56 protein-coding genes and 1 tRNA gene (1 of these 57 cut by a window edge) are annotated in these 54,151 nt (G+C 76.0%); 30 read left to right on the forward strand and 27 right to left on the reverse strand.

Features of this window, described 5'->3' with window-relative positions:
• Positions 1-616: MFS transporter (locus ACI6QG_RS12660; RefSeq protein WP_407024932.1), on the forward strand; the 616-nt coding region annotated here is incomplete at its 5' end.
• Positions 616-1,257 carry a maleylacetoacetate isomerase gene (gene maiA, locus ACI6QG_RS12665; RefSeq protein ID WP_407024933.1) on the forward strand — a complete coding sequence of 214 codons (642 nt, stop codon included), beginning with the start codon at positions 616-618 and terminating at the stop codon, positions 1,255-1,257. The genes ACI6QG_RS12660 and maiA, both read left to right, overlap by 1 nt.
• Positions 1,258-1,266: 9 nt before the next feature.
• Here the strand turns inward: maiA and ACI6QG_RS12670 are convergent, their stop codons facing one another.
• The 7 genes from ACI6QG_RS12670 to ACI6QG_RS12700 all read right to left on the reverse strand — a co-directional run bounded on the left by ACI6QG_RS12670 (position 1,267) and on the right by ACI6QG_RS12700 (position 6,995).
• Complete coding sequence (locus ACI6QG_RS12670; protein ID WP_407024934.1) at positions 1,267-2,208, reverse strand: Bug family tripartite tricarboxylate transporter substrate binding protein; 942 nt, start codon at positions 2,206-2,208, stop codon at positions 1,267-1,269.
• Positions 2,209-2,274: 66 nt separating this feature from the next.
• The gene (locus ACI6QG_RS12675) at positions 2,275-2,823 is read right to left on the reverse strand and encodes a hypothetical protein (protein ID WP_407024935.1); all 549 of its coding nucleotides are present in this window, start codon (positions 2,821-2,823) and stop codon (positions 2,275-2,277) included.
• 20 nt (positions 2,824-2,843) lie between these two features.
• Positions 2,844-4,646, reverse strand: a complete 1,803-nt coding sequence (gene ptsP, locus ACI6QG_RS12680; RefSeq protein ID WP_407024936.1) for a phosphoenolpyruvate--protein phosphotransferase — start codon at positions 4,644-4,646, stop codon at positions 2,844-2,846.
• On the reverse strand, positions 4,636-4,905 hold the full coding sequence (locus ACI6QG_RS12685) for an HPr family phosphocarrier protein (RefSeq protein ID WP_407025035.1): 270 nt from the start codon (positions 4,903-4,905) through the stop codon (positions 4,636-4,638). Before ACI6QG_RS12685 ends, ptsP begins: the two co-directional genes overlap by 11 nt.
• 95 nt (positions 4,906-5,000) lie before the next feature.
• Positions 5,001-5,447 carry a PTS sugar transporter subunit IIA gene (locus ACI6QG_RS12690; RefSeq protein ID WP_407024937.1) on the reverse strand — a complete coding sequence of 149 codons (447 nt, stop codon included), beginning with the start codon at positions 5,445-5,447 and terminating at the stop codon, positions 5,001-5,003.
• Positions 5,444-6,415 (reverse strand): RNase adapter RapZ, encoded by a 972-nt coding sequence (gene rapZ, locus ACI6QG_RS12695; protein ID WP_407024938.1) that lies wholly within the window; start codon positions 6,413-6,415, stop codon positions 5,444-5,446. The genes ACI6QG_RS12690 and rapZ overlap by 4 nt, the downstream gene beginning before the upstream one ends.
• 130 nt (positions 6,416-6,545) lie before the next feature.
• Positions 6,546-6,995 (reverse strand): HPr kinase/phosphorylase, encoded by a 450-nt coding sequence (locus ACI6QG_RS12700; protein ID WP_407024939.1) that lies wholly within the window; start codon positions 6,993-6,995, stop codon positions 6,546-6,548.
• A 91-nt stretch (positions 6,996-7,086) separates the two neighbouring features.
• On the opposite strand from ACI6QG_RS12700, the gene ACI6QG_RS12705 reads away from it, so the two are divergent.
• The 7 genes from ACI6QG_RS12705 (at position 7,087) to ACI6QG_RS12735 (ending at position 13,982) form a co-directional block, all read left to right on the forward strand.
• Positions 7,087-8,010, forward strand: a complete 924-nt coding sequence (locus tag ACI6QG_RS12705) for a serine/threonine dehydratase (protein ID WP_407024940.1) — start codon at positions 7,087-7,089, stop codon at positions 8,008-8,010.
• On the forward strand, positions 8,007-9,317 hold the full coding sequence (locus tag ACI6QG_RS12710) for a tetratricopeptide repeat protein (RefSeq protein ID WP_407024941.1): 1,311 nt from the start codon (positions 8,007-8,009) through the stop codon (positions 9,315-9,317). Before ACI6QG_RS12705 ends, ACI6QG_RS12710 begins: the two co-directional genes overlap by 4 nt.
• Positions 9,318-9,376: 59 nt before the next feature.
• Entirely contained in the window at positions 9,377-9,919 is a 543-nt protein-coding gene (locus tag ACI6QG_RS12715) for a uracil-DNA glycosylase (protein WP_407024942.1), read from the forward strand.
• A gap of 37 nt (positions 9,920-9,956) precedes the next feature.
• Positions 9,957-10,031 (forward strand) — tRNA-Gly (locus ACI6QG_RS12720).
• A gap of 164 nt (positions 10,032-10,195) precedes the next feature.
• Positions 10,196-12,946, forward strand: a complete 2,751-nt coding sequence (ileS, locus tag ACI6QG_RS12725) for an isoleucine--tRNA ligase (protein ID WP_407024943.1) — start codon at positions 10,196-10,198, stop codon at positions 12,944-12,946.
• The gene (gene lspA / locus ACI6QG_RS12730; RefSeq protein ID WP_407024944.1) at positions 12,943-13,443 is read left to right on the forward strand and encodes a signal peptidase II; all 501 of its coding nucleotides are present in this window, start codon (positions 12,943-12,945) and stop codon (positions 13,441-13,443) included. The genes ileS and lspA overlap by 4 nt, the downstream gene beginning before the upstream one ends.
• Positions 13,440-13,982, forward strand: coding sequence for a DUF3035 domain-containing protein (locus tag ACI6QG_RS12735; protein ID WP_407024945.1), 543 nt, complete (start codon positions 13,440-13,442; stop codon positions 13,980-13,982). Before lspA ends, ACI6QG_RS12735 begins: the two co-directional genes overlap by 4 nt.
• Before the next feature lie 13 nt (positions 13,983-13,995).
• On the opposite strand, the gene ACI6QG_RS12740 is transcribed toward ACI6QG_RS12735, so the two are convergent.
• From ACI6QG_RS12740 to groES, 8 genes are all read right to left on the reverse strand, one after another.
• Entirely contained in the window at positions 13,996-14,907 is a 912-nt protein-coding gene (locus tag ACI6QG_RS12740) for an ADP-ribosylglycohydrolase family protein (protein WP_407024946.1), read from the reverse strand.
• On the reverse strand, positions 14,904-15,947 hold the full coding sequence (locus ACI6QG_RS12745; protein ID WP_407024947.1) for a helix-turn-helix transcriptional regulator: 1,044 nt from the start codon (positions 15,945-15,947) through the stop codon (positions 14,904-14,906). Before ACI6QG_RS12745 ends, ACI6QG_RS12740 begins: the two co-directional genes overlap by 4 nt.
• A gap of 61 nt (positions 15,948-16,008) precedes the next feature.
• Complete coding sequence (gene addB, locus ACI6QG_RS12750) at positions 16,009-19,053, reverse strand: double-strand break repair protein AddB (protein WP_407024948.1); 3,045 nt, start codon at positions 19,051-19,053, stop codon at positions 16,009-16,011.
• Between the two features lie 47 nt (positions 19,054-19,100).
• Complete coding sequence (locus ACI6QG_RS12755) at positions 19,101-21,140, reverse strand: acetate--CoA ligase family protein (RefSeq protein ID WP_407024949.1); 2,040 nt, start codon at positions 21,138-21,140, stop codon at positions 19,101-19,103.
• Complete coding sequence (locus ACI6QG_RS12760; RefSeq protein WP_407024950.1) at positions 21,137-21,919, reverse strand: enoyl-CoA hydratase/isomerase family protein; 783 nt, start codon at positions 21,917-21,919, stop codon at positions 21,137-21,139. The genes ACI6QG_RS12755 and ACI6QG_RS12760 overlap by 4 nt, the downstream gene beginning before the upstream one ends.
• 10 nt (positions 21,920-21,929) lie before the next feature.
• The gene (locus ACI6QG_RS12765; RefSeq protein ID WP_407024951.1) at positions 21,930-22,892 is read right to left on the reverse strand and encodes a Bug family tripartite tricarboxylate transporter substrate binding protein; all 963 of its coding nucleotides are present in this window, start codon (positions 22,890-22,892) and stop codon (positions 21,930-21,932) included.
• Between the two features lie 154 nt (positions 22,893-23,046).
• On the reverse strand, positions 23,047-24,684 hold the full coding sequence (groL, locus tag ACI6QG_RS12770; protein ID WP_407024952.1) for a chaperonin GroEL: 1,638 nt from the start codon (positions 24,682-24,684) through the stop codon (positions 23,047-23,049).
• A 40-nt stretch (positions 24,685-24,724) separates the two neighbouring features.
• Positions 24,725-25,039: a co-chaperone GroES gene (gene groES / locus ACI6QG_RS12775; RefSeq protein ID WP_407024953.1), complete on the reverse strand. Its 315-nt coding sequence runs from the start codon at positions 25,037-25,039 to the stop codon at positions 24,725-24,727.
• Between the two features lie 221 nt (positions 25,040-25,260).
• Between groES and ACI6QG_RS12780 the strand changes: the two genes are divergently transcribed.
• Positions 25,261-25,551, forward strand: coding sequence for an usg protein (locus ACI6QG_RS12780; protein WP_407024954.1), 291 nt, complete (start codon positions 25,261-25,263; stop codon positions 25,549-25,551).
• Positions 25,552-25,582: 31 nt separating this feature from the next.
• On the opposite strand, the gene ACI6QG_RS12785 is transcribed toward ACI6QG_RS12780, so the two are convergent.
• Positions 25,583-25,786, reverse strand: coding sequence for a helix-turn-helix domain-containing protein (locus ACI6QG_RS12785; RefSeq protein WP_491630733.1), 204 nt, complete (start codon positions 25,784-25,786; stop codon positions 25,583-25,585).
• A gap of 211 nt (positions 25,787-25,997) precedes the next feature.
• On the opposite strand from ACI6QG_RS12785, the gene ACI6QG_RS12790 reads away from it, so the two are divergent.
• Entirely contained in the window at positions 25,998-27,155 is a 1,158-nt protein-coding gene (locus tag ACI6QG_RS12790; protein WP_407024956.1) for an alpha-hydroxy acid oxidase, read from the forward strand.
• A gap of 1 nt (position 27,156) precedes the next feature.
• Here the strand turns inward: ACI6QG_RS12790 and ACI6QG_RS12795 are convergent, their stop codons facing one another.
• Genes ACI6QG_RS12795 through ACI6QG_RS12805 form a run of 3 tightly spaced genes read right to left on the reverse strand, consistent with a single transcriptional unit; the run spans position 27,157 to position 28,365 of the window.
• Positions 27,157-27,555 (reverse strand): type II toxin-antitoxin system death-on-curing family toxin, encoded by a 399-nt coding sequence (locus ACI6QG_RS12795; RefSeq protein WP_407024957.1) that lies wholly within the window; start codon positions 27,553-27,555, stop codon positions 27,157-27,159.
• The gene (locus tag ACI6QG_RS12800) at positions 27,552-27,791 is read right to left on the reverse strand and encodes an AbrB/MazE/SpoVT family DNA-binding domain-containing protein (RefSeq protein WP_407024958.1); all 240 of its coding nucleotides are present in this window, start codon (positions 27,789-27,791) and stop codon (positions 27,552-27,554) included. The genes ACI6QG_RS12795 and ACI6QG_RS12800 overlap by 4 nt, the downstream gene beginning before the upstream one ends.
• A gap of 52 nt (positions 27,792-27,843) precedes the next feature.
• A complete protein-coding gene (locus tag ACI6QG_RS12805; protein WP_407024959.1) occupies positions 27,844-28,365 on the reverse strand; it encodes a TlpA family protein disulfide reductase in 522 nt (173 codons plus the stop codon).
• Positions 28,366-28,504: 139 nt separating this feature from the next.
• Here ACI6QG_RS12805 and argH point away from each other — a divergent pair, with 139 nt between their 5' ends.
• Together argH and ACI6QG_RS12815 are read left to right on the forward strand one after the other, a co-directional pair.
• Complete coding sequence (gene argH, locus ACI6QG_RS12810; protein WP_407025036.1) at positions 28,505-29,836, forward strand: argininosuccinate lyase; 1,332 nt, start codon at positions 28,505-28,507, stop codon at positions 29,834-29,836.
• A complete protein-coding gene (locus ACI6QG_RS12815; RefSeq protein WP_407024960.1) occupies positions 29,833-30,030 on the forward strand; it encodes a hypothetical protein in 198 nt (65 codons plus the stop codon). The genes argH and ACI6QG_RS12815 overlap by 4 nt, the downstream gene beginning before the upstream one ends.
• Before the next feature lie 4 nt (positions 30,031-30,034).
• On the opposite strand, the gene ACI6QG_RS12820 is transcribed toward ACI6QG_RS12815, so the two are convergent.
• Positions 30,035-30,460 (reverse strand): DUF4149 domain-containing protein, encoded by a 426-nt coding sequence (locus ACI6QG_RS12820; RefSeq protein ID WP_407024961.1) that lies wholly within the window; start codon positions 30,458-30,460, stop codon positions 30,035-30,037.
• Positions 30,461-30,547: 87 nt separating this feature from the next.
• Between ACI6QG_RS12820 and ACI6QG_RS12825 the strand changes: the two genes are divergently transcribed.
• The 8 genes from ACI6QG_RS12825 (at position 30,548) to ACI6QG_RS12860 (ending at position 36,917) form a co-directional block, all read left to right on the forward strand.
• Positions 30,548-31,528, forward strand: a complete 981-nt coding sequence (locus ACI6QG_RS12825; RefSeq protein ID WP_407024962.1) for an MBL fold metallo-hydrolase — start codon at positions 30,548-30,550, stop codon at positions 31,526-31,528.
• Between the two features lie 68 nt (positions 31,529-31,596).
• The gene (locus ACI6QG_RS12830; RefSeq protein WP_407024963.1) at positions 31,597-32,355 is read left to right on the forward strand and encodes a hypothetical protein; all 759 of its coding nucleotides are present in this window, start codon (positions 31,597-31,599) and stop codon (positions 32,353-32,355) included.
• Positions 32,352-33,569, forward strand: coding sequence for a hypothetical protein (locus ACI6QG_RS12835; protein ID WP_407024964.1), 1,218 nt, complete (start codon positions 32,352-32,354; stop codon positions 33,567-33,569). Before ACI6QG_RS12830 ends, ACI6QG_RS12835 begins: the two co-directional genes overlap by 4 nt.
• A 75-nt stretch (positions 33,570-33,644) precedes the next feature.
• On the forward strand, positions 33,645-34,451 hold the full coding sequence (locus tag ACI6QG_RS12840) for a lipid-binding SYLF domain-containing protein (protein ID WP_407024965.1): 807 nt from the start codon (positions 33,645-33,647) through the stop codon (positions 34,449-34,451).
• Entirely contained in the window at positions 34,448-35,128 is a 681-nt protein-coding gene (locus ACI6QG_RS12845; RefSeq protein WP_407024966.1) for a lipid-binding SYLF domain-containing protein, read from the forward strand. Before ACI6QG_RS12840 ends, ACI6QG_RS12845 begins: the two co-directional genes overlap by 4 nt.
• A 4-nt stretch (positions 35,129-35,132) precedes the next feature.
• Entirely contained in the window at positions 35,133-35,615 is a 483-nt protein-coding gene (locus ACI6QG_RS12850) for a YcgN family cysteine cluster protein (protein ID WP_407024967.1), read from the forward strand.
• Positions 35,612-36,535 carry a dihydrodipicolinate synthase family protein gene (locus ACI6QG_RS12855; RefSeq protein ID WP_407024968.1) on the forward strand — a complete coding sequence of 308 codons (924 nt, stop codon included), beginning with the start codon at positions 35,612-35,614 and terminating at the stop codon, positions 36,533-36,535. The genes ACI6QG_RS12850 and ACI6QG_RS12855 overlap by 4 nt, the downstream gene beginning before the upstream one ends.
• A 67-nt stretch (positions 36,536-36,602) precedes the next feature.
• Positions 36,603-36,917, forward strand: a complete 315-nt coding sequence (locus tag ACI6QG_RS12860; protein ID WP_407024969.1) for a cupin domain-containing protein — start codon at positions 36,603-36,605, stop codon at positions 36,915-36,917.
• 74 nt (positions 36,918-36,991) lie between these two features.
• Here ACI6QG_RS12860 and ACI6QG_RS12865 read toward each other — a convergent pair whose 3' ends face one another.
• Entirely contained in the window at positions 36,992-39,220 is a 2,229-nt protein-coding gene (locus ACI6QG_RS12865; RefSeq protein WP_407024970.1) for a YjbH domain-containing protein, read from the reverse strand.
• Between the two features lie 4 nt (positions 39,221-39,224).
• The gene (locus tag ACI6QG_RS12870) at positions 39,225-41,987 is read right to left on the reverse strand and encodes an SLBB domain-containing protein (protein ID WP_407024971.1); all 2,763 of its coding nucleotides are present in this window, start codon (positions 41,985-41,987) and stop codon (positions 39,225-39,227) included.
• A gap of 101 nt (positions 41,988-42,088) precedes the next feature.
• Between ACI6QG_RS12870 and ACI6QG_RS12875 the strand changes: the two genes are divergently transcribed.
• From ACI6QG_RS12875 to ACI6QG_RS12890, 4 genes are read left to right on the forward strand one after another with little or no spacing between them, the layout of a single operon-like run.
• Positions 42,089-43,513, forward strand: a complete 1,425-nt coding sequence (locus ACI6QG_RS12875) for a heparinase II/III domain-containing protein (RefSeq protein ID WP_407024972.1) — start codon at positions 42,089-42,091, stop codon at positions 43,511-43,513.
• A complete protein-coding gene (locus ACI6QG_RS12880; protein ID WP_407024973.1) occupies positions 43,510-44,382 on the forward strand; it encodes a hypothetical protein in 873 nt (290 codons plus the stop codon). The genes ACI6QG_RS12875 and ACI6QG_RS12880 overlap by 4 nt, the downstream gene beginning before the upstream one ends.
• A complete protein-coding gene (locus tag ACI6QG_RS12885; protein WP_407024974.1) occupies positions 44,379-45,605 on the forward strand; it encodes an O-antigen ligase domain-containing protein in 1,227 nt (408 codons plus the stop codon). Before ACI6QG_RS12880 ends, ACI6QG_RS12885 begins: the two co-directional genes overlap by 4 nt.
• A complete protein-coding gene (locus ACI6QG_RS12890) occupies positions 45,586-46,155 on the forward strand; it encodes a sugar transferase (protein WP_407024975.1) in 570 nt (189 codons plus the stop codon). Before ACI6QG_RS12885 ends, ACI6QG_RS12890 begins: the two co-directional genes overlap by 20 nt.
• Here the strand turns inward: ACI6QG_RS12890 and dnaQ are convergent.
• From dnaQ to ACI6QG_RS12915, 5 genes are all read right to left on the reverse strand, one after another.
• Positions 46,130-46,801 carry a DNA polymerase III subunit epsilon gene (gene dnaQ, locus ACI6QG_RS12895; RefSeq protein ID WP_407024976.1) on the reverse strand — a complete coding sequence of 224 codons (672 nt, stop codon included), beginning with the start codon at positions 46,799-46,801 and terminating at the stop codon, positions 46,130-46,132. The genes ACI6QG_RS12890 and dnaQ overlap by 26 nt on opposite strands.
• A gap of 1 nt (position 46,802) precedes the next feature.
• Positions 46,803-47,402 (reverse strand): dephospho-CoA kinase, encoded by a 600-nt coding sequence (gene coaE / locus ACI6QG_RS12900; RefSeq protein ID WP_407024977.1) that lies wholly within the window; start codon positions 47,400-47,402, stop codon positions 46,803-46,805.
• On the reverse strand, positions 47,399-48,217 hold the full coding sequence (locus ACI6QG_RS12905) for a shikimate dehydrogenase (RefSeq protein ID WP_407024978.1): 819 nt from the start codon (positions 48,215-48,217) through the stop codon (positions 47,399-47,401). Before ACI6QG_RS12905 ends, coaE begins: the two co-directional genes overlap by 4 nt.
• A 268-nt stretch (positions 48,218-48,485) precedes the next feature.
• Positions 48,486-48,914: a PaaI family thioesterase gene (locus ACI6QG_RS12910; protein ID WP_407024979.1), complete on the reverse strand. Its 429-nt coding sequence runs from the start codon at positions 48,912-48,914 to the stop codon at positions 48,486-48,488.
• Positions 48,914-49,651, reverse strand: coding sequence for a class I SAM-dependent methyltransferase (locus ACI6QG_RS12915; RefSeq protein WP_407024980.1), 738 nt, complete (start codon positions 49,649-49,651; stop codon positions 48,914-48,916). The genes ACI6QG_RS12910 and ACI6QG_RS12915 overlap by 1 nt, the downstream gene beginning before the upstream one ends.
• Positions 49,652-49,732: 81 nt before the next feature.
• On the opposite strand from ACI6QG_RS12915, the gene mutM reads away from it, so the two are divergent.
• The 5 genes from mutM to dnaN form a co-directional block, all read left to right on the forward strand.
• Positions 49,733-50,623, forward strand: a complete 891-nt coding sequence (gene mutM / locus ACI6QG_RS12920) for a bifunctional DNA-formamidopyrimidine glycosylase/DNA-(apurinic or apyrimidinic site) lyase (RefSeq protein ID WP_407024981.1) — start codon at positions 49,733-49,735, stop codon at positions 50,621-50,623.
• Between the two features lie 9 nt (positions 50,624-50,632).
• The gene (locus ACI6QG_RS12925) at positions 50,633-51,406 is read left to right on the forward strand and encodes an enoyl-CoA hydratase (RefSeq protein ID WP_407024982.1); all 774 of its coding nucleotides are present in this window, start codon (positions 50,633-50,635) and stop codon (positions 51,404-51,406) included.
• Positions 51,407-51,509: 103 nt separating this feature from the next.
• Positions 51,510-51,785 (forward strand): 30S ribosomal protein S20, encoded by a 276-nt coding sequence (gene rpsT, locus ACI6QG_RS12930; RefSeq protein WP_407024983.1) that lies wholly within the window; start codon positions 51,510-51,512, stop codon positions 51,783-51,785.
• 221 nt (positions 51,786-52,006) lie between these two features.
• Entirely contained in the window at positions 52,007-53,449 is a 1,443-nt protein-coding gene (dnaA, locus tag ACI6QG_RS12935; RefSeq protein WP_407024984.1) for a chromosomal replication initiator protein DnaA, read from the forward strand.
• 90 nt (positions 53,450-53,539) lie between these two features.
• On the forward strand, positions 53,540-54,151 hold the 5' portion of the coding sequence (dnaN, locus tag ACI6QG_RS12940) for a DNA polymerase III subunit beta (protein WP_407024985.1). The gene runs 516 nt beyond the window's last position; the window shows 612 of its 1,128 coding nt (coding positions 1-612); the start codon lies at positions 53,540-53,542; its stop codon lies off the right edge, out of view.

Raw genomic sequence — 54,151 nt, forward strand, 5'->3', positions numbered from 1 at the left:
CGCCGCGCGCGCCCTGCCCGCCGCCCCCGCCGGCGGCGCGGCGCGGGCCGCCGGCGGCGGTTCGCTGTGGGCGCCGCTGCGGCGGCCGGGGGTGGCGGGGCTGCTGGCGCTGTCCGCCGCGGTGCAGGGCTCGCACGTCGTCTACTACGGCTATTCCACGCTGCACTGGACGGCCGCCGGGCTGTCGGCCGCGCAGGTCGGGCTGCTGTGGGGGCTGGGGGTGCTGGCCGAGGTGTGGCTGTTCTGGCGCGGCGGCGCGCTGGCGGCGCGGCTGGGCGCGCGCGGCCTGGCGCTGCTGGCCGCCGGGGCCGGGGTGCTGCGCTGGTCGCTGTGCGCGCTGACGGCCGAGTTCTGGGCGCTGGTGCCGGTCACCGCCCTGCACGGGCTGACCTTCGGCGCCATGCACCTGGCGGCGATGCGCGCCCTGCGCGCCCTGCCGGCGGAGATGGCCGGCCGCGCGCAGACGCTGCACAGCGCCGCGGTGGGCGCCGGCAGCGCCGCGCTGATGCTGGCGGCGGGCGCGCTGTACGCCTGGCTGGGCGGCGGCGCCTTCTGGGCCATGTCGCTGCTGTGCGCGCTGGCGCTGCCGCTGGCGGCGCGGCTACGCTCCGGGTGATGCGCCTCTACACCTATTTCCGCTCCTCCACCGCCTACCGGCTGCGCATCGCGCTGAACTGGAAGGGCGTGGCGTGGGAGGGCGTTCCCGTCTCGCTGCCCAAGGGCGAGCACCGCGACGCCGCCTTCCTGGCGGTGAACCCGCAGGGCGGCCTGCCGGCGCTGGTGGAGGAGGGCCAGCCCGCCCTGGTGCAGTCCATGGCGCTGCTGGACTGGCTGGAGGAGACGCACCCCGAGCCGCCGCTGCTGCCCGCCGATGCGCGCGAGCGCGCCATGGTGCGCGCCCTGGCCCAGCTGGTGGCGAGCGAGATCCACCCGCTGACCAACCTGCGCGTGCTGAAGCACCTGCGCGGCGCCCATGGCTGGAGCGAGGCCGACGCCGCCGGCTGGGTGCGCCACTGGACCGCCGAGGGGCTGCGCGCCTTCGAGGCGACGCTGCACGCGCAGGGCCGGCACGGCGAGTTCTGCTGGGGCGGGATGGTGACCCAGGCCGACATCTGCCTGGTGCCCGCCATCTTCAACGCCCGGCGGTGGGAGGTGGACCTTTCCCCCTATCCGCTGCTGACCGCCATCGCCGACCGCGCGGCGGCGCTGCCCGCCTTCGCGGCGGCGCATCCGGCGCGGCAGCCGGACGCGGCCTGACGGGCGCCGCTAATCCGCCGTCGCCCCGGTGGCGCGCACCACCGGGCCCCACATCGCATCCTGTTCCCGGATGGCCTGCGCCAGTTCGGCGCGGGTGGAGCCCACCGCCTCCGCGCCCAGCTCGCGCAGGCGCGCCACGATGGCGGGGTCGCGCGCGATGGCCTGCATGTGCGCCTCCAGCGCGGCGGCCTGCGGCTCGGGCAGGCCGCGCGGGGCCAGCAGCGCCAGCCAGGTCTCGGCGGCGAAGCCGGGCACCGTCTCGGCCACGGTGGGGATGTCGGGGGCGAAGGACAGGCGTTGCGGCGAGGCGACGGCCAGCGCGCGCGCCCGGCCGTCGCGCGCCGGCGGCAGGCCGGTGACCACGGTGTCGGCGTACAGCGCCACGGTGCCATTCAGCAGGTCGGGCAGGGCGGGGCCGGTGCCGCGGTAGTGCACCAGGGTGCATTCGGTGCCCAGCGCGCCCATCAGCAGCGCGGTGGCCAGGTGCTGGGTGGTGCCGGCGCCCGGCGTGCCGCAGGGCAGCGGCCCGCGCCGCAGCGCCTCCCGCAGCCCTGCCACGTCGGCGATGCCGGCGCGCGGCGAGGCCAGGAACACCACCGGGATGGCGGCGAAGCGGCTGATGGGGGTGAAGTCCGCCAGCGGGTCGAAGGGCATGGCGCGGTAGAGGTGGCGGTTGATCACCAGCGGCCCGGCCGGGATGGCGCCCAGCGTGTTGCCGTCCGGCGGCGCCTTGGCCACGGCATCGGCGGCGATGTTGCCGCCGGCGCCGGTGCGGTTCTCCACCACCACGGTGCGGCCCAGCCGCGCCGCCAGCGCCTCGCCCATCACGCGCGAGAGCAGGTCGATGCCGCCGCCCGGCGGGAAGCCGACGATGAGGCGGACCGGCGGCTGGCCCTGCGCCAGGGCGGGGGCGGCCGGCAGGGCCAGCGCGGCGCGTCGGGTCAGGGTCATGGCGGGTTCCTCCGCCCGGCATGATGCGCGGGCAGGGGGCGCGCGGCCACCCCCGGCCGCGGCGGGTCAGCGCCGGCGGCGCAGGGCGCGCTTGCCGCGCAGCGGCGCCCGGGCCGGCCTGGCCTTGGGGCGCGGCTTCGGGTGCGGCTTCGGCTGCGTCTTCGAAGGGGCCTTCGACGAGCCCTTCGAAGGGGCCTTCGACGGGGGCTTGGGGCGCGGCGGCAGCGCCACCGGCCGCGCCGCCGGCATCCCCGCCGCCCCGGCATAGCGTTGCAGCGTCGCCCCGGCGGCCAGGTGGGGATAGGCCGCCGCGCCGCCGGCCCAGCGCCCGGCGAAGGCCCTCACCTCGGCCTCGTCCATGCCGCGGATGGCTTCCACCAGGAAGCGCGCCGCCTGGGCCGGGCGCAGCCCTTCCGGCCCCACCAGCTCCTCCAGCCAGGCGCGGGCGCGCAGCGGGCACCAGTCCACCAGGGATTCGTGCAGGGCGCGGCGCACCGCCTCGGGCAGCGCCTCGAAGGCAGCGTAGGTGTCGCCGCGCAGCGGGCTGCGCGGGCGGGTGGCGGTGCTGTTGTCCGTCCGCGCGGGGGCGGGCCGGGGCGGCGCGGGGCGGGCCATGGCGGGCGGGCGCGGCGGCGTCAGCGCTGCGCCGCGAACTCCTCCACCAGCGCGGCGATGCGCTTGGGGTCGCCCTGCTCCATCACCCGGCGGGCGAAGCGGGCGCAGTCGTCGATGTCCAGCGCGCGCACCATCTGCTTCACGCGCGGGATGGCGGAGGCGTTCATGCTCAGCGCCCGCAGCCCCAGCCCCAGCAGCAGGGGCACCAGCTTGGGGTTGCCCGCCATCTCGCCGCACACGCTCACCGGCATGCGCAGGCGCAGCGCGGCCTCCGTGGCGAACTGCATCAGGCGCAGCACGGCCGGGTGCAGGGGGTCGTACAGGTGGGCCACGTCGGCCTCGGCGCGGTCCACCGCCAGGGTGTACATGGCCAGGTCGTTGGTGCCGATGGCGAAGAAGTCGGCCTCCAGCGCGATGGCGTCGGCGGCCAGCGCCGCGCCCGGCGTCTCGATCATCGCGCCCAGGGGGGGCAGCTTCTCCGGCAGCTCCACGCCGCGGCGCTTCAGGCGCTTGGCCACGCGCTCGAAGATGTCGCGCGCCTGGGCCACCTCCTCGGGCACCGTCACCATGGGCAGCAGCACCCGCACCTCGCCCAGGGCCGCGACGCGCAGGATGGCGGCGAACTGCTCCTCCAGCAGCTCGGGCCGGCGCAGCAGCAGGCGGATGCCGCGCAGCCCCAGCGCCGGGTTGGGCCCGGTGGCCACCGGCACGCCCTGGGCCAGCGCCTCCATGTCCTTCTCGCCGCCCCAGTCGAGCACGCGGATGGTGACGCAGCGCCCGGCCATGGATTCCACCACGTCGCGGTAGGCGCTGACCTGCGCCTCCTCGTCGGGCAGGTCCTCGCGGTTCATGAACAGGAACTCGGTGCGCAGCAGACCGATGCCCTCGGCGCCGGCGCCGTGGATCAGCGGCAGCTCGGCCGGGATCTCCAGGTTGGCCTGCAACTCCACCCGCTGGCCGTCGGTGGTCTCGGCCGGCAGGGGGCGCAGCTTGTCCAGCCGCGTCTTCTCCTTGGCCTGGGCGGACAGCCCGGCCTTGGCGGCGGCCAGCGTCTCGGCCCCCGGATGCAGGGCGATGAAGCCCGCCCCGCCGTCCAGCACCGCCGGGTCGCCGCGCCGCGCCGCCTCCGTCAGCCCGTGGCAGCCCAGCACGGCGGGGATGCCCAGGGCGCGCAGCATGATGGCGGTGTGCCCGTCGGCGCCGCCCTCCTCCGTCGCCACGCCGGCGATGCGCCCTGGCTCCAGCAGGGCGGCGTCGGCGGGCGTCAGCTCGTCGGTGATGAGGATGGCGCCCTGGGGCACCTCCTTCAGCGAGCGGAAGGGCGTGGCGGTGAGGTTGCGCACCAGCCGCTTGGCGATCTCGCGCACCTCGTAGGCGCGGCGCTGCAGGCCGGACTTGTCGTCGCCCTTGGTGGCCATGATGACGGCGGCGATGGCCTCGGCCTCGTCCTGCACCGCGGTCTCGGCCGACAGGTTCTCCTCGCCGATGCGGCGGCGGGCGTTGCGCAGCAGGCGCGAGTTGCCGAGCATGAGGATGTAGGCGTCCAGCAGCGGCGCCAGCTCCTCCTGCGCTTCCTCCGGCAGCACGGACAGCCGGGTCTTGAGCTTGCCGACCTGCTTGCGGGAATAGGCCGCGGCCTCGGCCAGCCGGGCGCGCTCGGCCTCCGCCGCCTCGGGCGCGATGGCGCGGCGCGGCGCCTCGCCCGGGGCTTCGGTCAGGTCGTAGACGGGCGCGGTGGCGATGCCGGGCGAGACGGCGATGCCGGGGAAGCGGCGCTCCGCCTCGCCCCTGGCCTTCCTGGCCTTCGGCGCCTCACTCCTCACCGAAGCCGGCTTCCACCAGGGCGGAAACGGCGTCCAGGGCTTCCTTGGCGTCCCAGCCCTCGGCCTCGATCACGATCTCGCTTCCCTTGCCCGCGCCCAGCATCATCAGCCCCATGATGGAGCAGGCGGGCACCGAGGCACCGCCCTTGGACACATTGAGGCACGCCGAGAAGCGTTCCGCCAGCGCCACCAGCTTCGCCGCCGCGCGCGCGTGCAGCCCGCGCTGGTTGACGATGCGCAGGGCGCGCCGCAGCACCATCCCGCCCTCGCCGCACGGGGCGGGGGCGGCGGCGGGGTCGGGCGGCAGGGTGGCGCGGTGCGGGTTGTGGTCCTCCGCCTCGCCGGGCCATTCGTTCATGCGGCGTTCCCTGCGGGCTTCTTGTCAGGCATCTGGGTGGCGGTGGCGCCGCCGATCAGGTCGCCCGCGGCGGCGATGTACTTGCGCCCGGCGCGGGCGGCGGCGTCCACCGCCTCCAGCAGCGGCTCGGTGCCGCGGATCTTGGCCAGCTTCACCAGCAGCGGCAGGTTGACGCCGGCGATCACCTCCACCCGCCGGTGGTCGGCGAGCGACAGCGCGAGGTTGGAGGGCGTGCCGCCCAGGATGTCCGTGAGGATGACCACGCCGTCCCCGCGGTCCACCTCGGCGATGCGGCCGCGGATGTCGGCGCGCCGGCCCTCCATGTCGTCCTCCGGGCCGATGCAGACGGTGGCCACCGCCTCCTGCGGGCCGACGACGTGTTCCATGGCGTGGCGCAGCTCCAGCGCGAGGCGCCCATGCGTGACCAGGACGAGGCCGATCATGCGCGGTGGTCTTGGGGGGTGTTCATGGCGGGTGGTTCGCGGGCCTCCTGGCCCGGGATGGGGGGTGCGGGGGGTTCCGCCAGGGAGGCGGGCGCCGGGATATGGCCCATCGCGTCCAGTTCGCGATGCGCGGATTCCGCGCGCCAGCCCTGCCGGCGGAGGTGATCGGCCAGTCGCTCGGCGGCGAAGACGGAGCGGTGCTTGCCCCCGGTGCAGCCCAGCGCGATGGTCAGGTACTTCTTGCCCTCGGCAACGTAGCGCGGAAGCAGGGGTTCCAGGAAGCCGGTCAGGCGCTCCCAGAATCCGGTGAAGTCGGGGTCGGCGGCGACGAAGGCGCCCACCGCGGGGTCCAGCCCGGTCAGCGGGCGCAGCGCGGCCTCGTAGTGCGGGTTCTGCAGGAAGCGCAGGTCGAACACCAGGTCGGCCTCGCGCGGCAGGCCGCGGGGGAAGCCGAAGCTCTGGCACAGGATGGACAGGCCGGGCGGGCCCTCGGGGCGGTAGCGCGCCTCGATCATCTGGCGCAGGCGGAAGATGGGCAGCACGGAGGTGTCCACCACCCAGTCCGCCGCGTCGCGCAGCGGGGCCAGCAGCGCCGCCTCCCGCGCGATGCCGTCCTGCACGCGGGTGCCCAGCGGGCCGCCCGGCGCCAGGGGGTGGCGGCGCCGCGTCTCGGTGTAGCGGCGCAGCAGCACCGCCTCCTCCGCCGTGGCGAAGATCAGCGAAACCTGGAGGTCGGGCCGCGCGCGCAGCCGGCGCAGGGTGTCCAGCAGGGCGGCGGGGTCGAAGCCGCGGGTGCGGGTGTCCATGCCGGCGGCCAGCGGGCCCAGCCCGTCATCCAGCAGGTCGTCCAGGATGGCCAGCGGCGGGTTGTCCACCGTCTCGAAGCCCAGATCCTCCAGCACGCGCAGGATGGAGGCGCGCCCGGCGCCCGACAGGCCGGTGACCAGCACGAAGGGGCGCGGCGTCATGGCGCCGCCCGCCGCCCGCGCATGGCCGGCATCCCGTCGCCCTTGCCCGGTCCGTCGCCCCTGCCCGGTGCAGGCGAGGCGGCCGCGGGCCGCGCCCGGCCTCCGGGGGCGGCAACGTGACCCGCCGCCGTCATGCGGCGAAGGCCCCGGCCTTCATGCCGCGCCGGCCGGCCAGCACCGCCAGCGCCATCTCCAGCCGCGCCGGGGCCGAGGGGGCGGCGGGGTCCAGCCCCACCAGCGGCACCGCCACGCCCAGCGCGGTCCATTCCGCGGGCGCCGGCAGGCGGGCCAGGGTGGCGGCCGGCGCCAGCTCCACCGCCAGGCGCACCGGGGCCGGCGCCCAGGACAACCCGGTGACCAAGCCCAGGCCGCGCACCTCCATCATGCCCTGCAGCTCCGGCGCCGGGGCGGCGCGCAGCCGCCCGCCCGGTGCGGTGAACAGCACCAGCCGGTCGTCGCCCACCAGCGACCAGCCGCGGTCCAGCAGCCGCAGCAGCAGGTCGGACTTGCCGACGCCCGGTGGCCCGAGCAACAGGACTGCGCCGCCGTTGCGGGCGGCGGCGCTGGCGTGGATGTTCATGGTCTCCGCGGCGCCCCAGGTGGCCGAAAGATGGCGAAACATGGCAGCATCGGGACTGGACGGAAAGGGACCAGGGGTTGCACGTGGCGGCATGACCCATCCGCGCGACGCCGTGCAGGCCGCCCACCGCCTCATCGCCCCCGACATCCGCGAGACGCCGGCCATGCTGCTGCCCGGCATCGCCGCCGCGAAGCTGGAGCTGCTGCAGCTGTCCGGCTCCTTCAAGGCGCGCGGCGCCTTCCACCGCATGCGCCGCGCCGGGGTGGGGGCGGCGGGGGTCATCGCGGCCTCCGGCGGCAACCACGGGGCGGCGGTGGCGGCGGCGGCGCAGGCGCTGGGGGTGGCGGCGGAGATCTTCGTGCCCGCCATCTCCTCGCCCGCCAAGCAGGCGCTCATCCGCCGCTTCGGCGCCGCGCTGACCGTGGGCGGCGCCACCTATGACGAGGCCCGCCAGGCCAGCGAGGCCCGCGCCGCCGCCACCGGCGCCCTGGTGGTGCACGCCTACGACCAGCAGGAGGTGCTGGAAGGCCAGGCCACCTGCGCCCTGGAGTGGGAGCGCCAGCAGCCCGGCCTGTCGCACCTGCTGGTGGCGGTGGGCGGCGGCGGGCTGCTGGGCGGCTTCGCCACCTGGCACGCCGCGGGCGCCGCCACGCTGGTGGCGGTGGAGCCCGAGGGCTGCCCCTGCCTGGCCATGGCCCTGCAGGCCGGCCGCCCGGTGCCGGCCCCGGTGGGCGGGCTGGCCGCCGACAGCCTGGGCGCGCGGCAGGTGGGGGCGCTGGGCTTCGCCCGCGCCGCCGCGCTGCACGCCGCCGGGCGCCTGGTGTCCGTGCTGGTGCCCGACGCCGCCATCGCCGCCGCCCGCCGCCGCCTGTGGGAGGAGGCGCGGCTGGCCAGCGAGCCGGGGGGCGCCGCCGCCCTGGCCGCCCTGCTGTCCGGCCGCTGGGCGCCGCCGCCCGGGGCGCGGCCCGGCGTGCTGCTGTGCGGCGCCAACACCGACCCCGCCGGCCTGGCATGAGCCTGCAGGCCACGCTGGAATCCCTGCTGGCCGAAGGCCGCCTGCCGGAGGCCACCGCCCGCGCCGCCGCCGCCGTGCAGGCCGCCCCGCGCGACCCCGAGGCCCACAACGCCCTGGGCGTGGTGCTGGCCCGCGCCGGCCGCTGGGCGGAGGCCGGGCAGCGCTACCGCACCGCGCTGGCCCTGGCGCCGGGCCGCGCCGCGGTCTGGAGCAACCTGGGCAACGCGCTGACCGCCCAGGGCCGCGACGCCGCCGCCCTGGCCGCCCAGCGCCGGGCGCTGCGGCTGCAGCCCGGCGACGCCACCATCCTGTACAACCTGGCCACCAGCCTGACCCGCGCCGGCCGCCAGGCCGAGGCCATCCCCGCCTACGAGGCCGCGCACGCCGCCGGCCACCCGCAGGCGCTGTGGAACCTGGCCCGCGCCCGGCTGGCGCATGGCGACTGGGCCGGCGGCTTCCGCGACTACGAATGCCGCATCGCCCAGGGCATGGTGGCCGACCGCCCGCGCCCCGGCGCGCGCTGGGACGGCCGCCCCTTCCCGGAACAGACCCTGCTGCTGCTGACGGAGCAGGGCTTCGGCGACACCGTGTGGATCCTGCGCTACCTGCCCGCGCTGCGCGCCCGCGGCGGCCGCGTGGTGATGGAATGCCGGCCCGAGCTGGCGCCGCTGGTCGCCCCCCTGGTGGACGAGGTGGTGCCGCCCGGCGCGGCGGTGCCGGCGGAATGGCACCTGCACGTCTGCTCGCTGCCGCTGGCCTTCGCGCCGGAGGTGCCGCCCCTGCCGCCCCTGCCGCCGGAACCGGCGCGGGTGGAGCGCCTGCGCGAAGCGGTCGCCGGGCCGGGGCTGCGGGTGGGCATCATCTGGTCGGGCTCCGTCACCTTCGGCTCCAACCACTGGCGCGCGGCGCCGCTGGACCGCTTCCTGGACGCCTTCCGCTGGCCGGGGGTGCGGCTGTTCTCCCTCCAGAAGGGGCCGCCGGAGGCCGAGCTGGCGGCGCACCCGCTGCGCGGCGCGGTGACCGACCTGGCCCCCCTGCTGCGCGACTTCGCCGACACCGCCGCCGCGCTGTCCCTGCTGGACCTGGTGATCATGACGGACAGCGCGGTGGCCCACCTGGCGGGCGCGATGAACCGGCCGGTCTGGGTGCTGCTGGGCCGCGCGCCGCACTGGCTGTGGGGCGAGGGGCGGGAGGACACGCCCTGGTACCCCTCCCTGCGGCTGTTCCGCATGCCGCCCGGCCCGCTGGAGTGGGAGGGGGTGTTCGACCGCGCCGCCGCCGCGCTGCTGCAACGCGCGGCGGGCTGACGCGCCCCCGGGCAACGCCCCCGGGCAGCGCCGCCGGGCCGCCGGGCGTTGGCGCCGGCATGGACCCCGCGCTGGACGCCCTGCGCGCGCGCATCGCCGCCGCCACCGGCGCCTTCGTGCCCGGCTTCGACCCGCTGGACGGCGGCGCGGCGGCGCGGATGCTGCTGCTGCTGGAAACCCCCGGCCCGCGCACCGGCCCGGCCGACCGCGTCAGCCGCGACAAGCCGACGCCCACCGGCGCCAACCTGCGCCGCTTCCTGGCCGGCAGCGGCATCGCCCGCGCCGACATGGTGCTGTGGAACGCCGTGCCCTGGCTGATCCACGCGCCCGGCGCCCGCAACCGCGCCCCGCGCGCGGCGGAGATCCGCGCCGGGCTGGGCTTCCTGCCCGCGCTGCTGGAGGCGCTGCCGCGGCTGCGGGTGGCGGTGCTGGCCGGGCGGGTGGCCGGGCTGGCCGAGCCCGTGCTGGCCGCCGCCCGCCCCGGCCTGCCGGTGCTGCGCATGCCCCACCCCAGCCCCACCATCTGCTGCACCAGCCCCGCCGTGCCCGCGCGCATCCGCGAAGCCCTGGCCGAGGCGGCGGCCCTGCTGCACGGGGCTTGAGCCGGGGGGTGCGACGGGCTATGCCTTGCCGCGCCGAGCGGGCGTAGTTCAGAGGTAGAACGTCAGCTTCCCAAGCTGAATGTCGTGGGTTCGATTCCCATCGCCCGCTCCATCCCCCCCGCTTGACCGCCCGGCCCGGGCTTCCGCATATCCTGGCCGCATGCGCACGGGCCTTCCGCACCGAATTCCCGGCCCGGTCCTCGCCTGAGGGCCGGGAACCCCACCGCACGCCCTGCCACGCGCCGCGCCCGCCGCGGCTTCCGGGATGCCCCCGCCATGAACGACCTGCCTGCCCGCGACTACCGCCCCACCGTCTTCCTGCCCAAGACCCCCTTCCCCCTGCGCGCCGACCTGGCGAAGCGCGAGCCCGGCTGGCTGGCGCGGTGGGAGGCGGAAGGGCTGGGCGCCAAGCTGCGCGCGGCGGCGACGGGCCGCCCGCCCTTCGTGCTGCATGACGGCCCGCCCTACGCCAACGGCCCGCTGCACATCGGACACGCGCTGAACAAGATCTTGAAGGACGTCATCAACCGCGCGGCGCAGATGGCGGGCTTCGACGCCCACTACATCCCCGGCTGGGACTGCCACGGCCTGCCCATCGAGTGGAAGGTGGAGGAGGAGTACCGCGCGCGCCGCAAGAACAAGGATGAAGTGCCGGTGCTGGAGTTCCGCGCCGAGTGCCGCGCCTACGCCCAGACCTGGCTGGACTTCCAGGCGGAGGAGTTCCGCCGCCTGGGCGTGGAGGGCGACTTCGCCCACCGCTACGCCACCATGGACTTCCCCTCCGAGGCGGTCATCGCGGAGGAGATCGGCCGCTTCCTGCTGAACGGCGCCCTGTACCGCGGCCTGCGCCCGGTGATGTGGAGCCCGGTGGAGAAGACCGCGCTGGCCGAGGCGGAGGTCGAGTACCACGACCACGTCAGCCCGACGCTGTGGGCGCGCTTCCGCGTGCTGGACGGCGCGCTGGGAGGCGCCTCGCTGGTCATCTGGACCACCACGCCCTGGACCATCCCGGCCAACCGCGCGCTGGCGGTGAACCCGGAGCTGGACTACGCCCTGGTGCAGCCGGAAGGCGCCGCGCCGCTGGTGGTGGCGCTGAAGCTGCTGCCCGAGGTGGTGCGCGACGCCGGCCTGGGCACGCACCACGTCGTGCGCGTGCTGAAGGGCGCGGAACTGGTGGGGCTGCAGGTCGCGCACCCCTTCGCCGGGCGGGTGGAGGGCGGCGCCCTGTACGACACGCCGCGCCCGGTCCTGGCCGGCGACTTCGTGACGGAGGATGCCGGCACCGGCATCGTCCACATGGCGCCCGACCACGGCGAGGACGACTTCGCGCTGTGCAAGGCGCACGACATCCCCGCCATCGAGAGCCTGGAGGATGACGGCACCTACGCCGCCAAGATGGCGGGCTTCGCCGGGCTGCACGTGTTCAAGGCGCATGAGCGCGTGTGGGCGCTGTGCGAGGACGCCGGCACGCTGCTCGCCAAGGGCCAGCTGTCGCACTCCTACCCGCATTCCTGGCGCTCCAAGAAGCCGGTGATCTTCCGGGCCACGCCGCAATGGTTCATCGCCATGGATGGCGAGCACGGCATCCGCGCCAAGGCGCTGCAGGCCATCGCCGAGACGCGCTTCATCCCCGAGGCGGGGCGCAACCGCATCAACGGCATGGTGGGCACGCGCCCGGACTGGTGCATCTCCCGCCAACGCGCCTGGGGCGTGCCCATCGCGGTGTTCGTGGAGAAGGCGACCGGCGAGGTGCTGCGCGACCCGGCGGTGATGGCGCGCATCGTGGACGCCTTCCGCGAGGAAGGCGCCGATGCCTGGTACCGCCCCGGTGCCGCCGCGCGCTTCCTGGGCGAAGGGCGCGACCCCGCCGGCTACGAGCAGGTGATGGACATCGTGGACGTGTGGTTCGAGAGCGGCTCGACCCACGCCTTCGTGCTGGAGGCGCGCGGCCTGCCCTGGCCGGCGGACCTCTACCTGGAAGGCTCCGACCAGCATCGCGGCTGGTTCCAGTCCTCCTTGCTGGAGGCGGTGGGCACGCGCGGGCGCGCGCCGTTCAAGGCGGTGCTGACGCACGGCTTCGTGCTGGACGAGGCCGGGCGCAAGATGAGCAAGTCGCTGGGCAACGTCACCGCCCCGCAGGAGGTGATGGAGAAGTACGGCGCCGACATCCTGCGCCTGTGGGTGATGAACAGCGACACGGACGAGGACCTGCGGATCGGCAAGACCATCCTGGAGCAGCAGGCCGAGCTGTACCGCCGCCTGCGCAACTCGCTGCGCTGGATCCTGGGCGGGCTGGACGGCTTCTCCGAGGCCGAGCGCGTGGAGCCCGCGCAGATGCCCGGGCTGGAGCGCTGGGTGCTGCACCGGCTGGGCGAGCTGGACGCGCGGGTGCGCGGCGCGGTGGCCAGCCATGACTGGTCCGGCGTGGTGCCGGAGATCCACCATTTCTGCGCCACCGACCTGTCGGCCTTCTGGTTCGACATCCGCAAGGACGCGCTCTACTGCGACGCGCCGGCCAGCCCGCGCCGCCGCGCCGTGCGCACCGTGCTGGACCAGCTGCACCGCTGCCTGTGCGCCTGGCTGGCCCCGGTGCTGTGCTTCACCGCCGACGAGGCCTGGCGCGCCCGCTTCGGCGAGGACGCGCCGAGCGTGCACCTGGAGCTGTTCCCGGCCATCCCCGCCGAGTGGCGCGACGAGGCGCTGGCGACCAAGTGGGCGCGCATCCGCGAGCTGCGGCGCGAGGTGACGGGCGTCATCGAGGCGGCGCGCGCGGCGGGCGAGGTCCGTTCCTCGCTGGGCGCCGCGCCGGTGCTGGCGCTGCCGGCCGAGGACCGCGCCCTGCTGGACGCCGATGGCTGGGCGGACGTCGCCATCACCTCCGGCTTCGTGCTGGAGGAGGGCGAGGCCCCGGCGGCGCGCTTCGCCCCGGCGGCCGGCGCCAAGTGCGAGCGCTGCTGGAAGGTGCTGCCCGAGGTCTCGCCCGCGCACGGCCTCTGCCGGCGCTGCGAGGCGGTGGTGGCGCCATGAGGCTGCGCCATCAGGCCCTGCTGTTCGCCGCCCTGCTGCTGGTGGCCGACCAGCTGTCCAAGTGGTGGATCCTCGAGGTGGTGCGCCTGCCGGAGGTGCGCCACATCCCCGTCCTGCAGGCCGGCCCGGCCGGCTTCGACCTGACCATGGTGTGGAACCGCGGCGTCACCTTCGGCCTGTTCAGCGGCGAGGGCGCCTGGAACCACCTCGTGCTGGCGCTGATCGCGCTGGCGGTGGCCGCCTTCCTGCTGCGCTGGCTGTGGAAGGCCGAGACGCGGCTGGTGGCGCTGGCGCTGGGCGCGGTGATCGGCGGGGCGGTGGGCAACGTGATCGACCGCTTCCGCTTCGGCGCGGTGGTGGATTTCCTGCACCTGCATGCCTGGGGCTGGTCCTGGTACGTGTTCAACGTGGCGGACGCGGCCATCGTGCTCGGCGTGCTGGCGCTGGTGGCGGACGCCTTGATTCGGCCCGAAGGAAAGCGCAAGGAAGCCGCATGAAGCCGCCTTTCCTCCTCGCCGCCCCGGTGCTGCTGCTGGCCGCCTGCGGCCCGGACACCTCGCGCACGCTGGGGCTGACGCGCGACGCGCCGGACGAGTTCCAGGTGACCACGCGCGCCCCGCTCTCCATGCCGCCCGCGCTGGGCGAGCTGCCGCGGCCGCGCCCCGGCGCCACCCGCCCGCAGGAGATGACGGCCTCCCAGCAGGCGCAGGCCATCCTGGCGCCCGGCGCTTCCGGCGCCCGCGCGCCCGGCACCGGCGAGCGCGCGCTGCTCGGCTCCGCCGGGCGCGGCGCGAGCCCGGACATCCGCAACCGGGTGGACGAGGAATCGCTGCGGCTGGAGCGCACCGACCGCAACGTGGTGGACCGCGTGCTGTTCTGGCGCGAGCAGCCGGCGCCCGGCATCCCGGTGGACCCGGCGCGCGAGGCCCAGCGCCTGCGCGAGAACGCCGCCCTGGGCCGCGAGGCGGTGGAGGGCGAGACGCCGGTGATCCAGCCGGTGCGGCGGGGCATCTTCTCCGGCCTGCGCTTCTGGTGAGCGCGGCGGGGGCTCAGCCGGCCCCCGCCTCCCACAGCGCTTCCGCCAGGCCTTGCAGGCGGGCGGCGTCGTGCAGGCGCTCTCGCCATTCGGGCGGGATGCCGGACAGGCCCCACTGGGCGCCCGCCACCATCCCGGCCACCGCGCCCACCGTGTCGGCGTCGTCGCCCAGGTTGACGGCGCGCAGCACGGCCTCGCGGAAATCCTTCGCGCCGTCCACCGCCCACATCGCCGCCTCCAGCGTGTGCACCACGTAGCCGGAGGAGGAGATGGCCCCCACCGGCAGCCCGCGCCACTTGCCGCCGGCGATGGCCCGGATGCGCGGCGGCCAGCCCTTGGCCCCGCGCGGCGTCAGCGCCGCGGCGCCGCGCCCGGCCAGCAGCCCGCACAGCACCTCCGACAGCAGGGCGCAGCCGGACACCGCCACCGGGGTGGCGTGGGTGCAGGCGGATTGCCGCTCCGCCACCGCCTCGGCCAGCCGGGGCGTGCGCCAGTGGCGCACCGCCACCGGCGCCAGCCGCATGACGGAGCCGTTGCCCGCGGCGTTGGGCGAGGGGTCGCCGGCCATCGGGTCGCCCGTCGCCTCGAAGCGCGCCAGGGCGGCGCGGGTGGCGGCGCCGATGTCGAAGCAGGTGCCGGTGGAGCTGTTCTCGCCGTGGCGGTACCAGCGCAGGCAGCGCGTCATGAAGTCCGCCGGGTCCAGGGCGGGGTCGTGCAGCAGGGATTCCGCCAGGCACAGGGCCAGAGAGGTGTCGTCCGTCCATTGGCCGGGCTGCAGGCGGAACGGCCCGCCGCCCACCATGTCGGTCACCGGGGCGAAGGTGCCGCGCTGGCGGAACTCCACCGTGGTGCCCAGGGCATCGCCGACCGCCAGGCCCAGGAAGCACCCCAGGGCACGGTCGCGCGCCGCTGCTGTCTCGTTCATCCGGTGGCGGCCTCCAGTTGGTTGGAAGCCCCATCCTGGGGCATGGGTGCGTCAGTCCCGGTCCCGTGCCGGCGCAGCAGGTCCTGGCCCAGTTGGCGCAGGCGGGCGCGCAGCGCGTCGGGCGCCAGCACCTCCACCGCTGCGCCCCAGCTCGCCAGGTGATAGGCCATCTCGTCCAGCCCGCCGGCGCGGAAGCGCACCAGCAGGGTGCCGTCCGGCTGCGGCGCCAGGGTCTGCGAGGGGTGGAACACCCAGTGCGCCGCCTCCTCCGCCGCGCCGGGGGCGAAGCGCAGGGTCACGGCCATCGGCGGCTCGCGCCACACGCCGAAGCTGTCGGCGGTCAGCCCGGCGACGTCGAAGCGCGGGGTGAAGGGGGTGTCGGTGATGTCGGCGCCCAGGATGCGGTCCAGCCGCCACACCGCGGCGTCCGGCTTGCCGGGCACGGCGGCCAGCAGGTAGGGGCGCTGGCCGTAGAGCAGGCCGCAGGGCTCCACCAGCCGCTCGGCCTCGCCGCCATCCCGGGCGCGGTAGCGCAGGCGCAGCAGGCGGCGGGCCAACACCGCCTCGCGCAGGCGGGCCAGCAGCCCCTCGGCCACGCGCATGCGCGGGCCCGGGCGCACGGCCAGACCCTCGGCCGCCAGCAGGGAGGCCGCGTCCACCTCCGCCCGGCGCAGGGCGCGGGGGTCGGCCAGGGCGCGGATCTTGCGCCCGGCGCCGCGCAGCGCCTCGGCGCGCTCGGCGGCGCCTTCCTTTTCCAGCCGGCGGGCGGCGAGGTCGAGTTCGGTCATCTCGGCGGCGGTGAGCTGCAGCGTCTGCGACAGGAAGGAGGCGCGCATGCGCCAGCGCTTCTCGTTGCCCTCGCCGGGCACGTGGTCCAGCCCGTCGCAGGCCTGGCCCACCGCCTTGAGCATGCGTTCCACCGTGCGGCGGGAGACCTCCATCTCCGCTGCCAGCTCGCCGACGGTCAGCCCAACTCGGCTGCCGGAGAGGCGCTGCACGAGTTGCAGCGCCCGCACCAACTTCTCGTGCCGGTTGGACATTGCCCCTCCGTCGCACGCACCCCGCGTGACATTACCAGAATTAGTTCCTTAGTCGAGCCCATCAGCCATCCGTTGCGTGAACGGACCATTCATCTATGCGCGCCAGATGTGCATAGTCGCCCCGGGCGGCACGCCCGGGATGCGGATGCGACGGAAACGGCGCGCCGCCCAGCAGGAAGCGGTCGGCCAGGGATTCCACCGCGCGCCGCGCCTGTGCCACCACCTCCGCCAGGTCCAGCTTCAGCGGCTTCACCTCGCCCACGCCCAGCGCGCCGGTCAGCCGCCAGTATTCCAGGGCGCGCACCGGGGCGGGGGCGATGCCGGGAAACCCGCCCTCCTCGGCCAGCAGGGCCTCCAGCGGCAGCTGCGGGTCGGTGCCCTGCTCCACCGACCGCCGCGCCGGGGCCGGGCCGGTCTTGTAGTCCACGATGCGGATGGCGCCGTCGCGCCGCACGTCCAGCCGGTCGGCGCGGCCTTCCAGCGCCACCGTGCCGGCCGGCCGGCGCAGGGAGATGCGCGCCCGCAGCTCGGCATGCGCGCTCAGCAGCTCGGGGCGCAGCACCGCCTCCTGCCCGCGCACGAAGGCGCCGATGCGCCCCAGGCGGGGCCGCCACAGCGCCACGATGGCCGGGCGCAGCCGCGCCTCGGCCACCGCCTCCTCCTCCGCCTCCTCCCAGGCGGCGCGCGCCGCCTCCTCGCCCGGCCAGCGGCGGGGCAGGCGGGCCAGGAAGCGCTGGATGACGTCGTGCACCAGCGTGCCGTAGTCCGCCGCGCCCGGCTCCTGCTCCAGCGGGCGCAGCGGCCGCAGCCGGAGGATGCGCTGGGCGTAGAAGGCGTAGGGGTCGGCCAGCAGGGTGCGCACGTCCGTCACCGTCATGCGGTGCGGCCGGGCGCGCGGCGGCGGGGTGGCGACGGGGCGCGGGCAGGGGCGCACGGCGGGCGGCGCGTCCAGCTGCGCCGCCCAGCCCGGCGCCGGGCTGGCGGGCAGCGCCAGCTCCCGGTGCTGGCCGCGCAGGAAGGTGGACAGCCGCGTCAGCCAGCGCGCCGGCACGGTGGGCGCGCCGCCGCGCCGCGCGGCGCGCGACAGCGTGACCTGCCGCCCGGCGCAGGCGGTGGCGAGGAAGTCCGCCGCTACCCGGCCGATGCGCAGCTCCGGCGAGGGCAGGCCGAATTGCTGGCGCATGGGGCGCGACATCCAGGGGCCGGGGTCGGCCGCCTGGGGCCACACCGTCTCGTCCAGTGCGCCCAGCACCACCGTGTCGAAGTCCAGCAGCCGCGCCTCGATCAGCCCCAGGATCTCCACGTGCGGGTGCCGCGCCTCCCGCCTCCCGCGCGAGACGCGGTCGCAGCGGGTGGTGCCCAGGCCCAGGGCGGATTCGAACAGCGCCGGCCATTCGGCGGGCTGCACGGGCGGCATCTCCGCCATGGCGGGGCGCAGCAGGGCCAGGTGGCGGGCCAGCGCCTCGCCTTCCGCCTGGGCGTAGAGGCGCAGCCCGCCGGGCTGGGTGGGGGTGGCGGCCAGGCGCTCGGCGGCGGCCAGGTGCTCGTCGAACAGGTCCAGCGCGGGGCGGAGCGGGGCGGTGCGCGGCAGGGAGTGGAAGGGGCCGATGGCCGTCGCCAGGTCCTCCACCAGCCCCAGCAGCTGGGCCTCGGCCTCCGGGTCGGCGCGCGGGCCGCGGAAGGCGGCGGCGATGCCCTCGCGCAGGCCCTTGAAGCCCGGGCCCGGCGCCGGGCCGCGCAGGATGGCCAGCTCCAGCCGCCGCACCTTGCGCAGCCATTCGCCGCGGTCCTGCCCGGCGGCCGTCAGCGGGTGCTTCATCACCGACAGCAGGGAAACCGGGCCGCATTCGCCGGCCGCCAGGTGGGCCAGCAGGCGCAGGAAGTTGCCGTTGGGCGTGTGGGACAGGCGCTGGCCCGCGCTGTCCTCGGCCAGGATGCCGTGGCGAGGCAGCTCGGACGCCACGCGGGCCGCCAGGTCGCGGTCGGGCGTCACCAGGGCGGCGCGGGCGCCGCGCGCCTCCAGCGCGCCGCGCAGCGCCAGCGCGATGGACGCGGCCTCGGCCTGGGCGTCCGGGGCCTCGATGCGGTCCAGCCCTTCCAGGGCGGGGCGCCAGCGGCGCGGGTTGCGGTTGGCCCAGGCGCCCGGGGAGCCATGGATGGCGGGGGCGGGCAGCAGGGCGGTGCCCAGCAGGGCGGCCCGGGCCTCGCGCGCCGCGTGCTCGGCGGTCCAGGGCTGGGCGTCGGCCATGCGCGCGCCCATGCGGTGCAGCATGCGGCGCTGGCCGCTGAAGGGGTGGGTGCAGGCCTCCTGCAGCACCGCGTCCTCCACCCGCGCCGTCGGCGCGTCCTCGCCCGGCAGCACCACGAAGCCGTTGGGCAGGGTGGCGGCCACCGTCCGCAGCAGGTCCGCCGCCGCGGGGATGGTGCCGCCCAGCCCGATGCCGGCGGCGATCACCGGGTCCTCCGGCCTCGCTTCCTCCCACTCGCGGCGCTGGGCGCGCAGCGCCATGACGCGGCGCACGCCGATGTCCAGCAGCCCCTCGGCGTCCAGCCAGCCCTGCCATTCGCGCACCACCCCCTTCAGGAAGGCGGTGGTGATCTGCCAGTGGGTGGCCAGGTTCTCCGGCGCCAGCCGGTCCAGCTTCTCCAGCCAGGACTGGTTCAGCTGGGCGGGGTCCTCCGGCAGGGGCTCGGCCTCCTCCAGCGCGATCTCGTCCAGCAGCCTGGCCAGCTCGCCCGCCAGCTCCCAGGCGTGGCGGGCGGTGCGCGGGCCGCCGGCGCGGCCGGGCAGCCGGGCGATGAAGCGCGCCAGCACCGCCTGGCGGCGCAGCGCCTCCACCGCCGGGGGCAGGCGCAGCAGGGCGGGCAGCTCCAGCTCGTCGGCGTCCTCCACGCTCAGCCCGGCCAGCGCGCGCAGGCGGGGCAGCAGGATGGCGTCGCCGCCGAAGGCTTCCAGGAAGGCGTGCTGCGCGGCGCGGGCGGAACGCCGGGTGGGCAGCAGGATGGTGGTGCGCGCCAGCACCTCGCCGGCGCCCAGGCGCTCCAGCGTCCCGCGCGCCAGCGTGGGCAGGAAGGGCAGGCCGAGGGGGATGGCGAACAGGCGCATGGCCCCATCCTAACGCAGCTGGCGGCGAAATGGGCGGGCCCCGCGCGTCAGCGCAGGATGGCCACCCCGTCCGCCGCCCGCACCCCCTGCCCCAGCGGCAGCACGAAGAGCGGGTTCACCTCCGCCTCCACCAGCCGGTCGCCCAGGGCGGCGCCCAGCCGGGCGAAGCCCTCCACCGCCGCCAGCAGGGCCGGGACGTCGGCGGGCGGGGCGCCGCGCCAGCCTTCCAGCAGGCGGCGGCCGCGCAGCCCCTCCAGCATCGCCGCCGCCTCGCCCGGCGGCAGCGGCAGCAGCCGCACGGCCACGTCGTCCAGCAGCTCCGCCAGGGTGCCGCCGGTGCCCAGCAGCAGGGCCGGGCCCAGCAGCGGGTCGTTCCGCAGGCCCAGGATCATCTCCACCCCGCCGCGCAGCTGCTCCTGCACCAGCAGCCCCTCCGCGCCGGGCACGCGGGCCAGCATGGCGGCGCCCTCCGCCGCCACCTGCCCGGGGCGCAGGCCCAGGCGCACCCCGCCCGCTTCCGTCTTGTGCAGCACGGTGCGCGACAGCGCCTTCAGCACCACGGCCTCGCCCATCCCCGCCGCCAGGGCGGCGGCCTCCGCCGGGGTGCGGGCCACCGCCTCGCGCACCGCGGGCACGCCCCAGCGGGCGAACAGCGCCTTGGCCTCGGCCTCGTGCAGCGCGCCGGCGGGCAGGTCGAAGGGCTGCGGCGGCGGCAGCGGCGGGGCCGGGGGCGGGGGCGGGCGCAGGGCGCGCAGCACGCTGGCCACCGCCTCCGGCTCCGTCACCGCCGGGATGCCGCCGGCGTTCAGCGCATGCAGGATGGCCGGCGCGTGCGGCGAGACATAGGCCAGCACCGGCTTGTCCGTGCCCTGGCGGCTGGCCGCGATGGCCTCCGCCGCCAGCCGCGGCTGCGCCAGCGCCGAGGAGCCCACCACCACCGCCAGCGCGTCGTGGTCCGGGCCGTCCAGCAGGGCGCGCATGGCGCCCTCCATCACCGCCGGCCGCAGCCCGGCCAGGGTCAGGTCCACCGGGTTGCCGCCGGGCGGCAGGCCGGTGAGGCCGGCGATGCGCGCCGCCGCGTCCGGGCCCGGCGGCGGCAGCGCCAGCCCGGCCAGCCCGCAGGCATCGGCCAGCAGCGCCCCGGCGCCGCCGGTGGAGGTGAGCACCGCCACCCGGTCGCCGCGCAGCGGGCGGCCATCGGCCAGGGCCTGGGCGATGTCCAGCAGCTCGCCGAAGCGCTCGGCGCGGCGGATGCCCAGCTGGCGGAACAGCGCGTCGAACAGCCGGTCCTCGCCCGCCATGGCCCCGGTGTGGGAGGCCGCGGCCGCCGCCCCGGCGGCGGAGCGCCCGACCTTGAAGGCCACCACCGGCTTGCCGGCCGCCGCGGCCTTGCGGGCGGCGGCGCGGAAGGCCGCCGCGTCGCGCACCCCTTCGAGGTAGAGGGCGATGACCCGGGTGGCGGCGTCCCCCGCCAGGTGGTCCAGCCAGTCGGCCACCTCCAGGTCGGCCTCGTTGCCGGTGGCGACCAGGTGGGCGAAGCCCAGCCCCCGCGCCGCCCCGCGCGACAGCGCCGCGCCCAGGATGCCGCCGGACTGCGACACCAGGGAGATGCCGCCCGCGCGCATCCCCTCCGCCTCCAGCGCGCCGGAGGCCGAGAGGACGATGCCCGCGGGCAGGTTGACCAGCCCGATGGTGTTGGGCCCCAGCAGGCGCATCGGCCCGGCCGCCGCGCGCAGCGCCGCCTGGCGGGCGGCGCCCCCGGCGCCTTCCTCGGCGAAGCCGCCGGCCAGCACGATGGCGGCGCCGCAGCCCCGCGCCGCCAGCGCGCGCACCGCCTCCACCGCGCGCTCCGCCCCCAGCAGCACGATGGCGGCGTCCGGCGCGCCGGGCAGCGCCGCCACGTCGGGGAAGCAGGGCAGGCCGTCGAGTTCCGCCACCCGCGGGTTCACCGGCCAGATGGCGCCGCCGAAGCCGTGCTTCAGCAGGTAGCCGACCGGCCGCCCGGTGGTCTTGGAGCGGTCGGCCGAGGCGCCGACCACCGCCACCGACCGCGGGTGGAGCAGCCGGGCCAGCGCCCCGCCGCTCATCCCTTGGGCTTGCCCAGGAAGGCGGCGACGGCGGCGCGGTGCTCGGCGGTGGTGTAGCAGATGGCCTGCGCCTTGGAGCCCTCGGCCAGCACCTCCTCGAACCCCATCTCCAGCGAGCGGTCGAGCACCGACTTGGCCAGCGCCAGCGCGGCGGGGGAATGGGCCGACAGCTCCCGCGCCCAGGCGGTGGCGGCGGCGTGCAGCCCGGCATCGGGCGCCAGGCGGTCGGCCAGGCCGATGGCCAGCGCCTCGGCGGCCTGCACGCGGCGGGCGGAGAACACCAGCTCCTTGGCGCGGGCCAGCCCGACGCGGCGCGGCAGGAAGTACATGCCCCCGCCATCGGGAATCAGCCCGCGGGCCAGGAAGCTCATGGTGAACATGGCGGACTCGCCCGCCAGGATGAAGTCGCAGGCCAGGGCCAGGTCCGCGCCCAGCCCGGCGGCGGCGCCGTTCACCGCCGCCACGGTGGGCTTGGGGAAGGTGTGCAGCAGGGCCACGCAGCGGTGGGTACGCCCCTGCCGGCGCCAGCCGTTCATCGCCACCTCCTCCGGCGGGGCGGCGAGGCGCTGCTGCATGCCGCGCACGTCGCCGCCGGCGCAGAAGGCGGCGCCCGCGCCGGTCAGCACCAGGGCGCGCACCGCGGGGTCGGCCGCCCAGCCCTCCAGGGTGGCGATCACCTCGGCGCGCATGGCGTCGTCCATGGCGTTGCGCACCTCCGGCCGGTTCAGGCGCAGGGTGGCGATGCCGTCCTCGACGGCGGTCTCGATGGCGCTGGTCATGGGGGGTCCCTCAGTCGATGCGCAGGTTGGCGCGCTGCACCACGGCGGACCAGCGCACCCGCTCCTCCGCCAGGAAGTCGGCCAGGTGCGCCGGGCTGGGCGAGGGCGCGACCTCGTCCACCCCCTGCTCCACCAGGCGGCGGCGCAGGTCGGCGTCCTCCAGCACGGCGTTCAGGGCGCGGTGCAGGGCGGCGATGGCGGGCGCGGGCGTGCCGGCGGTGGCCAGCAGGGCGTACCAGGTGGCGCTGTCCAGCTCGGGGAAGCCGGCCTCGGCGCTGGTGGGCAGCTCGGGCAGCGCCAGGGAGCGCGCGCGCCCGGCCACCGCCAGCGCCCGCAGCCCGCCCGAGGCGATGTGCGGCAGCAGGGGCGCGGCGGCGTTGGTGAGGATGTCCAGCCGCCCGGCCAGCGTGTCCGACAGGGCGGGGCCGGTGCCGCGGTAGTGCACCGGCTCCAGCTCCGCGCCCAGCACCACGGCCATCATGGCGCCCAGCGCGTGGCCGGTGGTGCCCGCGCCCGGCGTGCCGTAGCGCAGCGGCGCCGGCGCGGCGCGCATCACCCGCTGCAGCTCCGCCAGGGAGCGCGCGGGCACGCGCGCGCCCACCGTGATGACGTTGGGCGAGGCGCCGACGTAGCCCACCGGCGCGAAGTCGCGCACCGGGTCGTAGGGCAGGCGCGCCTGCACCAGGGAGGACAGCAGGAAGGAGCCGGAGCCGGCCAGCAGCAGGGTGTGCCCGTCGGGCGGGGCCTTGGCCACCAGGTCGTTGCCGATGAGGCCGCCGGCGCCGCCGCGGTTCTCCACCACGATGGGCTGGCCCAGCCGGGCGGCCAGCGCCTCGGCCACCATGCGGCCGACCACGTCGTTGGAGCCGCCGGCGGTGAAGGGGATGACGAGGCGCAGCGGGCGCTGCGGGAAGCCCTGCGCCCGGGCCGGCGCGGCGAGCAGGGGCAGGGCGGCGAGGGCGCGGCGGCGCATGGCGGGGGTTTCCTCCGGCTCGCGGGGTCTGCGGCCCCGGCCGGGGGCGCGATAGCACCGCGGCGGCGCGCGGTCAGCCCCCGCCGCCGGCCGGGCGCACATGAAAAAGGGGCGGCCGTCGCCGGCCGCCCCCTGGTTCCTGAACCCGTGGGGATCAGAAGTCCATGTCGCCCATGCCGCCGCCCGGCGGGCCGCCGGCGGGGGCCTTCTTCTCCGGACGCTCGGCCACCATCGCCTCGGTGGTGATCAGCAGGGCGGCCACGGAGGCGGCGTCCTGCAGGGCCGTGCGCACGACCTTGGTCGGGTCGATGATGCCGGCGCCCACCAGGTCCTTGTACTCGTCCTTCTGGGCGTCGTAGCCGTAGGTGTACTCGCTGTTGCGCAGCACCTCGCCGGCCACCACGGCGCCGTCCTTGCCGGCGTTCGCGGCGATCTGCTTCACCGGCGCCTGGATGGCGCGGCGGACGATCTCGATGCCGACCTCCTCGTCGCGGTTCTCGCCCTTGACGGAGGCGAGGTTCTGCGAGGCGCGCAGCAGGGCGATGCCGCCGCCGGGCACGATGCCTTCCTGCACCGCGGCGCGGGTGGCGTGCAGCGCGTCGTCCACGCGGTCCTTGCGCTCCTTCACCTCGACCTCGGTCGAGCCGCCGACGCGGATCACCGCCACGCCGCCGGCCAGCTTCGCCAGGCGCTCCTGCAGCTTCTCGCGGTCGTAGTCCGAGGTGGTCTCCTCGATCTGCGCCTTGATCTGCTCGCAGCGGCCCTGGATCTCCGACTTCTCGCCGGCGCCGTCGACGATCGTGGTGTTCTCCTTCTCGATGCGGATGGTCTTGGCCTTGCCCAGCATCTGGAGGGTCACGTTCTCGAGCTTGATGCCCAGGTCCTCGGAGATCATCTGGCCACCGGTCAGGATGGCGATGTCCTCCAGCATGGCCTTGCGGCGGTCACCGAAGCCCGGGGCCTTCACGGCGGCGATCTTCAGGCCGCCGCGCAGCTTGTTGACCACCAGCGTGGCCAGGGCCTCGCCCTCCACGTCCTCGGCGATGATGACCAGCGGGCGGCCGGACTGCACCACGGCCTCCAGCAGCGGCAGCATCGGCTGCAGCTGGGACAGCTTCTTCTCGAAGATGAGGATGTAGGGCTGGTCCAGCTCCGCGATCATCTTCTCCGCGTTGGTGATGAAGTACGGGGAGACGTAGCCGCGGTCGAACTGCATGCCCTCGACGACGTCGAGCTCGGTCTGGATGGACTTCGCCTCTTCGACCGTGATCACGCCCTCGTTGCCGACCTTCTCCATCGCCTCGGCGATCATCTTGCCGATCTCGGCCTCGCCGTTGGCGGACAGCGTGCCGACCTGCGCGACCTCGGCGGAGGTGGTGATCTTCTTGGTCTGGCTCTCCAGCTCGGCCACGACGGAGGCGACGGCCTTGTCGATGCCGCGCTTGAGGTCCATCGGGTTCATGCCGGCGGCCACCGCCTTGGCGCCCTCGCGCACGATGGCCTGGGCCAGCACGGTCGCGGTGGTGGTGCCGTCACCGGCCAGGTCGTTGGTCTTCGAGGCCACCTCGCGCACCATCTGCGCGCCCATGTTCTCGAACTTGTCGGCCAGCTCGATCTCCTTGGCGACGGTCACGCCGTCCTTGGTGATCCGCGGCGCGCCGAACGACTTGTCGATCACGACGTTGCGGCCCTTGGGGCCCAGCGTGACCTTCACCGCGTCGGCCAGGATGTCCACGCCGCGCAGCATCTTGTCGCGGGCCGTGGCGCCGAACTTCACGTCCTTGGCAGCCATGTGTGTGCTCTCCGAAATCTGTGTGGGAAGGGGGGGTGGCTCAGGCGGCCTTGGCGGTCACGGAGGAGCCCTCGATGACGCCCATGACGTCGCTCTCCTTCATGATGAGCAGCTCCTCGCCGTCCACCTTCACCTCGGTGCCCGACCACTTGCCGAACAGGATGCGGTCGCCGGCCTTCACGTCGAGCGCGCGGACCTCGCCCTTGTCGTTCACGGTGCCGGAGCCGACGGCGATGACCTCGCCTTCCTGCGGCTTCTCCTTGGCGGTGTCGGGGATGATGATGCCGCCCGCGGTCTTCTCCTCAGCCGTGATGCGGCGGACGAGGACGCGGTCGTGCAAGGGGCGGAACTTCATGGCGGTTCTCTCCTGGCTTGGCTCAGGGTCTCGCTGGATCCACGGCGGGGGTGTGTTGGCACTCCCCGCCGAGGAGTGCCAGCTAGCTAGGAGAAGCCTTCCCGCGAGTCAAGCCGCAAAGCAGCACTCTCACGCTGCGAGTGCCAATGCCTTGAAACAAAACGAAAAATCTGGCGTCCCGCGCAGCGCGCATGGCAGGCTTCGCGTTGCAGCATCGTGACATGAAGGAGGTTCGCGACGTGCTGGACGCCCTGCTTCCCATCATCCGCCAGCCGGATTGGCGGCTGACCACCGCCGAGATCCTGTATCACCTGCCCGACCACCCGCACCTGCTGCAAAGCTTCGTCTGGCAGCGCGACGACCTGGCGCCCAGCTTCCCGCGGCTGACCGATTTCCTGGCCTTCTGGCAGCGGGAGATCCAGGGCCCGCTGCATTCCGTGCGCGTCGCCTCGGCCGCACTGGTCCAGCCGGCCGAGCTGCGCTACGCCAACGGCGTGTTCACCCTGCATTGAGGGCCCGGGCCTTGGCGCCCGGGCGGGGGGCTCAGGCGGCCCGCTGCTCCGGGCGGGGGTGGCGCGCCTCGCGCAGCAGGCGGGCGGCGTCGTGGCCGCGGTCCTGCACCGAGCGCAGCACGTCGGCCAGGGCGGCCAGCGGCGCCGGCACCGGCAGGCCACCCCGCACGTAGCGGCTCATCGTCGGCGGCTGGCAGCCAATCAGGCGGCAGAACTCCGCCTGCGTCATCTGCATGTCCAAAAGGACGGTCTTCAGCTCAATTCCTGTCATTTTCTCAAGATTCATCCGGTTTGATGATTCTTGCCACGTATGTGGCACCCCAAGACCCGGCAATAGCCAGCCCCCACGGCAATTTCCACAACTAATGGTTTAATCAGCAATCAACACATTGGGAATCTTCCGGAGGCCGGTGCCGCCGCCGCCCGCCCGCCCTATGATGCCCGCCATGCCCAGCCTGTCCCGCGTCCTGTCCCTGGACGATTTCGCGCCGCTGTCCCGCCGCCACCTGCCCCGCCCGGTCTTCGGCTACGTGGCCGGGGCGACGGAGCGCAACGCCTCCCTGCACGACAACGCCCGCGCCTTCGCCGAATGGGCCTTCACGCCGCGCGTGCTGGCGGATGTGTCGCGCCGCTCGCAGGCGGTCACGCTGTGGGGGCGCGAATGGGCGGCGCCCTTCGGCATCGCGCCCATGGGCATGGCCGCCCTGGTGGCCTGGCGTGGCGACATCGCGCTGGCCGCCGCGGCGCGGGCGGCCAACATCCCCTACGTGCTGTCCGGCTCCTCGCTCATCAGGATGGAGGAGGTGATCGCCGCCAACCCCGATGCCTGGTTCCAGGCCTACCTGCCCGGCGATTCGCGGCGGGTGGAGGCCTTGGTGGACCGGGTGGCGGCGGCGGGCTTCGGCACGCTCCTCCTCACGGTGGACACCGCCGTGCTGCCCAACCGCGAGAACAACGTCCGCAACGGCTTCTCCACCCCGCTGCGCCCCTCGCTGCGCCTGGCCTGGGACGGCGCCATCCGCCCGCGCTGGCTGCTGGGCACCTGGCTGCGGACGCTCCGCGAACACGGCATGCCGCATTTCGAGAACAGCTTCGCCGAGCGCGGCGCGCCCATCCTGGCCAAGAACGTGCTGCGCGACTTCACCGCGCGCGACCACCTGAACTGGGAGCACCTGGCGCTGATCCGCCGCCGCTGGCCCGGCAAGCTGCTGGTGAAGGGCGTGATGCACCCCGACGACGCCGTGCGCGCGGCGGATGAGGGCGCGGACGGCGTCATCGTCTCCAACCATGGCGGCCGGCAGCTGGACGGCACCGCCAGCCCGCTGCGCGTGCTGCCGCGCGTGGCCGAAGCAGTGGGCGAGCGCGTGGTGGTGATGCTGGATGGCGGCATCCGCCGCGGCACCGACGTGCTGAAGGCCTACGCCCTAGGCGCGCGCTTCACCTTCGTCGGCCGGCCGATGCTGCACGCCGCCGGGGTGTTCGGGCAGGCGGGGGTGGAAAAGGCCATCGCCCTGCTGATGGCGGAAATCCACACCGACATGGGGCTGATGGGGATCACCAGCCCCGGGGCCATGGGGCCGGCGCTGCTGGAGCGGGTAGGGTAGGTCAGTCCCCGGCCGGCACGGCGCGGGCGCGCACCCAGGCGACGAACGCTGCCTCCTCGCGCCCGCCGGCGGCGACGTCCAGCAGGACGGCGGCGGTCTCGCCCTCCGGCGCGTCCAGCGTCCAGCCGTTCAGGCCCAATGCCACCAGCAGCAGCGCCAGGGCCACGCGCTTGTTGCCGTCCACGAAGGGGTGCCGCAGGCGCACGATGGAGAAGGCGACCGCCACGGCCAGCGCCACCTCATCCCCCTCGCCGCCATAGGCTGCCAGCTGCGCGGGGCAGGCCAGGGCGGCATCCAGCACCCCGGCATCCCGCAGTCCCGGCGCCCCGCCATCGCGCGCGATCAGCCGCGCATGCATGGCCTGCACCGCCGTGGCGGAAGGCAGGCGGAAGGCCGTCACTTGGCCAGGATGGAATAGGCGCGGCCGTAGCGGCCCAGCGAGGCCTCGAAAAGCGCCATCGCCTCGGCATCCGCGCCGTCCGCCGGGGTGATCACCACGCGGCCCGGCTCCGCCTCCACCCGCACGGCGGCGCCGCGGGCCAGCCCGGCGGCGTCCAGCACCTCGCGCGACAAGGTGAGGCCGGTGCTGTTGCCCTGCCGGGACAGGCGGGTGGTCAGGCTGACGGGCGCGCTCATCGCCATGGATGTAAGAACATCCGTCAGGACATGCAAGGCGCGGCGTGGCGCCTCACGTGCGCCCCGGCATCTCCGGCCCGGCCGCCAGCCGGCGCACCGCGGCCAGCATCGCCGGGTGGTCCCACTCGGCCTCGCCTTCCAGCCGGGCGCGCTCCATGCCGGTGCGGTCCACGATGACCGTGGTGGGCAGGGCGCGCACCCCCATGCCGCGCGCCGCCGCCCCGCGCGGGTCCAGCCACACCCCCAGGCGGCGGATGCCGACGCGCCCATAGAACGCCTCCACCACCGCCCGCCCGCCGCGGTCGGAGGACAGGGCCAGCACCTCGATGCCCTCCGCCGCCACGGCCTCCGCCAGCCGGTCCAGCGCCGGCATCTCTGCCACGCAGGGCGGGCACCAGGTGGCCCAGAGGTTCACCACCAAGGCGCGGCCGTTGAAGCGGGTGAAGTCGTGCTCCGCCCCGGCCGCGTCGGTGAAGGTGACGGCGGCGGCCGGCCGCGCACCCTCCCGCAGCCGGGCGAGGCCGCCATCCGGCAGGGCGGCTTGCGCGCCGCGCGCGGCGAGGGGTAGGGACAAGGCGCAAGCCGCGAGGATGCGGCGGCCCATCGTCACTGATGGTTTCGGCACGGAAGCGGCACTCCCCTTGAGCATCTCCAACACCACCGGCGCCAACCAGCAATGGGGCGGGCGCTTCGCCGAGGGGCCCTCGGCCATCATGCAGGCCATCAACGCCTCGGTCGGCTTCGACCGCAAGATGTGGCGGCAGGACATCCGCGGCTCCCTCGCCCACGCCGCCATGCTGGCGCATGTAGGCATCATCGGCGCGGATGACGAGGCGGCCATCCGGGACGGCCTCGCCGCCATCGCCGCCGAGATCGAATCCGGTGCCTTCGCCTGGAGCGAGGCGCTGGAGGACGTGCACATGAACATCGAGGCCCGCCTGACCGAGCGCATCGGCGAGGCCGGCAAGCGCCTGCACACCGCCCGCTCCCGCAACGACCAGGTGGCGACCGACTTCCGCCTCTGGGTGCGCGACGCCATGGACGGGCTGGCGGCGCAGATGGAGGACTGCATCCGCGCCTTCGTGCAGCGCGCGGAGGAGCATGCCGGCACCATCATGCCCGGCTTCACCCACCTGCAGCCGGCCCAGCCCACCACCTTCGGCCATCACCTGCTGGCCTATGCCGAGATGCTGTGGCGCGACCGCGGCCGCATGCTGGACGCCCGCGCCCGGCTGAACGCCGATTGCCCGCTGGGCGCGGCCGCCATGTGCGGCACCGGCTTCCCGACCGACCGCCACATGACCGCCGCCGCGCTCGGCTTCGACGGCCCGGCGCGCAACAGCCTGGACGCCGTGGGCTCGCGCGATTTCGCCATGGAGTTCCTGGCCGCCTGCGCCATCTGCGCCACCCACCTCTCGCGGCTGGCGGAGGAGATCGTGCTGTGGACCAACCCGGCCTGGGGCTTCGTGAAGCTGGGCGACGGGCTGACCACCGGCAGCTCCATTATGCCGCAGAAGCGCAACCCGGATGCGGCGGAGCTGGTGCGCGGCAAGACCGGGCGCATCACCGGCGCGCTGGTCGGGCTGCTGACCGTGGTGAAGGGCTTGGCGCTGACCTATGCCAAAGACCTGCAGGAGGACAAGGAAGGCGTGTTCGACGCCGCCGAATCCCTCACCCTCTGCCTGGCCGCGACGGCGGCGATGGTGCGCGACATGACGCCCGATGTCGGCCGAATGGCCGCCGCCGCCGGCGGGGGCTTCTCCACCGCCACCGACCTGGCCGACTGGCTGGTGCGCGAGCTGAAGCTGCCCTTCCGCGACGCCCACCACGTCACCGGCCGCCTGGTCGCCAAGGCGGAGCTGATGGGGGTGGAGCTGACGGGCCTCACCATCATGGAGATGCGCGAGGTCGAGCCGCGCATCCATGAGGGGGTGTTCGGCGTGCTGTCGCCGGCGGCCTCCGTCGCCTCGCGCCGCTCCTTCGGCGGCACGGCGCCGGACAATGTGCGCGCGCAGGTGGCCGGGTGGCGGGAGCGCCTGGCGTGAGGGGCGCCTGCGCGCTGCTGGCGCTGCTGGCGCTGGCCGGCTGCGGCCGCTATGGCCCGCCGCGCCCGCCCGGCCCGGCCGACCAGGTGAGCTTCCCGCGCGCCTTCCCCCAGCCCACCGCCGCCGAGCGCGCCGCCGAGGCCGAGCGCCTGCGCCGCGCCGGCCTGCCGGTGCCGCCCGCGCTGCTGCGCTGAGAACTCACGCCAGGGCGAACATCGCCAGCACCGCGCCCGCGGCCACCAGTTGCAGCGCGTTGGCGATGACCGACAGGCGGTGCATCCGCTGGAAGTCCCGCCCGGCCGCGGCGTTGCCGCGCTGGGCGGCGTCGGACAGCGCGTTGATGCGCGGCATCAGCACCTGCCGCAGCCACCAGCCCATGGCGGCGCTGGCGGCCATGATGCCCGCCGCCGGCAGCGAGAGCGGGAACAGCGCCACCGCCGCCGCGCCGGACAGCCCGCCCACCCACAGGTAGTAGACGGGAAACACCTGCCGGATGAACGGCCCCGCCACCGCGGGCGGCAGCCGGGTGAACACCAGCGGCGCCACCACGGCGGCGAAGAACCCCATGCCCCCCAGCAGCAGGGCGACGCAGAACAGGGCGAGCAGGGCGAGCACGGTTTCCATCACCCCCACATAAGGCCGCCCCCGGCCCTGGAAACCGCTGCCCCGCGCCCCAAAGATGAACGGCGTTCCATCGGGGAGACACGTTCCATGCGCCTGAACCGCCGCGCCGCCGTGCTGGCCGCGCCCGCCCTCGCCAGCCTCGCCGCCCTGCCGGCCGGCGCCGCGCCCCCGCCGCCCAAGGGCGCCATGCCGCCGCTGTTCCACCGCATCCGGCTGGGCGACATGGAGGTGACGACCCTGCTGGACGGCGCCATGCAGGGCACCAATGCCGGCATCCAGAACTTCTTCCCCGATTCCCGCCCGGAGGAGATCGCCCCCCTGCGCGAGCGCGCCTTCGCCATCGAGGGCGGGCTGCACCAGCCGGTCGGCGCCTACCTGGTCAACACCGGCCGCAACCTGGTGATGATTGATTGCGGCGGGCATTCCTCCTTCATCCCCACCACCGGGCGCACGCTGGACGCGCTGCGCGCCTCGGGCCACGACCCGGCGCAGGTGGACACCGTGATCCTGACCCACATCCACCCCGAGCACGCGCTGGGCCTGAGCTACGACGGCACCACGATGAACTTCCCCAACGCGGAGGTCGTGGTCACCCAGGCCGACCACCAGTTCTGGACCGACCCGGCGATGGAAGCGCGCGTGCCGCAGGGCCAGCGCTTCATCGAGGCCGGGCGCCGCGCCATCCGCCCCTACGCCAGCCGCATCCGCACGGTGGAGATGCGCGAGGGGCTGGAGGTGGTGCCGGGCATCTTCCTGGTGCCCGCGCCCGGCCACACGCCGGGCCATGTGAGCTACCGCCTCACCTCGCAGAACCGCTCCATGCTGATCTGGGGCGACATCGCGCACCAGATGGTCATCCAGCTGGCCCGCCCGCGCTGGCGCGTCGGCGTGGACGTGGACCCCGTGATGGGCGTGGAAAGCCGGGTGCGCACGCTGGAGATGCTGGCCGCCGAGCGCCTGCTGATGGGCGGCGTCCACGTGCCCTGGCCCGGCTTCGGCCGCGTGGTGCGCGACGGCGAGGGCTTCCTCTACGCCCCGCGGCCGCTGCAGTTCGGCGCGGAGGCCTGACGGGGCCGGCCGGGGCGCCTCCCCGGCCGGTTAACCCGGGCTTCACCGGCATGCCCCATCTTGGAAGCATGATCCGCCTCCTTCTCCCGCCCCTGGAAAAATTCGAGGCCGCGTTGCGCCAGCCCGCCACCTGGGCCGAACGCGGCGTTCACATGCCCTTCACCTCGCCCGTGCTGTTCGGCGCCCGGCTGCGCAGCCGCGGCGCCGGGGCGCCGGAGGTGGTGCTGGCGCATCCGGGCGGGCAGAAATCCTTTCTGGTCATGCCCTGGCCGGCGGCGGTGGATGCCTGCCGCCCCTCCCTGGCCGACCGCGCGCTGATGCGCGCGCTGGAGGGCCGGACGCTGCACCCCGGCGCGGTGCGGATGGCGGCGGCGGCGGTGGCCGCCACCGGGCTGCTGGGCCGCGCCGCCCTGGGCGCCCCGCCGGCCGGGCCGCTGGACGCGCGCGCCCTGTCGCTGGCGCTCACCGCCTGGCGCGCCGCCGCGCCGACGGAGGAGGACCGCCGCCGCGCCGTGGCGGTGGCCGCCCAGGCCGCCGCGGTGGCGCTGGCCGCGCAATCCCAGGCCGAGCCGACGCGCCGCGCATGGCTGGAGGATGGCTGGGGCCTGCTGGCCGCGCTCTGGAGCATCGCCGAGGAGGAGGACCGCCCCGCCCTGGTGCGCCGCTTCTGCGCCATCCTGCCCCTGGCGCCGGAGGAAGCGCAGGCCTGGCCGGGCTGCGAGCCCCTGCTGGGCGTGGCCCCGCCCAGCCACCCCGGCGCCCAGGGCCGCTTCGCCACCCAGCCCCGCTGCGAGGCGGCGGTGGCGCGCTGGATCGGCGCGCCATGAGCCTGCCCAGCCCCGCCCTGCGCGAACTGACCCGCAGCGCCGGCCAGGCCAGCGACGCCCAGCTGCTGCGGCTGGTGCAGATGCTGGACGCCATGCCCAGCCGCGGCGCGGCCGACATGGTGCTGGCGCCGCTGCGCTGCCGCCTGCGGCGCCTGCGCCCGTCCCGCCCGCTGGGGGTGACGCGGCTGCTGTTCCTGCCGATGGACGCGCTGGTGGTGCCGGCCAAGGACTGGCGCCCCGGCCGCGGCCAGATCCCGCGCACCGCCCTGTGCCCCCTGGCCGCCGCGCTGGAGGCGCAGCACCCCGCCATCTTCGCCGAGGCGAACGCCGCCCTGGCCGGCCGCACCACCGCCGACCTGCACCTGGTGTCCGAATGGGGCGCGCGGCTGTGGCTGCTGGCCGGGGAAAGCCTGGGCGCCCGCCCGCCGCCGGGCTGGGAGGAAACCAGCCTGCCCGCCAGCACCTACGCCTCGGTGGCGGTGGTGTGCCGCACCCTGTGGCGCTACGGCCCGATGGCCTGGCGCTTGCGGCTGGCCGGGCCGGACGGCCCGCCGGAAGCCCTGGCGCGGCCCATGCTGCGCGGCGTGGCGGCCGACGGGCCGGAGGCGCTGGGCGTGGTGCTGGCCGCGCTGCTGCCCTTCGCCGCCCAGCCCGGCGCCCTGACGCAAATGGCCAGCGCCATGGGCCGCCAGCTCAGCGCCATCGCCGACCAGGCGCTGGACCGCTTCCTGGCCGACGCCCCGCCCGCCCTGGCGCCGGAGGAGCTGGAAGCCGCCCCCGACGCGCTGGAGCGCCTGACGACGGTGCTGGAGGACCTGGAGGCCAACCTGCCCGCCGGCAAGCCGCAGCGCCTGCAGCAGGTGGCCGGCATGCGCCAGGCCGCCGGCACCGCCTGCCTGCGCCGGCTGGAGCAGGAGGGCGGCCCCCAGCTGGCCCAGGCCCTGGCGCAGCTCGCCGCCCGCCCCGAGGTGGCCGATGCCGAGGTGGAGCTGCTGGAGGAGCGCGCCGCCGCGCTGCGTGCCCTGGTGGACGCCGCCCGGCGGCTGGAGCGCGGCCCGCTGGCCGACAAGGCGCTGCGCCCGGCGGTGACGATGCTGACCCAGCTGGCGGCCCGGCTGCCGGCCGCGGGGCGCGGGCTGCGCCGCGCCGACGCGCTGCGCCTGCTGGAGCTGCTGGGCGAGGGCGACGCCGCCGCCCGGCTGCTGCCCGCCTGAGGCACCGGTTCCCCCGCCGGGGGTTTCCGGGGTAGGTTCGCGCCCCAGGGGAACAGGTTGGTGGGGGTTATCGCCATGCGTTGGATCATCCTGGCGGGGGCCGCGCTGCTCTCCGCCTGCGCCGGGGCGCCCTCGGGCAACGCCCCGCAGGCCCTGGTGGACCGCTCGGCCCTGACGGTGCAGGAAATCCTGGCCGAGGAGAACGACCGCCTGGACGCCGCCGCCCTGCTGCGCCGCGCGCGCGGCGCCGTGGTCTGCCCGCGTTCCTTCCGCGTCGCCTTCTTCGCCGGCGGCGAGGGCGGGGGCTGCGTGCTGGTGGGGCGCGACGCCGCGGGCTCCTGGTCCTCGCCGGCCTTCTACGTGATGGGCTCGGGCTCCATCGGCTTCCAGGCCGGCATCCAGGACAGCCAGACCCTGCTGCTGCTGATGAACGAGCGCGCGCTGAGCAGCGTCATCGACCAGCAGTTCAAGTTCGGCGCCGACGCCTCGCTGGCCGTGGCCCATGTGGGCGGCTCGGTGGAGGCGGCGACCACGCCGGCCCTGGGGGCGGACATCCTGTCCTTCTCGCGCACGCGGGGGCTGTTCGCCGGGCTGGCGCTGGAGGGCAGCGTGCTGCAGCCCCAGCCGGACTGGAACGCCGCCTATTACGGGCGCGAGGTGACGGCGCGCGACATCGTGGTGAACATGGCCGCCCACAACCCGGGCGCCGACCCGCTGCGCGCGGCGCTGCTGCGCTTCTCCGGCCAGTCCGGCGCGGTGGCGGGGCCCACCCCGGTGGCCGGGCCCGCCGCGGTGCCGGCCGCGCCGTCGCGCCGGGTGCCCGCCACGGGGGTGCAGCGCCAGGCCCTGCCGCCGCCGCCCGGGCCGGCCCCGCGGCGGTGAGGCGCCTCCTCCTCCTGCTCGCGCTGCTGGCGCCCGCGCTGCCCGCGCGGGCCGAGCTGCGGCAGGACGCGCAGGTCCTGGTGGACCAGGCCGCCACCGCCCTGCCCGACCTGTTCGCCGAGGTGGACCCGGCGGCGCGCGACCAGCTCGCCGCCCTGCTGCGCGAGGCGCGGGGCGTGCTGCTGTGCCCGCGCATCCTGCGCGCGGGCTTCCTGTTCGGCGGGCGCGGCGGCGGCTGCGTGCTGCTGGGCCGCGAGGGCGCGGGCTGGACCCACCCGGCCTTCTACGGGATGACCGGCGGCGGGGTGGGGCTGCAGATCGGCATCCAGGACCTGTCGCTGATGATGGTGGTCCGCACGGAGCGCGGCCTGTCCGCCCTGATGGACAGCCAGTTCGCCGTCGGGGCGGACCTGGGAGTCTCCGTCGCCTCCTTCGGCGCCAACCTGGCCGGCGGCACCACGGCGGCGGGCGGGGCGGACATCGTCTCCGTGGCGCGCGCGCGCGGGCTGTTCCTGGGCGCGACGCTGGAGGGCTCGCTGCTCGCCGCGCGCTCGCAGTGGAACATGGCGTATTTCGGCGAGGATTTGTCGGCGCGGCAGATCGTGCTGCAGGCGCAGGGGCGCAACCCGGGGGCGGACCGGCTGCGCGCCACCCTGCAGCGCCTGTCCGGCCGCTGAGGCGATGGACGCCTTCTGGCGCACCACCCCCCTGGCGGCGATGACGCCCGCGCAGTGGGAAAGCCTGTGCGACGGCTGCGGCCGCTGCTGCCTGCACAAGCTGCGCGAGGACGGCACCGGCCGGCTGCACCACACGGAAGTCGCCTGCCGCCTGCTGGACGTGTCCAGCGCCCGCTGCACCGACTACCCCAACCGCCGCGCCCGCGTGCCCGACTGCCTGCAGCTGACCCCCGCCATGGTGGAGGAGGTGGACTGGCTGCCTCCCACCTGCGCCTACCGCCTGGTGGCGGAGGGGCGGGACCTGCCCGCCTGGCACCCGCTGGTCTCCGGCGACCCCGGGAGCGTGGCGCGCGCCGGCGTCTCCGTGGCCGGGCGCTGCGTCTCCGAGCGCCGCGCCGGCGCGCTGGAGGACCACCTGCGCCGCTGGCCCGGGCAGTGGCCGCGCCAGGCCGGGCCGAAGCCGCCCGCGAAAGGACGCCCCGCATGACCGATGCCCTGTATGGCGGCGTGAACGCCGCCGTGCTGACCCCGCTCGACGCCGACCTCTCGCCCGACCTGGACCGCATGGCCGGGCACGCCGGCTGGCTGCTGGCCCATGGCTGCAACGGGCTGGGCGTGCTGGGCACCACGGGCGAGGCCAACAGCTTCTCCGGCCGCGAGCGCATGGCCATCCTGGAAGGGCTGGTGGCGCGCGGCATCCCGGCGGCGCGCATGATGCCGGGCACCGGCACCTGCTCCATCCCCGAGACGGTGGAGCTGACGCAGCACGCCCGCGCCCAGGGCTGCCCCGGCGTGCTGCTGCTGCCGCCCTTCTACTACAAGGCGCCCTCCGATGACGGGCTGTTCGCGCATTTTAGCGAGGTGGCGCGCCGCGTCGGCGGCGGGGTGGCGCTCTACCTGTATCACTTCCCGCAGCAGAGCGCGGTGCCGCTGTCGCTCGACCTCATCGCGCGGCTGCGCGACGCCTTCCCGGGCGTGTTCCGCGGCGTGAAGGACAGCTCGGGCGACTACGCCAACAGCCTGGCGATGGCGCGGCGCTTCGGCCCGGACGGCTTCGAGGTCTACACCGGCTCGGACGAGAACCTGCAGCGCATGCTGGCCGATGGCGGGGCGGGCTGCATCACCGCCACCTCCAACGCCAACAGCCATTGGGGCGGCATCGTGTATGCGAAGCGCACGGGCGCGGAGGCCGACGCCGCCCAGGCCATGCTGGCCGCCACCCGCAAGGCCGCCGCCGCCCGCCCGCTGATCCCCGGCCTGCGCGAGGTCATCGCGCGCTCCCGCCGGGACGCGGCGTGGCGCCGCATCCGCCCGCCCCACCTGCCGCTGGGCGAGGCGGAGGGCGAGGCCGCCTGGGCCGCCTGGCAGGCCACCGGCGCCCTGCCGCTGCCGGGGCTGGCCGGTTGAGCCGCCCCGCCCCACCCCCCGCGACGAAGGAGACCGCCATGCCCCACTCCCGCCCCGTGAGGCCGGCATGAGCGGCCCGCTGCGCTGCCGCCCGCCGGCCGTGCCCACCGTGCAGGTGGACGACCAGCACCTGCGCGTGACGCGCTGGGACTTCGCGCCGGGCGCCGAGACCGGCTTCCACCGCCATGGCTGGCTCTACGTGGTGGTGCCGGTCACCGACGGCACGCTGCACCTGGAATTCCCCGACGGCAGCACGGCCAGCGCCGAGCTGAAGGCGGGCATGGCCTATCACCGCCCGGCGGGGATGGAGCACAACGTGGTGAACGGCGGCGCCGCCCCGCTGAGCTTCGTGGAAACCGAGGTGAAGGCCTTTCCCGGCTAGAGCACGATCCGCTTTGATGGAGTCATCAAGGCGGTGAGTCGTCCTCTCAGCAAAGGCTGGATCACCATCCAGGGTCAGCGCAGGAACCACCCCGCGCCCTCGCGCAGCGCGGCGTCGCGCCCGTCGCGGCTGACCGCCCACAGCGGGCTGTCCACCGCCAGGCGCTGCCCGCCGTCGCGCTGCACCGGGCGGATGTTCAGCGCGGCGACGGAGCGCGACTGCGGCCCGAACACGTCGAAGGGCACGCGCACGTAGATGCCCTTGTCGAAGGAGCCCTCGCCGAAGTCGCGGAAGCGCACGTTGGTGAGGGTGGCGAAGCCCCCCACCTCGATGCCCGAGGCGAAGCGCCGCCCCACCTCCAGCGTGCCGCCCCAGTCGCCGGCCAGGTAGCGGCCGCCGCGCAGCACGGCGTAGGTGTTCCACCAGGGCAGGTCGGCGTAGAGCGAGGCGTGGCCGGTGACGACGCTGTAGCCCAGCGTGCCCACCGTCTGGGTGTATTGCCGCTGCGCCACCCAGTTCACGTCCAGCCCCACCGCCCAGGTCGCGCCGTGCGGCCGCCACAGCACCTCGCCCGACAGGCCGCCGAACATCGGCTCCAGCAGGCCGGCGGTGGCGCGGGCGTACACGTCGGGCGCGGGCATCCACAGCCGCTCGGCGTACAGGGCGGGCAGGGTGGTGGAGCCGGCGCGGGCGTAGCGCGCGAAGTCGGAGCGCACGTGCGGCAGCACGGAATCGCTGGGCAGGCCGCCATCCAGGTTGCCGGCCAGGCGCTGCGCCACGCCGCCGGCCAGCGCCACGCCCCAGGGCAGCTCCAGCCGCGCCCCGGCGGCGGCTCCCAGTTGCCAGCGCACGGAGGATTGCGGGTCGCCCACCTGCAGATTCAGCGTCGGCGCCACCCCCCAGGACAGGCGCGGGAAGCCCAGCGTGGCGGCGGCGGGGTCGCGCTCGTGGAAGGCGGGCAGCGGCTGGGCGGTGGCGAAGATCTCCTCTGCGCTGCCGCGCCCGGCGGCCGCCTGCTCGAAGGCCTCGCGCAGCAGCACCAGCCGCGCGATCACCACCCCGTCGCGCTCCCACAGCACGCGCAGGCGCTCCACCTCCGGCGGCAGGTGGCCCTGGGCCAGGCGCGCCACGCGGCCGGCCACCTGCGCCACCGTGCGGAAGCGCCCGCCGGCGACGGAGATGCGCGCCTCCTCGCCGTGCAGCGCCACCGAGAGTGGCACGAAGCCGCCCGCGCGCAGCGCCGGGAACAGGCGCGCGGCCAGGGCGGCGTTGGCGCCGGCCTCGCCGAAGGCGTCGTCGCGCCCCAGGCGCACCCGGCCCGACACGCCCCCCAGCGCCCGGCCCAGCCGCTCCGTCCAGGAAGGGTCCGCCGCCGCCTCCACCGCGGTTTCCCCGACCGGGGCGGGGCGGGGCACCAGCGGCGGCGGCGCCTCGCGCGGGACGATGGGCGGCTCGTCGGGGTGCAGCCGCAGCGAGGCGCGCAGCAGCAGGTCCGTGCCATGGACGAAGGAGGCGCCGAGGTTGACGAAGCGGTTGGGCTGCCAGTCCAGCCCGGCGTTCCAGCGCGAATCCGCCCGCCCGCGCAGGCCGGTGGTGCGCGCGGGGTAGCCGCCGCGCTCGTCGCGCAGGGCGTCGGCCGAATACTCCACCTTCAGCCGCAGCCCGTCCAGCTCGCCCAGCGGGGTGGCGATGGCGGGCAGCGAGTATTCCACCCCGCCGAAGAAGCCCACCTGCGGCCCGCGGAACACCGAGTTCAGCGCGAAGGTGCCGCCGGTGCCGACGGAGCGCGGGCGGGTCTCGAAGCGGCGGTCGTACAGGCCCAGCGGGTTGCGCAGGTCGTTGCCGGTGGCCAGCCGCCCCCAGCCCACGCCGCCGGAAACGTCCAGCCCCCAGAAGCGCTTGGAGGCCACCACGTACTCGCCGGCATACAGGCCGGTGCCCAGGAAGTCCTGCAGGCCGATGGCCAGCGCCGGGCGCCAGGCGTTCTCGTCCCACACGCGCAGCTTCACGTCGAAGGCGCGGTCGCTGGTGGTGCCGCGCCCGGCGGTGGCGTTCAGGCGCTCGGTGAGGCGGAAGGTCGCTTCCAGGAAGGGCAGCGCCTGGAAGTTCACCGTGCCGAAGCGGCGCTGGTGGCGGAAGGCCAGCATGCCCTCCACCGTGCCGTCCGGGCGGAAGCGGGCGTTGGGCATCTCCAGCAGGCCCACCCGGCCGAAATTGGACAGGGTGGCCGGCACCTCGTCCAGGCCCTGCGCCCCCGCGGCGCCGGGCAGCAGCAGCGCCGCCGCCAGGAGCAGCCGCCGCAAGCCGTCAGTTCCCGCGGGCGATCACCGCCAGCGCCGCGGCCGAGATGGCCACCTGCGAGGCGAGCTGCGTCATGTCGCGCAGGAAGCCCCAGCGCTCGAAGGGCGAGGGGTCGTTGGGCACGATCACCAGCGAGCCCGGCGGCACCGGCGGCCCGCCCTGCTGCCAGGAGCCCAGCCCGGCCGCCGCGCTCTGCCCGTTGGGCAGCACGATGAAGGCGCGCTGCGGGTCGGCGAAGCGCTGCATGCCGCCGGCCGCGCCCACGTAGTCGCGCGCGCGCCAGCCGGTGGCGAACTGCATGGAGCCGGGATTCTGCACCGAGCCCACCACCGTCACCTCGTTGGGGCGCTTGGGCATCATCACCAGGTCGCCGGGCTCCAGCAGCACGTCCAGCTCGGGCCGGCCGGCCAGCACCACCGGGTTGGCCTCCACCACCATGCGCCCGGCGGCGCGGGCCTCGCGCAGGGCGGCGGCCATCTCGCGGCCGGCGGCCAGGGCGCCGGCGATGTCGGTGCCGGTGCGGCTGCCCACCACCGCCTGCCCGGCGGCCATCTGCATCAGCCCCTGCTCCATCTCGCGCGCGGTGCGGCCGAAGCCCTCCTGCTGGCGCACCCGCACGCTCTCGCGCGTGAAGACGGCGCCGTAGGGGAAGGCCTGCGGCGTCAGCCCGCCGGCGCGGGCGATCACCTCGCTCAGCCGCTCGCCGCGGCGGATGTCGTAGACGCCCGGGCGAAGGAACTCGCCCAGCAGCGTCACCGGGCCGCTGTCGCGGTCGCCGAAGCCGCGGGGGATGCGCACGCCGTCGCGCGGGGAAAGCCGCACGGCGGCGAAGTTGCGCGAGCGCAGGTCCAGCAGCGTGCGGCTCAGCGGGATGGCGGCGGCCTGCTCCACCGGCTCGCGCGCCAGCTCCACCGAGCTCAGGTCGGCGGTGTCGGTGGCGCCGCCGGCGGCGGCCAGCACGGCGTCCAGCCCGGTGTCGTTGACGATGGGGTACAGGCCGGGCAGCCGCGCCTCGCCGGTCAGCAGCACGGCCTGGTCCAGCAGGAAGGTCAGCAGGGCCGGGTGGTCCAGGAACAGCTGCGGGCAGGGCAGGGCGCCGATCTCGGGGAAGCCGGCGACGCGCGCGTGGGCGAAGCGCTGCGGCGAGGAGCGCGCGGCGATGGCCAGCTGCGTCAGTGCCGGGCATTCGGGCGCGGCGGCGGCGGCGGCGGGCAGGATGGCCGGGGGCTGGCCCGGCAGCGGCGGGCGCGGCACCGGCTGGGCCGGCGCGGGCGTCGGCGCCACCTCGCCGCGCAGCGCCATCTGCACCGCCGGGCTGGCCAGGAAGGCGATGTCGCTGGCCGCGAGGATGATGACCTCGTCGCCCTCGCCCAGCGCGATGTCGCCGCGCCCGCCCAGCAGGCCGCCCAGGTCGAAGGGCTGGAAGCGCCGGGTGCGGGAGCGCGCGTCCATGCGCCACACCACCGCCATGCGCGCGTAGGGGTCGGGGCGGATCAGCCGCGGGTCGGCCAGCAGCCCGCGCAGCGTGCCGCCGCGGCCGGAGGCGGCGCGCGTGGTCACCTGCTGCACGTGGCCCGACAGCCGCAGCCCGCCCGCCTGCACGTCCGAGCCCGGCTGCACCAGCAGGGCGTCGCCCCGGCGCAGCGCGTCGCGCGGGGAGATCTCGCGGAAGGCGCGGCGGCCCTCGCCATCGGTGGTTTCCAGCAGGAAGCGGTTGCCCGAGGGGCGCAGCGGCTCGCCCGCCAGGGCCAGCACGGTGCCCAGCGAGGAGGCGGCGGTGCCGCGCGGCAGCTCGTAGATGCCCGGCCGCGCCACCTCGCCGCCCACCGCGACCACCGGGCCGACCGGGCCGACCAGGATGCGCTCGCCCTCGCGCAGCGACAGGTCGGGCGTCGGGCCGCCCTCGCCGGCGATGGCGGGGTAGAGGTCCACGCCGCGCACGCCGCCGCGGCCGTTGTCCAGCCGGATGGCGCGCAGCGTGCCGGTCTTGCGCACGCCGCCGGCGGCCACCAGCGCGTCCAGCACGTTGGCCAGCGGCGAGAGCACGACCACGCCCGGCCGCGCCACCTCGCCGCCGACGAACACCGCCACCTGGCGCAGCGCCCCCAGCGAGACGAAGACCTCCGAGCCGCCCAGCTCGCGCCGGCCGCGCTCGGCCAGCTCCTCGCGCAGGTCGCGCAGGGTGCGGCCGGCGGCGGGGATGGGGGCCATGTCGGGCGGCAGCAGCATCCCCTCGCGCGTCACGCGCAGCGTCAGGGTGGAGCGCGCGCGGCCGCGGAAGGCCAGCACCAGCTCGTCGTCGCGGCCCACCACGTAGTCCTCCGGCACCGCGCCGAAGCCGGTGCCGGTGGGGGGCGCGCCGGGCCCGGCGCGGAAGGTGTCGTAGCCGAACTGGCGCAGCGGCGCGGCGAGGGTGGTCAGCCGCGGGGCGAAGAACGCCTCCACGGGGGACAGCGGCTCCTCCGGCGCGGCGGCGGCGGGCAGGGGCGTGGGCAGCGGGGCGGGCGGCGCGGCGGCGGGCGGCGCCGGCGCGGCCGGCTGCAGCGCCGGGCCGGGCAGCGGGGCGGGCGCCGGGACGCGGCCGGACCCCGCCTCCAGCAGCCGCTGGAGGATGTCCTGCTGGGCCTGCGGCGGCAGGGCCGGGATGGCGCCGCCGCCCGGCAGGGTGGAGGGCAGGGAGGGCGGCATCAGGGTGCCGCCGCCGGTCTGCGCCCAGGCGCCGCCCGTCGCCAGCCACACACCCAGCACCACCCCCCGGAGCGTCTTCACCCTTCGTTGACCCCTGGCCGACAGACTGGCAATTGCGCGAAGAATCTGTGCAAATGCAACCTATGGGTGAATACGGGGCGACAATGTCAGGGTGGTCCGCCGTGCGCCTGCGCGCGGACGTCGCCTGGCGCCTGGGCTGGCGCCCGGTGGCGCTGGCGCTGGCCGCGCGCCGCCGCCGCCCTGCCCTGATGGACGGCGCCGACGTGCGCCCGCTGTGGGAGGCGCATCGCTGGGCCGCCATCCTGCACGCGCCCGACCCCGCCGCCTTCGCCCGCGCCTGGCTGCGCGACCACCCGCCCGGCCCCGGCCCCCTGTGGGCCTGCGGGCAGGAGGCGGCGCTGCGCTGGCTGCACCTGCGCCTGGCCTGCGCCCTGCGCGGCGCCGCCCCGCCGCCGGAGGTGGAGGACGCGCTGCGCCGCAGGGTGCGCGCCAACCCCCTCTACGCCCTGGCGCAGGACAACAACCACCCCTTGAGCGAGGCCGCGGCGCTGTGGGCGGCGGGCGAGCCGGGCGCCCGGCGCCGCATGGAGCGGCTGGTGCTGCGGCTGGTGGCGCCGGATGGCGGCTTCGCCCAGCCATCGCCGGCCTACCAGCGGCTGCTGCTGGACGTGGCGGCGGTGGCCGAGTGGCTGGCGCGCCGCCGTGGCGACGGGCTGGGCCCGGCCGCCCTGGCGCGGCTGGCCGCCGCCACCCGCCTGCTGCACGCCCTGGCCTGTCCGGCCACCGGCGCCCTGCCGCGCATCGGCCACCAGGACGGCTCGGCCTTCGCCGACCTGTCGGGGGAGGGCGAGGCCACCGCCCGCGCCTCGCTGGAGCGCGCGGCGCGGCTGTTCTGCGGCGCTTCCGCCGGCTGGCCCGGGGCGCCCTGCCTGGACCTGCCGCTGCCGGCGGCCCGGCTGGAACCGGCCGAGGGCGCGATGGGCGCCTTCCTGCTGCGCCGGGCCGGGCCCTGGCGGGCGGTGCTGCGCGGCGGCGCCCCCCGCTTCCGGCCCAACCACGCCGACTTCCTGCACCTGGACCTGTGGGACGGCCCGCTGAACCTGCTGCGCGACGGCGGCACCGGCGCCTACAACCCGCGCGGCCGGCCCGGTCTGGCCGGGCTGGACGGCACCGCCGCCCACAACCTCGCGCAGTTCGACGGCGAGGAGCAGATGCCGCGCGTCGGCCCCTTCCTCCATGCCCGCTGGCCGCGCGCCGGCTGGCTGCCCGATGGCGGCTGGATGCAGGACCACCGCGGCCGCCGGCACGAGCGCCGGCTGGCGCTGGACGCCGCGGGCGCCACGGTGGAGGACGCGCTGTCCGGCCCGTTCCGCCGGGCGGAGCTGCGCTGGCGCCTGCCGCCCGGCCCCTGGCGCCTGGTGCCCGGCGGCGCCGAGGGGCCGGGCCACCGCATCCTTTCCGACGCGCCGGCCGTGCTGGAAGCGGGGCGCGAGAGCCTGCGCTACGGCGAGGCCACGCCCTGCCCGGTGCTGCGGGTGGCGCTGGACCGGCCGGGCGCCCACCGCACCCGGATCACCCGCCGATGACGCTGGAGGCGCTGCTGCGCGGGCTGTGGCGCCGCAAGGGCGCGCTGCTGCTGTGGATGCTGGTGCTCTACGCCGCCGCCGCCGCCGTGGTCTGGACCTGGCCGCGCCGCTTCGTCGCCTCCGCCATCGTCGCCCCGGCCGAGACCACCGGGCTGGCCACCTCCTCCTGGCTGACGCCGGGGCCGCTGCTGCAGGCCTCGCTGCTCGACAGCCGGCCCAACGGCAACTTCGCGGTGTACCTGGCCGCCCTGCGCGCGCCGGAGGCGGCGGCGATGCTGGCGCGCGACACCCCCATCCTCCCGGCGCTGGAGGCGCGGCGCAACCGCCCGCCGCTGGGCGCCCTGCGCGCCGCGCTGGGGCTGCGCCTGGCCGCCGACGCCGACGACGTGCTGGCCTTCCTGGAGCGCAGCCTGGCCGCCACCGCCTCCACCGCCTCCGTCACCTGGACGCTGGAGCTGGTGCACGAGGACGCGGCCCTGGCGCGCGACATGCTGGCGCGGCTGCACGCCCAGGCCGAGGCGCAGACCCGCGCCCACCTGGCCGAGCAGGCCGCGCGCCGCGTCGCCGCGCTGGAGGCCCGCGTGGCGGGCGAGCGCGACCTGTACCTGCGCCAGGCCCTGTTCGACCTGCTGGCCCAGCAGCAGCGCGCCGCCCTGGTGGTGGCGGCGGACCAGGCGGTGGCGGCGCGCCTGGTCTCGGCGCCGGTGGCGGAGCTGCGGCCCTCCACCCCCAACCGGCCCTTGCTGCTGCTGCTGCTGGCGGTGGCGGTGCCGGGCTTCGTGCTGGTCCTGGCCGCGTCCCGCCTGCTGCTGCGCGGCGCGCCGGCCCCCGCCCCCTGGGGCGCGCAGGCGCGGGGGGCGGGGGATTGACCGCGGCGGTGCCGGCGCTGGCCGCGCTCGCCGGGCTGGCGGGGGCGGCGCTGCAGGCGGGGGGCGCGCTGAAGTCGGTGCCGCCCTTCGCGCACGCCCCGCTGGACGTGACGCTGCTGGCCTTCGCCGCGGCGCTGGCCCTGCTGGCCCCCCTGCTGGCGGGGCGGCGCTGGGTGCTGCACCGCGCCCTGGCCCTGCCGCTGGCAGGCTGCGCCGGGCTGTGGCTGTGGTGGGTGCTGGCCGCCGCCTGGAGCCCCTGGGCCGCCGGCGCGGCGGACCGCCTGCCGGAAGTGGCGCTGGCCGGGCCCGTCCTGCTGCTGCTGGGCCTGGTGCTGGGGGCGGAGGACGCGTCGCGCCGCGCCCTGGCCGGCGCCACCCTGGCCATCGGCCTGTTCACCGGCGCCGCCCTGGCCTGGGGGCTGGCGACCGACGCGCTGGTGCTGGGCGGCGCGCCCGGCCAGGACCCCACGCGGGTGCGGGTGGCCTACCAGGTGGCGGGGCTGGCCATCGCCACCGCCGCCGGCCTGGCGGCGCTGCGCCTGGCCATGGCGCGCGGCTGGGCGGCGCGCGCCGCCTGGGCGGCGGCGACGGCGGCGCTGGCGGGGGCGGTGCTGCTGCCGGGCGGGCGCGCGGCCTTCGCCATCCTGGGCCTGGGCGTGGCGCTGGTGCCGGCCGCCTGGCTGTGGCTGCACGGCCGCCGCGCCGCCGCCCTGCTGTGGCCCGCCGCCGCCGCGCTGCTGGCCGCCCTGGCCCTGGCCGCCCTGCTGCTGGACGAGGGCCGCGCCGCCGGGCTGGCGACGCTGGAGCGCCTGACCGACGCCGATGGCGGCGGGGTGGACGGCGCCCGCCGCCTGCTGTGGGGCACCGCCTGGGGGGCGGCGGGCTGGTGGGGGCTGGGGCCGGGCGGCTTCCCCGTGCTGGCCGGCATGGGCCAGGCGCGCGGCTTCCACCCGCACAACCACGGCATCGAGGCGCTGCTGGAAGGCGGCGCGGTGGGCTTCGCGCTGTGGCTGCTGGCCTTCGGCGGCGGGCTGCTGGTGCTGCTGGCGCGCGCCCCGCGGGTGGCGCCCCGCCGCGCGGCGGAGGTGCTGGCGCTGGTGCTGCCGGTGGCCTGCACCGTCATGGTCTCCACCGACCTGGGCAACCGCATGGCCTGGTTCGCGCTGGGCCTGGCGCTGTCCCTGGCGGTGAGCGCGGGCGAACGTGGCCAAGCGGGGGTTTGACATCCTGGGCGCGCTGGCGCTGGGGGCGCTGCTGGGCCTGCCCTGCCTGCTGGCGGCGCTGGGGGTGCGGCTGTTCCTCGGCCCCGGGGTGCTGTTCCGGCAGGTGCGGGCCGGGCGTGGCGGCGCGCCCTTCGCCGTGCTGAAGCTGCGCTCCATGCGCCACGGCCCCGGCGCGGACGCGCAGCGCCTGACCCGCTTCGGCCGCTGGCTGCGCGCCTCCGCGCTGGACGAGGTGCCGCAGCTGTGGAACGTGCTGCGCGGCGAGATGTCCCTGGTGGGCCCCCGCCCGCTGCCGCTGGACTACCTGCCGCTCTACTCGGCGCGGGAGGCGTCGCGGCTGCGCGTGCGCCCCGGCCTGTGCGGCCTGGCCCAGGCCGAGGGCCGCAACGCCGTGGGCTGGGACCGCCGGCTGGAGCTGGACGCGCGCTACGTGGAGACGATGGGGCTGGGCGCGGACCTGCGCATCATCGCGCGCTGCGCCGCGGTGGTGCTGCGCGGCGCCGGGCGGGCGCCGGCGGTGCCGCTCAGCGAAGCCAGAGCGCGTCCTTGATGGCCTTCTCCACGAAGGCGCGGTGCGCCGCCTCCTGCTCCGCGCTCAGCAGGATGGGGCGCGGGGTGCGCGGGGCGCGCGCCTCCGTCGCCAGCAGGGCCACGGCGGGGGCTTCCTCGAAGGACAGGCCGGACTGCCGGCCGCCGCGCAGCTCCAGGTAGGCGGCGGCCAGCAGCTTCACGTCCAGCAGGGCGTTGTGGGTGGTGCGCTCGCTCAGGTCGATGCCGAAGCGGCGGCACAGCGCGTCCAGGCTGTTGGGCGCGCCGGGGAAGCGCGCCTTGGCCAGCACCAGGCTGTCCACCATGCGGGCGCGGTCCAGCGCCGGGCGGCCGGCGCGCAGCAGCTCGGCGTCCAGGAAGCCGAAGTCGAAGGGGGCGTTGTGCGCGACGATGGGGCTGTCCGCCAGGAAGTCCAGCATCGCCGCCGCGATGTCGCGGAACTTGGGCTTGCCCTCCAGGTCGGCGCGGGTGAAGCCGTGCACGCGGGTGGATTCCGGCGGCACGTCGCGCTCGGGGTCCACCAGGGCGTGGAAGTGGCGGCCGGTGGGCAGCAGGTTCACCAGCTCGATGGCCGCGACCTCGATCACGCGGTCGCCGGTCAGCGGGTCGAAGCCCGTCGTCTCGGTGTCGAGCACCACCTCGCGCATGTCAGGGGGCCTCCCGGGCCAGCAGGCGGCGCAGCTGCGCCACGGTGTGGAAGCGCGACAGGCCGGTGCGCACCACATGGGTGGCGCGGCGGCGCTTTTCCACGTCGGGCATCTGCCGCGCGCGGATGGCGGCCAGCCGCTGCGGCGTCATCCCCGGCCGGCGCAGCACCCGCACCGCCTGCACCGCGGCGGGGGCGGAGACGACGAGCACGGCGTCGAAATCCCGCGCCGCGCGGCGCGCGGGCCGCGTCTCGAACAGCAGGGGGATGTCCAGCACGGCCAGCGGGGCGCGGCGGCGGCGGGCGCGCTGGAGGAAGCGCCGCTCCTCCCGCCGCACCAGCGGGTGGATGATGCCTTCCAGCACGCGCAGCGCCGCGGGGTCGGCCAGCACGATGCGGCGCAGCGCCTCGCGGTCCACCGCCCCATGCTTCACCCCCTGCGGGAAGGCGCGCGCCACGGGGCGCACCGCGGCGCCGCCCCTGGCCTGCAGCGCGTGCACGGCCGCGTCGGCGTCGAAGACCGGGATGCGGCGGGCGGTGAACAGGCGCGCCGCCGTGCTCTTGCCCATGCCGATGCCGCCGGTGAGGCCCCAGACCTTCACAGCAGGTCCGCCGCCGTGGCGCGGCGCAGCGCGTCGTCCACCACCGGGTCCAGGCCGAACCAGGCGGCGAAGCCGGGACGGGCCTGGTGCAGCAGCATCCCCAGCCCATCCACCGCCCGCAGCCCGCGCGCGCGGGCGGCGCGCAGCAGCGGCGTTTCCAGCGGAACATAGACGATGTCCGCCACCGTGGCGCCCGCGGGCAGCGGCGACAGGTCCAGCCCGAGCGGTGGCTGGCCGGCCATGCCCAGGCTGGTGGCGTTCACCAGCAGCGCGGCATCGGCCAGCGGCGGCGCCCCGGCGACGTGGACCGGCCCGCCCAGCGCGGCGGCCAGCGCCTCGGCGCGCGCGGCGTTGCGGTTCACCAGGGTCAGGCGCGGGCAGCCGGCATCCAGCAGCGCGGCGGCGATGGCGCGCGCCGCGCCGCCGGCGCCCAGCACCACCGCCGGGCCCGCCGTCACGTCCAGCCCTTCCAGCGAGGCCAGGAAGCCGAAGCCGTCGGTGCAGTCGCCGGTGATGGCGTCGGGGGTGAAGACCAGCGTGTTGACGGAGCCGGCGCGGCGGGCGCGTTCCGTCACCGCGTCGCACAGCGCGAAGGCGGCTTCCTTGTGCGGGATGGTGACGTTGCAGCCGCGGAAGCCGGCGGCGCGCAGGCCATGGATGGCGGTGGCGAAGTCCTCGGGCCGCACCGGCAGCGGCAGGTAGGCGGCATCCAGCCCGTGCCGCGCGATCCAGTGGCCATGCAGCTGCGGCGAGCGCGAATGCGCCACCGGCCAGCCGACCACGCCAGCCAGGGCGGCCTTGCCGGTCAGCGGCATCGCACGGCACCGGGGCGGCAGGTGGGCAGGCCGCGCATCACGCCGACGACCCCGCGGCGCGAAGGCCCCGCGCAACCCGGACGACGCGAGCCGAACCCACGCCGCACCGGCGGAATCCGGCCGCACAGCGGCCGGCGCGCCCAACCCGCCCGCCCGGCTGGCGCACCCGCCGCGGCGCGCAAGCCCAGCGGCCGGAGGCCGCGCCCGGCGTTTGAGGGCGAAGGAAACCGGGCTTCCGCAGGAAGCCCGCGCCCGGCGCCTGAGGGCATTAAATGGCGACGCTCGGCACGAGCGTCGCCTGCATCGCCGCGCACAGGGTTTCCGTCCCGTCCTCCGAGCGCATCCACACCTCGGCGCGGGCGACGGTGAGGGTGCGGCCGGGCTTGAGCACCTCGGCGCGGGCGATGGCCAGCACGCCGCGGGCCGGGCGCAGGAAGTTCACCTTCAGCTCCGCCGTCAGCACCTCCTGCCCCGCCGGCAGCAGGGACAGGCTGGCATAGCCGCAGGCGTTGTCGGCCAGCGTCGTCAGCACCCCGGCATGCAGGAAGCCGTGCTGCTGCGTCAGCGTCTTGCGGAAGGGCGCCTCGATGGTGCAGCGGCCGGGCCGCACCTCGGCGATGCGCGCCTCGATCACGCGCATCAGCCCCTGCTGGGCGAAGGACGCCTCGATGCGGCGCTGCAGTTCCTCGTGGGCCATCAGAGCCTCCAGCCGGTGTGGATGGCGACGATGCCGCCGGACAGGTTGCGGTGCGCCACGCGCTCCAGCCCGGCGGCGCGCATCATCCCGGCCAGGCGCTCCTGGTCGGGGAAGGTGCGGATGCTTTCGGCCAGGTATTCGTAGCTCGCGGCGTCGCCGGCCAGGCGCTCGCCCAGCCGCGGCAGCACCTTGAAGCTCCAGGCGTCGTAGAGCGGCACCAGCGCGCCGACCTCCAGGCGCGAGAACTCCAGGATGTGCGCCCGCCCGCCGGGCTTCAGCACCCGGCGCATCTCCCGCAGCACCGCGTCCTTGTCGGTGCAGTTGCGCAGGCCGAAGGCCATGGTGACCTTGTGCACGCAGGCATCCGGCAGGGGCAGGCGCTCGGCGTCGGCGCACAGGAAGCTCAGGCCGCGCACCAGCCCGCGCTCGGCGGCGCGGTCCTGGCCCACGCGCAGCATCTCGTGGTTGATGTCGGCGCAGATGACGCGCCCCGCCCCGCGCTGCAGCGCCAGGAAGGAGACGTCGCCGGTGCCGCCCGCCAGGTCCAGCAGCGCCTCGCCCGCGCGGGGGGCGACGGCGTTGAGGAAGATGCGCTTCCAGATGCGGTGGATGCCCAGCGACATGGCGTCGTTCATCAGGTCGTAGCGCGGGGCCACGCTGTCGAAGACCTGCCGCACCAGCCCCGCCTTCGCCGCGCGCGGCACCTGCCGGAAGCCGAAATCCGTCTCGTTCGTCATGCCGCGCCATCCTGCCACGCCGCCCCCGCGCTTGCCACCCGCGGCCCGGCGCGGCAGGACGGCGCCGAGGGAGGACGCGCGGTGCCCGAGCTGCCCGAGGTCGAGACGGTGATGCGCGGGCTGGACGCCGTGCTGACCGGCGCGCGCATCACCGCCGCCGAGACGCGGCGCGAGGGGCTGCGCTGGCCCTTCCCCCCCGCCCTGCGCCAGACCCTGACCGGCGCGCGGGTGGAGGGGTTCCGCCGCCGCGGCAAGTACATGCTGATGCGCCTGGAGGGGCGCGACACCCTGCTGGTGCACCTGGGCATGAGCGGGCGCATGGTCGCGCGCCGGCTGGACGAGGCGCCGGCGCCCTCCCTCGGCCCGCAGGGGGCGGCCAGCGACGCGCGGGGCGGCACCGGCGAGGCGCACGAGCACGTGGTGCTGCACACCGACCATGGCTGGCGGGTGGGCTTCGTGGACCCCCGCCGCTTCGGCGCCATGGACCTGGTGCCGCGCGCGGCGGAGGACGGGCACCGCCTGCTAGCGGCCCTGGGCCCGGAGCCGCTGGAGGAGTCCTTCGGCGCCCCCACCCTGGCGGCCGCGCTGGCCGGGCGGCGCACCCCGGTGAAGGCGGCGCTGCTGGACCAGTCGGTGGTGGCGGGGCTGGGCAACATCTACGTGTGCGAGGCGCTGTTCCGCGCCGGCATCGCCCCCACCCGCAGCGCGGCCAGCCTGACGGCGGAGGAGGCGGCGCGGCTGGCCCCGGCCATCCAGGCGGTGCTGCGCGATTCCATCGCGGCCGGCGGCAGCAGCCTGCGCGACTACGTGCGCGCGGACGGCGAGCTGGGCTTCTTCCAGGACCGCTTCGGCGTCTACGGCCGCGAGGGCGAGCGCTGCGCCGACTGCCCGGGCGAGCCGGGCTGCCCGGGCATCCGGCGGCTTGTGCAATCCGGCCGCTCGACCTTCTATTGCCCGCGCAAGCAAGCATAGGGACGCGCCATGGCCTTCGAGATGATCCTGACCGAGACGCAGGGGCGGGTGGGCGTCATCCGCCTCAACCGCCCGCAGGCGCTCAACGCCCTGTGCGACCGCCTGATGGCCGAGATCGCCGAGGCCCTGGCCGGCTTCGACGCCGACCCCGGCATCGGCGCCATCGTGCTCACGGGCAGCGAGAAGGCCTTCGCCGCCGGCGCCGACATCAAGGAGATGAAGGACCGCACCTACCCCGCCGTGCTGGGCGAGGACTTCATCGGCAAGTGGGAGGCGGTCAGCATGGCCCGCAAGCCCACCATCGCCGCCGTCGCCGGCTTCGCGCTGGGCGGCGGCTGCGAGCTGGCGATGATGTGCGACATGATCATCGCGGCCGACACGGCGAGGTTCGGCCAGCCGGAGATCAAGCTGGGCATCATCCCCGGCGCCGGCGGCACCCAGCGGCTGACCCGCGCCGTGGGCAAGGCCAAGGCGATGGACCTGGTGCTGACGGGCCGGATGATGGACGCCGCCGAGGCCGAGCGCTCCGGCCTGGTGGCCCGCGTGGTCCCGGCCGCCGAGCTGATGGCGGTGGCGATGGAGGCGGCGGCGACCATTGCCGGCTATTCCCTGCCCTCCGTCACCGTGGCCAAGCAGGCGGTGAACGCGGCGCTGGAGACCACCCTGCGCGAGGGCATCCGCTACGAGCGGGGCGTGTTCTACGCCCTGTTCGCCACGGCCGACCAGAAGGAGGGGATGTCGGCCTTCGCCGAGAAGCGCAAGCCCAACTTCACCCATGGCTGAGGGCTGATGGCTTGACTCCGGGCGGGGGGTGGGCGTAACACCCCGCCTCCCGCGGCGGGCCAGCCCTGCCGCTGCACCCTTGTTCAGAGCAGCCTGACCGCCCATGGCCAACAACGCCTCCGCGCGCAAGCGCATCCGCCAGACCGAGAAGCGCACCGAGCGCAACCGCATGCGCCGCTCCCGCGTGCGCACCTTCCTGCGGAAGGTCGAGCTGGCTCTGGCCGGCGGCACCGCCGACGAGGCGAAGGCCGCCTACGCCGCCGCGGCGCCGGAGATGCAGCGCGCCGTGACCAAGGGCGTGCTCCACCGCAACACGGTGGCGCGCAAGCTGTCCCGCCTGTCGGCGCGGATCAAGGCGGCGGCCGCCAAGACGGCCTGACCTCCGGGTCAAGACAAACGACCTGTCGGTGAAGTCACCGGGTTGGGCTTGCCCTTCCCGGTGATTTTCCTTGCGCCTATGGCAACCAAGCATGGGCGTGTCCGGTTTGCCGCAGGACTCGATCTTCCACGTTATCCACAGGCCGGGATGGTTTGTTTCCGCCCGGCGTCGCCGTAGGATTGCGCCTCAACAGGGCGCTCATGCAGGGGATCAGACGCGGGATGGAGACAGCGCCGGAACACCTGCCGATTCCTGGGCCCGAGGGGGTGCTGGCCGCCGGCGACCTCGCCACCGGCTGGGCCCGCGTCCGCGCCCGGCTGCGGCAGGAGGTGGGCGACGTCGAGTACCGCACCTGGCTGCGCCAGATGACGCTGCACGGGGTGGAGGACGCCGCCGCCCTGGTCACCCTGCCCACCCGCTTCCTGCGCGACTGGGTGCGCGACCATTACGGCGACCGCCTGCGCCTGATGGTCCAGGCCGAGATTCCCGGGCTGCGCGGGGTGGAGCTGCGGGTGGCCGCCGCCCGCCAGGCCGCCGAGGCCCCCGCCCTGGCCGAGAGCCTGGCCCCCGCGCCCGAGCCGCCGCCGCCCGCGCCCGCCATGCCCGCCCAGCCGGCCGACGCCACCGCGGGCAATGACTGGGTGGCGCCGCTGGACCCGCGCTTCACCTTCGACACCTTCGTGGTCGGCAAGCCCAACGAGTTCGCCCATGCCTGCGCCCGGCGCGTGGCGGAGGCCCCGGCCATGGCCGGCTTCAACCCCCTGTTCCTGTATGGCGGGGTGGGGCTGGGCAAGACCCACCTGATGCACGCCATCGCGTGGGAGCTGCGGCAGCGCAACCCGCACCTGCCCGTGGCCTACATGAGCGCCGAGAAGTTCATGTACCGCTTCATCGCCGCCCTGCGCTCGCACAACACCACCGAGTTCAAGACGCAGCTGCGCTCCGTGCAGGTGCTGATGGTGGACGACCTGCAGTTCCTGATCGGCAAGGACAACACGCAGGAGGAGTTCTTCCACACCTTCAACGCGCTGATCGACGCCGGCAAGCAGATCATCCTCTCGGCCGACAAGGCCCCCACCGACCTGTCGGGCATCGAGGACCGGCTGCGCACCCGCCTCGCCGCGGGCATCGTGGCCGACCTGCACGCCACCACCTACGAGCTGCGCCTGTCCATCCTCCAGGCCAAGGCGCACGACGCCGGCGTCCTCATCCCCCCCTCCGTGCTGGAGCTGCTGGCGCGCAAGATCGCCACCAACGTCCGCGAGCTGGAGGGGGCGCTGAACCGGCTGGTGGCGCACGCCAAGCTGTTCGGCCGGCCCGTCACGCTGGACACCGCGCCCGACGTGCTGGCGGACATCCTGCGCTCCCACGACCGGCGCATCACCATCGAGGACATCCAGAAGCGGGTCTGCGCGCACTACAACATCCGCATGACCGACATGGCCTCCTCCCAGCGCTCGCGCACGGTGGCGCGGCCGCGGCAGGTGGCGATGTACCTGGCCAAGCACCTGACCCAGCGCTCCCTGCCCGAGATCGGGCGCAAGTTCGGCAACCGGGACCACACCACGGTGCTCCATGCCGTGCGCACCGTCACCGCGCTGATGGAGGAGGACAGCGGCTTCGCCGAGGACGTGACGCTGCTGCGCAAGATGCTGGAGACCTGACGCGGCGGCGCCCGGGCCGTTCCCCGCGCTGCGCCGCCCTGCTAGACACCACGGAATCCAGCCAGCTTGCCCCAGGGGGGAACCGGGACCATGAAGTTCAGCGTCGAGCGCGCCATCCTGCTCAAGGCCCTGGCCCATGCGCAATCCGTGGTGGAGAAGCGCAACACCATCCCCATCCTCGCCAACATCCTGCTGGACGCGCGCGAGGGCGGGCTGAAGCTGACCGCCACCGACATGGAGATCGCCATCGTCGAGGAGGTGCCGGGCGTGCAGGTGGCCCGCCCCGGCCGCACCACCGCCCCGGCGGCGACGCTGTTCGAGATCGTGCGCAAGCTGCCCGACGGCGCGACGGTGGAGCTGGACCACAAGGGCGGCGACGCCCCCCTGGCCCTGCGCGCCGGCCGCTTCCAGACCAGCCTGCAGGTGCTGCCCGTCGAGGACTACCCGGCGATGACGGAGGGCAGCCTGCCGCACGCCTTCCGGCTGGAGGCCGCCAAGCTGCGCGGCCTGATCGACCGCACGCGCTTCGCCATCTCCACGGAGGAGACGCGCTACTACCTCAACGGCATCTACCTGCACGTGGCCGAGGGCGAGGGCGGGCCGGTGCTGCGCGCCGCCGCCACCGACGGCCACCGCCTGGCGCGGGTGGAGGAGGAGCTGCCCGAGGGCGCCGCCGGCCTGCCCGGCGTCATCATCCCGCGC

The sequence above is a fragment of the Sabulicella flocculans genome, assembly GCF_045449635.1.
In the GTDB taxonomy this organism is placed as follows: domain Bacteria; phylum Pseudomonadota; class Alphaproteobacteria; order Acetobacterales; family Acetobacteraceae; genus Roseococcus.

Bases quoted from the DNA above. Each gene is read 5' to 3' on its own strand.
- maiA (WP_407024933.1), top strand. From the start codon at position 616: ATGCGCCTCTACACCTATTTCCGCTCCTCCACCGCCTACCGGCTGCGC.
- ACI6QG_RS12670 (WP_407024934.1), bottom strand. From the start codon at position 2,208: ATGACCCTGACCCGACGCGCCGCGCTGGCCCTGCCGGCCGCCCCCGCC.
- ACI6QG_RS12675 (WP_407024935.1), bottom strand. From the start codon at position 2,823: ATGGCCCGCCCCGCGCCGCCCCGGCCCGCCCCCGCGCGGACGGACAAC.
- ACI6QG_RS12685 (WP_407025035.1), bottom strand. From the start codon at position 4,905: ATGGTGCTGCGGCGCGCCCTGCGCATCGTCAACCAGCGCGGGCTGCAC.
- ACI6QG_RS12690 (WP_407024937.1), bottom strand. From the start codon at position 5,447: ATGATCGGCCTCGTCCTGGTCACGCATGGGCGCCTCGCGCTGGAGCTG.
- rapZ (WP_407024938.1), bottom strand. From the start codon at position 6,415: ATGACGCCGCGCCCCTTCGTGCTGGTCACCGGCCTGTCGGGCGCCGGG.
- ACI6QG_RS12700 (WP_407024939.1), bottom strand. From the start codon at position 6,995: ATGAACATCCACGCCAGCGCCGCCGCCCGCAACGGCGGCGCAGTCCTG.
- ACI6QG_RS12705 (WP_407024940.1), top strand. From the start codon at position 7,087: ATGACCCATCCGCGCGACGCCGTGCAGGCCGCCCACCGCCTCATCGCC.
- ACI6QG_RS12710 (WP_407024941.1), top strand. From the start codon at position 8,007: ATGAGCCTGCAGGCCACGCTGGAATCCCTGCTGGCCGAAGGCCGCCTG.
- ACI6QG_RS12715 (WP_407024942.1), top strand. From the start codon at position 9,377: ATGGACCCCGCGCTGGACGCCCTGCGCGCGCGCATCGCCGCCGCCACC.
- ileS (WP_407024943.1), top strand. From the start codon at position 10,196: ATGAACGACCTGCCTGCCCGCGACTACCGCCCCACCGTCTTCCTGCCC.
- lspA (WP_407024944.1), top strand. From the start codon at position 12,943: ATGAGGCTGCGCCATCAGGCCCTGCTGTTCGCCGCCCTGCTGCTGGTG.
- ACI6QG_RS12735 (WP_407024945.1), top strand. From the start codon at position 13,440: ATGAAGCCGCCTTTCCTCCTCGCCGCCCCGGTGCTGCTGCTGGCCGCC.
- ACI6QG_RS12740 (WP_407024946.1), bottom strand. From the start codon at position 14,907: ATGAACGAGACAGCAGCGGCGCGCGACCGTGCCCTGGGGTGCTTCCTG.
- ACI6QG_RS12745 (WP_407024947.1), bottom strand. From the start codon at position 15,947: ATGTCCAACCGGCACGAGAAGTTGGTGCGGGCGCTGCAACTCGTGCAG.
- addB (WP_407024948.1), bottom strand. From the start codon at position 19,053: ATGCGCCTGTTCGCCATCCCCCTCGGCCTGCCCTTCCTGCCCACGCTG.
- ACI6QG_RS12755 (WP_407024949.1), bottom strand. From the start codon at position 21,140: ATGAGCGGCGGGGCGCTGGCCCGGCTGCTCCACCCGCGGTCGGTGGCG.
- ACI6QG_RS12760 (WP_407024950.1), bottom strand. From the start codon at position 21,919: ATGACCAGCGCCATCGAGACCGCCGTCGAGGACGGCATCGCCACCCTG.
- ACI6QG_RS12765 (WP_407024951.1), bottom strand. From the start codon at position 22,892: ATGCGCCGCCGCGCCCTCGCCGCCCTGCCCCTGCTCGCCGCGCCGGCC.
- groL (WP_407024952.1), bottom strand. From the start codon at position 24,684: ATGGCTGCCAAGGACGTGAAGTTCGGCGCCACGGCCCGCGACAAGATG.
- groES (WP_407024953.1), bottom strand. From the start codon at position 25,039: ATGAAGTTCCGCCCCTTGCACGACCGCGTCCTCGTCCGCCGCATCACG.
- ACI6QG_RS12780 (WP_407024954.1), top strand. From the start codon at position 25,261: ATGAAGGAGGTTCGCGACGTGCTGGACGCCCTGCTTCCCATCATCCGC.
- ACI6QG_RS12785 (WP_491630733.1), bottom strand. From the start codon at position 25,786: ATGCAGATGACGCAGGCGGAGTTCTGCCGCCTGATTGGCTGCCAGCCG.
- ACI6QG_RS12790 (WP_407024956.1), top strand. From the start codon at position 25,998: ATGCCCAGCCTGTCCCGCGTCCTGTCCCTGGACGATTTCGCGCCGCTG.
- ACI6QG_RS12800 (WP_407024958.1), bottom strand. From the start codon at position 27,791: ATGAGCGCGCCCGTCAGCCTGACCACCCGCCTGTCCCGGCAGGGCAAC.
- argH (WP_407025036.1), top strand. From the start codon at position 28,505: ATGCAGGCCATCAACGCCTCGGTCGGCTTCGACCGCAAGATGTGGCGG.
- ACI6QG_RS12820 (WP_407024961.1), bottom strand. From the start codon at position 30,460: ATGGAAACCGTGCTCGCCCTGCTCGCCCTGTTCTGCGTCGCCCTGCTG.
- ACI6QG_RS12825 (WP_407024962.1), top strand. From the start codon at position 30,548: ATGCGCCTGAACCGCCGCGCCGCCGTGCTGGCCGCGCCCGCCCTCGCC.
- ACI6QG_RS12830 (WP_407024963.1), top strand. From the start codon at position 31,597: ATGATCCGCCTCCTTCTCCCGCCCCTGGAAAAATTCGAGGCCGCGTTG.
- ACI6QG_RS12835 (WP_407024964.1), top strand. From the start codon at position 32,352: ATGAGCCTGCCCAGCCCCGCCCTGCGCGAACTGACCCGCAGCGCCGGC.
- ACI6QG_RS12840 (WP_407024965.1), top strand. From the start codon at position 33,645: ATGCGTTGGATCATCCTGGCGGGGGCCGCGCTGCTCTCCGCCTGCGCC.
- ACI6QG_RS12850 (WP_407024967.1), top strand. From the start codon at position 35,133: ATGGACGCCTTCTGGCGCACCACCCCCCTGGCGGCGATGACGCCCGCG.
- ACI6QG_RS12855 (WP_407024968.1), top strand. From the start codon at position 35,612: ATGACCGATGCCCTGTATGGCGGCGTGAACGCCGCCGTGCTGACCCCG.
- ACI6QG_RS12860 (WP_407024969.1), top strand. From the start codon at position 36,603: ATGAGCGGCCCGCTGCGCTGCCGCCCGCCGGCCGTGCCCACCGTGCAG.
- ACI6QG_RS12880 (WP_407024973.1), top strand. From the start codon at position 43,510: ATGACGCTGGAGGCGCTGCTGCGCGGGCTGTGGCGCCGCAAGGGCGCG.
- dnaQ (WP_407024976.1), bottom strand. From the start codon at position 46,801: ATGCGCGAGGTGGTGCTCGACACCGAGACGACGGGCTTCGACCCGCTG.
- ACI6QG_RS12905 (WP_407024978.1), bottom strand. From the start codon at position 48,217: ATGCCGCTGACCGGCAAGGCCGCCCTGGCTGGCGTGGTCGGCTGGCCG.
- ACI6QG_RS12910 (WP_407024979.1), bottom strand. From the start codon at position 48,914: ATGGCCCACGAGGAACTGCAGCGCCGCATCGAGGCGTCCTTCGCCCAG.
- ACI6QG_RS12915 (WP_407024980.1), bottom strand. From the start codon at position 49,651: ATGACGAACGAGACGGATTTCGGCTTCCGGCAGGTGCCGCGCGCGGCG.
- ACI6QG_RS12925 (WP_407024982.1), top strand. From the start codon at position 50,633: ATGGCCTTCGAGATGATCCTGACCGAGACGCAGGGGCGGGTGGGCGTC.
- rpsT (WP_407024983.1), top strand. From the start codon at position 51,510: ATGGCCAACAACGCCTCCGCGCGCAAGCGCATCCGCCAGACCGAGAAG.
- dnaA (WP_407024984.1), top strand. From the start codon at position 52,007: ATGGAGACAGCGCCGGAACACCTGCCGATTCCTGGGCCCGAGGGGGTG.